Below are 56935 nucleotides of genomic sequence, written 5' to 3' on the forward strand. Positions count from 1 at the left end.
TTGATATCAACGTTAGCGGGGACAGCACGATCCAGATTAATACCACCTGGATTTACAGCCTCTCAACCGAACTTTCCGCGATGTCTGTTCCATTGCCACTGGCAATCATGCCGCCGCTGTCAGTCAATATCGACGGAAAAGGCACTAGCACGCTGACGCTGCATGACATGGTGGCGACCCTGAGTGCGACGATTACTCACTGGGTGCAGACGTACAATCCTTCAACGCTACAGGCCAGGTTGGAATTTGAGGTCACTATTATGTCGGACCTAACGGTGAACCCGATGCCGTTGCTTAATCTCTCTGATTTGTACCTGCCGGTGCAGTACATCGCCCCAGCGCTATGAATGGTTTAACCTTCATTCACAGAACTTAGGAGAATGCGTCATGACTTATTATGTGAACAAAAAATATAAGGTTCAGGGGCTGGGGGGCAAACCCTATGATGTGACGATCCAGATCCTTCAGGACACCTGGGATAAATGTGATTCAGATGTTCAGACTGGTGTGAATAACATTTTAGCGTCGGAGCCTATTCCGTTACTGAGCGGTTCCGGTAAAGGAAATGGTATTAAACAAGAGCCAAAAGGGCTTGAGTTCCATACCCAGACTAACAAGCGGCTACAGTACCCTGGCGGGAATATTACCAAGGATAAAACCTTCACCTTTAATTCCTATGGCAAAGGATGGGGGCATTAAAAAGGAATAGGTAGGTGCTGAAAGGTTAATTCCGAGGATAGGGGCACTGGACTTGAAGATGTTCGGTCCTCATTAAGCCGCAGCATCACGTTATCGCGTTTAATTTGTAGGGAGGCGTGCTTCTGTCCCTGCACGCAGACGGCGGATTCAGCTTTGAAACAATGCGGGAACCGCCATTTTAACGTTGTAATCATCACTGACAATTATCGAAAAGAGGCTCCAATGAAAACATTCAAATCCTGTCTGCTACCTCTGGTATCAATATTGGGTCTGAGCGTAGTTTCCAGCCACTCGCTAGCGGCGGTGTTCGTGTGCAGTAACGACGATTGCAGCAAATGGACGGCTATCACCCAGCAACAGCTTGATACCAAGTCTACCGATGGAGAAGGCACCACCATTCGCCAGACCCTCAGTCAGTCTTCCGAAGCGAGTGTCGTCAATGGGTATAACAGCACCGCTAAGACTGACCTCTATCTGAAAAACAGCTTATGGCACATTGGGGGTGTTGAGCCCATCAAGGGCAAGCAGCATGTGACGGCTTACGTCTATAAATCCACAGACCCTAATACCCGTCTCAAGACCTGTCATGCTTTCTCATATAAGAAAGAGCTCAAAGGTCCCTACTACGCGACCTGCCTGTGAGCAGAAATCTGAATCTCGTAAAAAAGCACGACCTGTAAAGGCAGTTTCTTTGAGATAGTTTCTTCTGGTTATGATATCTATCTGTTTAAAAACATATTGCATAACTGGAGCGATGAATTCTGTCTGAAGATATTAAAATCAATCGCGAAGTTAATTAAGAATTCGATGTTATTAATCATCGTTGGCACAAAGAAAATAACCGCTGGCCATGCGGTCGTTGAGATTAAATTAAACGCGGTGCTGAAGGGGTGAATATGGAAAGCGCTCTATTTTCTATGTTTTATTCATGCTTTTCTAATGACTGCTGTTATTAAAGTCATGTTATTAAAAACAGTATTGACACTGTTTTTAAAATCCGTAGATTGGTTAGTAACAGCAGTTAAATTTTCAGCCTGCTGTGATGTTAAAGACAGTGAATATGTTCTTTAACACGTATTTTGCGATACAGGTCACGAAATAGTTTTGTATGGGGAATCGATGTTGAGAAAACTTCATATTCTCACTCGATGATGCTTTAAGGCCACGTAGTCAGTACCGACAATCGCAAAAATGGGGCGAAAGCGCGATGATGTAAGGCCATGATTTTGTTTTTATTGGTTGCGATTAGGTGTTGGTTTAGTGATGTGAAAGATATCGCAACGGGAGTAAGGCCACGCATCAAAGAGTCTATATCGCGATGGGGGATGTACTTGTTAACCTGCCATATCTTTGAATGGTGATAAGGTTGGCAGACTGTTTAAATCAGTAAATATAGGGAGGTTTAGCTCATTTTATTACCCAATATTATCTGTTATAAACATGTACATTTGAAACAGTACCAATAGTAGTAAAATTTTATTAAGTCAATGAATGTTAAATCTTAAATTTTTAGTATCTTAAAAGCCCTGGCTAATATAGTCAGGGCTTTTATCATTTGGGACCGTTGCTATATCAAGCCGTTATTTCAGGTGTTTTTGCAACTCTGCACCTGCCTGATCCAGCGCGGTGATGACCGTTGGCTCCTCGCTCAGTGGATTCAGCAGGCCGTAATCATGGATCATGCCGTTGTAGCGAGTCACGGTCACGGGGACGCCTGCTGCATCCAGCTTACGCCCGAACGCTTCGCCTTCATCACGCAGTACGTCCAGCTCTGCCGTCTGAATCAGCGTCTGCGGGAAACCTTTTAACTGTTCAGTACTGGCACGAAGCGGGGAGGCAAGAATGTTGTTACGGTCAGCCGCGCGGGTCGTGTAGTTATCCCAGAACCACTTCATCATGTTTTTCGTCAGGAAATAGCCCTTTTCATACTGGTTGTAGGACGCGTTGTCGAAGTTCGCATCCGTTACGGGCCACAGCATGACGTTATAACGAATTTTCGGCCCGCCGAATTGTTTGGCTTGCAGTGCAACGGAGGCGACCATGTTACCACCGACGCTGTTGCCGACCAGCGCCAGACGACTACCGTCCACACCAATTTCCTGACCGTGCTCGGCTACCCACCTCGTCGCTTCATAAGCCTGATTGATGGCCACAGGGAAGCGTGCTTCAGGGGAGGGGGTGTAATCCACATACACCGCTGCGGCACCGGACGCTCTGACCAAATCGCGGATTAAACGCTCATGGGTCGGGAAATCACCCAACACCCAACCGCCGCCATGGAAAAACATGAACACGGGCAACGTACCGGATGCATTTTCCGGCTTCACGATTTTCAGCTTAATAGCCTGACCGTTCACCTGGATGGTTTTTTCAGACACCTGTGCGGCTGGCAGCTTCACGCCCTGTTGCGCGCCGATCAGAACCTGACGCGCTTCCTGTGGGGTCATCTGCTCTATCGGTTTGCCCTTACCGGAATTCAGGACATCAAGAAATGCCTTTACGCCAGCGGTCGGTGCAGGCGCATTGATCGGCTGAGCAGAAGCGACGGATGTCATAGATGCGAACACGGCAGAAGTCAGGATGGTGGAGACGGTTTTCATGATGTTGGCCTTTTTTAAAATCGTGTGGTTGATAGGTTCAATTGGGTTGCTTTTTATAACTACGCTATTAAATCGCATAAACAATACTTGTGCACAAGTTACTTTTGGTCAAACGTTATTTATAATTTTTTTAAGCTTGTGAGTAACGGAGTATTTAAAATGAAAGAAAACAGTACCCTGGGTGAACTGCTGTGCTTCTCTCTGTATTCGGTCGCCAATGCACTGATCCGTCAGTATCGACCGCTGCTGAAAGAATTCGATCTGACTTACCCGCAGTTTGTCGTCCTTCTGTCCCTGTACGATCAGGACAATATCCTGCTCAAAGAACTGAGTGAGAAAACGCTGTTTGATTCAGGGACGCTGACGCCGCTTGTCCAGAAGCTGGAAGCCAAGGAATTTTTAAACCGTGTGGCGGTTGCGGGTGATGAGCGCATGAAGAAAGTGGTGCTGACTGACAAGGCGCTTGCGCTGAAAGAACGGATTGTCGACCTGCCAAATCAGATGCGTTGCTCTATGCGCATGAAGGATGAGGATCTGAATATGCTGCGACAGCTTTCCAAAAATCTGCTGGAAGATTTATAGCTGGGTGGGGCAGGTGTTAGATTCTTGAATGCCACACCCGCGCTGGGTGTGGCGTACCGCTTTATTGTGCGCGAACTCGCACGCCCGCAAACACAATCACCATTGCCGATACCAGCAGTAATCCGCTGCCCGCAAATACACCGCTGGCTCCGTTGAGGTCAAATATCACCCCGCCACCTGCGGCACCCGCTCCGATGGCAAATTGGATCGATGCTACCAGTAAACCGCCCGCGCTTTCGGCTTCGTCCGGTACGGTGGTCGCAAGCCAGGTTGACCAGCCCACGGGAACCAGACCAAACGCAAATCCCCACATCGCTACCAGCAGGCCGTCCAGCATCGCCAGATGTCCAAAGGCCACCATGGTCAGCGCCAGAACGCCCATTACAAAGGGCACCAGCGCCAGCGTCAGGCGTAAGTTTCGCGCCAGTAGGTAACCAGCAATTGAAGTACCGACAAAATTAGCGAGGCCAAAGCCGAGTAAAATCAGGGAAATGCTTTCGACGCTTGCCTGCCCGACGGTTTCCAGAAACGGACGCAGGTAGGTAAAGAAGGCGAAATGTCCGCTGAAGATCAGCACCGTTGCCAGCAATCCGCCGATCATGCCCGGACGACGCAGCACGCGAAGCAGTGTTCCCAGACTACCGCTGCTTTCCGGCTTCATTGATGGCAACACCGAGAGCTGCCACAATAGTGCCAGAGCGCTCGGCAGGATGCAGAGGATAAAGACGTTGCGCCAGCCAATCAAACTCCCCAGATAGCTGCCAAGCGGTGCCGCAACGACGGTGGCAATCGACACGCTGGAGAAGATCACCGCCAGCGCTTTCGGTACTTTATCCTCAGGCACAAGGCGCATCGCCGTGGCGGTGGACATGGCCCAGAATCCACCAATGGCAACGCCTAGCAGTAAACGCCCGAATAGCAGCACATGCAGATTGGGAGCAAACGCGACCAACAGGCTGGAGATGATTTGCAGCACTGAGAAAAACATCAACACCCAACGGCGGTCGATACTTTTGGTCGCCGGCGTGATGAGCAATCCGGTCACCAGCGCGACCAGCGCCGTCGCCGTCACCGCCTGGCCTGCCATTCCCTCCGTGACGCCTAAACTGGTCGCCATCGGCGTTAATAAACTGGCTGGTAGAAACTCAGCCGTAATCAGGCCAAATACCCCCAATCCCAGTGAATAAACGGCTCGCCAGGCGGGTTTTACGGGCGCGATGGCCTCACTTGCCGCTATACATGAATTCATCTGTTGCTCTCTCGTTAGAAAAATGTGACAACCGTCACGAAGCATAGAGCGTTCCACATGGACGATCTATGACATATACTCTTCACTTATTGATTATTCGTCCGGAGTTGTTGCCATGACCGTTCAGTCACCTGATTTGATCAGCGAGCTTCTGCGTGGGATGCGCCTTTCCGGGGTGACATATCGCCGAATTGAAACCCATGCCCCCTTTGGTGTGTCGTTCCACTACGAGCCTGGCAAAGCGCAGTTTCATTTTGTCAGCCAGGGGACGGCGCTGCTGCGCATGGAGAGTGGCGCGACGTTTGTGCTAAAAAGCGGAGATGCGCTGTTTATCCCCAACGGGAATTCGCATGCGCTGCTCTCTGATGAAAAGGCTGACGTCAGGCCGGTGTCGGCATTTCCCAGCGAAGCGATTTGCAATTCTGTCTGTGCGATTGACTGTGAACCGTGCCCCGATATCGAAAACACGGTGATCTTCAGCGGGTGCATGGATTTTGAACTGGGCGGAATGCAGCCGCTGATTAAAGCGATGCCGGAAGTCATGATGGTGAGCCGCCTGATGTCGACCTGGCCGGAAATCCATCCGCTTCTTGCGGCGATGGAACGTGAATCGATGACGCGTCAGGTGGGCTTCGCAGGCATTCTGGCAAGGCTGGCCGATGTGGTCGCGGCACTCATCGTGCGCGGATGGGTTGAAGCAGGCTGCGGTAAGGCGACAGGCTGGGTGCAGGTACTGCGTGACCCGCGACTGAGCCGGGCGATTTACGCGATGCATCAGAATCCGGGCGTCAACTGGAGCGTCGCGGAACTGGCAAAAGAAGCGGGCACTTCCCGTTCCGTTTTCGCCGAGCGGTTTCTCTCCGCAACCGGCACCACGCCCGTGAAATATCTCAGCGAACTGCGCATGCGCTTAGCTGTCCAGTACATCCGTCATGAACATCAGCCGATTGAAACGGTGGCGCTACGTCTGGGTTACGGATCGCTGGCGGCGTTCAGCCGGGCATTTAAACGCATCGTAGGCCATGCACCGGGAACGCTGCGGGAAACCCGTCAGATTTCTGAGGAGGTTTGATGGGGAATGATATTTGCAGCTAACGTGACCATCGTATCGATTGTTGTTGTTGGCGGTGGTATGTAAGCATCCCGGTAAACTGGCCTATTTATTTTTAGAGCTCTGCCGACATAATACAGAATGAAGAGCATAACGGCTGATGGCGTCGTTATGCTTTTGCCGTTTAAATCATCACGGAGTATTCAGATACTTCACCCGCCAACAATAACCCATCACGATAAATAACCTACGCCAAAAGACGAATTTCTTTTTTTATCTCTGCTGTTATTTTTAAAAATGTTTATAGCAACACTGTATGTCTGATGAATATCATTTTAATGAGGAGATAAAGATATGCCATCTATTTATTATCGTGGGGATAATCGGCCCATTGGGGACATTCAGAAAACCGGGTTCCAGCCACAAATAGAGTCGTGCCGAGGGAGAACACCACTCCAGGCAATAGCGTATATTCAGAAAATTATTAAAGATAACAATTTCAAAAGCCTTGCTGATATTGGCGCTTATATTATCAGTAGCTCAAAAGGTGACTCTGTTTCCACCTCTTGTATCCTGGATGGTGCATCCTACGGGAAGTATAAGTATCAAATCACTGCACCGCAGAATGCCCTGTATTTTGAATTCAAACTCGATGGTAGCGTGGGTACAAAGCAGCCAGATCAAGGGAATATGTCCGGGCGCAAGCCGTACTACATTTTAACCAACGTTAACCCGGCGCTTAGTCAGTACGTTATTGTTGGCACACGGACTGCCACACAGGAAGCCACGTTTTTTACTGATATCCCCAGTGGCTGGATAACGTTACTGAGTTAATTACATCTCATCATTGTCATTACTGTAACGTAACGATGCGTCATTTTTATCGGGGTTCAAAACCTGAATGTTTTTTGTGACGTCATCAATCTTATGGCTATATATCTGCAATGCCGTTGGTTTAATCAACAACGGCATATTTTTTCCACATAACCAAACTTCAACAGCGAACCGTCCAGACTATTGTTGTAATATGTCCAGGCTTTCTTGCAGCGAGAGAATATCGTCCGGAGATCCTTTACCTTCTACGGTATTGGTAAAGTAGCTGTAATCGAGATCAATCCATTTCTGCAATTTCGCTTCATCGTTCTCTGAATTAGTGGTGCCGGACTCGGGATCATTCAGCTTTCTATTAAGTTGAAATGTAGCATAAATTTTAATCGTACTAGTTGTCAAGACCCATAGATTGACCCGTATTTTCATAGATAGATCAGAATGATGGGTCACATGCGATAAAGAAATGTCCGGTTCGTTCCTTCGGTTTGATTCCCTATGATGTCTATAAATCGTAATGACATTAGCGTTACGCTTGCTGTATGATTAATATCCAGAGAGTATAATCGAGGATAACATCATGCCAGCGACGAACAGCGTTTCTGTTAAACGTGAAACACTAAATTTACGCATCAAGCCTGCCGAACGCGATCTAATCGATCGTGCTGCAAAGGCCAGAGGAAAAAATCGTACTGATTTTGTCCTTGAGGCTGCGCGTGCCGCCGCAGAGGAAGCGTTGATCGATCAGCGCATCATCATGGCAGATCCCGATGCTTATCAGGAATTCCTCGCCCGTTTGGATCAGGTTCCTTCACCGAATGCTGCGCTGCGCAAAACCATGCAAACACCTGCACCGTGGGAACAGAAAAAATGATCTCTGCTCCTGAGCCACTCCACGCCGAACATGCACTTTCCTCGTTCTGTTGCGGTGTGGAGTCTATGGATAACTGGCTAAAACTACGGGCGATGAAAAATCAGGTCACTGGAGCATCACGAACTTTCGTCAGTTGCGATGATTCAAAAGTGCTGGCGTATTACTCATTGGCTTCCAGCGCTGTGGCAACGAATGCCGCTCCCGGACGTTTTCGCCGCAATATGCCCGATCCGATCCCGGTCGTGGTGCTGGGTCGTCTGGCGGTAGATAAATCATTACATGGTCAGGGTGTTGGCCGTGCTCTGGTACGTGATGCAGGGCTAAGAGTGATTCAGGTGGCGGATACTATCGGCATTCGCGGGATGCTGGTTCATGCTCTATCTGACGACGCGCGGGATTTTTACCTACGAGTTGGGTTTGAGCCTTCACCGATAGATCCGATGATGTTGATGGTGACGTTAGGGGATTTGGTGGGGAGTTTAGACTGTATCCCTCAAACCAAGTAAGATATATTTTCAGGGTAGACATTTAGTTTAGCGAAAAACTGATGTTATAATACATGATCGAATTTACGTAACGCATGGTTGTCAAGATATGAATGTTGTGGATTTATTCTCAGGCGTAGGTGGGCTTAGCTTGGGAGCGACGCGAGCGGGGTTTCACTTGGCTGGAGCAGTTGAATTAGATAATCATGCAATATATTCCCATGCGTTAAATTTCCCTAATTCTGTACATATGCATAAAGATATAAGTCAGCTTTCTGCAGATGAAATACTAGCTTCATGCAATTTAGATGAAATCGAATGTTTAATTGGCGGTCCTCCTTGTCAAGGATTTAGTTCTATAGGGAAAGGATTGGCTGATGACTCGAGGAATAAATTATACATACATTTTTTTAGGTTGATCAAAGAACTATCACCTATGTGTTTTTTGGCGGAAAATGTACCGGGGATTATGAATGAAAAATATAATTCTGTTAGAGAAGAAGCTTTTTCTTTAATTCAAGATGAATACCATATACTTCATCCATTAAAAGTTACAGCCTCAAACTATGGTGCTCCAACAACTCGCACTAGGATCTTTTTTATTGGTTTTAAAAAAGGGACTGATTTTAAATTAAAAGAGTCCGATTTTTTCCCTAAAACTGGGATTGAAAACTGCTTAGTGAAAGATGCTCTTTACGGTTTGCCGGAAATAATCGAAAAAGAGTGGCAGTTAGAGTCTCAGGGGTGGCGCAGCATAAAAATGGACAAGGATGGTTATTTTTACTCAAGACTCTGGGGACTAGTTCCTCATGGTGTCGGTGATAAAGAGTCTTTGGATAATTTGAAGCAAGGCCTAGTTTCTGGATTCCTTGGTACAGTGCATAAAGAAGAGATCATTAAGCGGTATGAGGATTTGACTTTTGGTCAGACTGATAAAATATCAAGGTCTCAACGATTAAATCCTGAAGGTTATTGTCCGACATTAAGAGCTGGTACTGCGCGAGATAAAGGTAGCTATCAAGCGGTGCGGCCTATACACCCGACACAGCCGCGAGTAATAAGTCCTAGAGAGGCTGCTAGGCTGCAAGGTTTTCCTGACTGGTTTAGATTCCATCCAACCAAATGGCATAGTTTTAGACAAATAGGTAATAGCGTTAGTCCTCTGGTTGCTGAAGCTATGCTATTACCCTTGTATAACTATTGTCTATTGGCTAAAACAGAACTTTTGAATACCATGGTACGACCTTGTAGTATTCGATAAAGTTATTGAGGTCTATATTGGCTCCTGCTGAATTGGGGCCGATAAAGAATCCAAGCTCTTCGTGGATATTATCAACTGATGCCTCAGGTAATAAAGACTCTATATGGATGCGTTCCTTTAGAGACATTACTGGTACGTTAATATCCTTGGGTTTTATCCATTCGCCTGCATAGAAAGGCCAATTTCTAATTCTAGAGTAATTTAGAAATTTTGCTTCTTCTTCATCTGAGTTATCTAAAACAATGGCTGTGAGAGTAACCATTTGTTGACCATCCTTATATACGAATCCTGTTAGGGGATGTATTCTAATATCACTACGACCTCTCAACCCATTTTCAACAGCACGTTTTACGGCATTAATAAGTAATGCCGGGTATTTTTTGAAACTGACATCTGACTCCGTTGATTCAACAGGGAGAAAGCTATCAGTCAAAATATCATTTAGTTTTTGGTATCTAAATGGTCTGGGGTCGCGTGTCCCTGGCTCTTTACCTAAGCTTTCTGGGTTTGCATTGAGTGTGATTTTGAATATATCTTTAGGCTTGAGTTTGGTTATGAGATTAACTAGCTCATTTAATTGGGAATTAAGATCAGATGGAGATGCGTAGTCTAGCCAGATTATTGTTTTATCATCAAAATTATAACGATTTATAAAATCGCCACTCATTTCTGGTCTATCACCTAGATTTATGCAAGACAATGGCTTATTGAATTGTTGTCGTTTGTGTACGTTAGCTTCTCCTTCAATTGATATCATCTTGTTCACCTTTAACATGTTGTGAACTTGCTTAAAATCCTCGAGAAATGGTCCACCAAACCCAATATATACATATTCGGAAATGTTGGTGTAATTATTGAGGCGCCTTAATGATTCGATAAAGAGATTCCGCTCAATAGCTTTATTTTGCCTTAAGTGATAAGGAATACTTCCGCCTGTGCTCATTGTTTAGCCTTCTTTAGAAATTCATCAAAGCAAAATTGACCGACTTCAGTTGGCGGTTGAGTTGCATCGTCGAAAATTAGCTCGGAAACTAATTTTATTTCGCTATGTCTACGGCTAAATTTTATTTGGCGTAGAGGATCAGTATCTCGAGGAAGCGGAAGTCTGGGTTTGAATACTTGGCCACCAATTGAGCGCCGAACAGTAGACCATTTTTCTTGCGGTATTGATTTAGTAAAATCAGTCTCTGTCGTTGAAATCATATTGGTGGCTGTGCTAACTATTTGTTTTCTCTCATCAGTATTACTTTTCCACTTATTTGTAAAATCAGTGAAAAATTTCAGACCTTCTCTCATAAAGTCCTTAGTAGAAAGGTATAGTTCAGAATTTCCATCAACACCTCTTTTGGTTGTAGTAATTGGCAAAAGCTCTGCATTTGACGAAGTGAAAATTACTACCCCAGCAATGCCAATGAATTGCGTATGATACTGAGGGACTCCAGCTTCGCCCCATCCAGTTAATTTTGATTTGTCCGCATGTAGCACTACACGATCATTACATATAATTGTCCAACCAGCTTTCTCTGTGGTAGAACGACCAGATAGTAAATTTTCTTCCTCTTCTTCACTTGGCAGGCTGCGATAAAATCCTACTGCTACTTTTATTGACACTCCATTGGATTCATTTTTATAAACATAAGGTGCAATACCATCGATGTTATCTTTAATCGAGCTTTCGTCAAAAATTAAATTTGTGCTGTTAGGTTTTACAATAAACCCATTTATTCTTACCTCAAATCCTTTTTTTATTATTAGGCTGTAGTGATTCGCAATAATATTTATAAGTTCAGGCTCAAAACCACGATCTTTTGATAAAGATGCTTTAATATCTTTCCTTAAATTATCGATATTAATACTAACACCAGTTTCCTTTAAATCGACGTTACTTCTCTCTAGCTCTAATGACCAGTCGTCATCATTTTCCATCCATTCAGGTGATATATTGACAGTGAACTGTTCGCTATCAGTTTTGCTTAAGATTCGTGCAGATGTCCCCATCTTGAAAATTGCACGTTTCATACCTATTCCATATACCCCGATAGTTGGTAAATCTTCAGCATCTCTTTCTGAAGGTCTTCCAAGCCTAAATGCATAATTTTCTGCAAGTTTTCCAGGTATGCCGCCACAGTTATCTGTTATTTTAAAACCGTTTTCGTCAAATTCGATTTCGGCATAGTATCCTTTGTAAACATCTGATTTTCCAAATGTTTGCTCTGGTGTGAAATTGTTTTTTCTTAATACCCCATCTAAACAGTTATCAAGAAGATCCAAAATCGAATCAGCCAACTCAATATCTCGGGTTAGCATTTCAACAAAAAAACGTTTTGCTGGAAAAGCGTGGATTTTAACGTTTGGCGATGCCATAAATTTTCCTTTTTTTAGCAATTGATCTTACCCGCGCAGAGTGGGAATATTCCTAATCGAGGTTATGTTTTTCAAATTGTTCCAGACTGAGAGGGCCACACGCACTGTGGCGTTACCCGCGATTGTAGTCGCATTCAATATAATTAAGCATAGTTGTTCTCATGAATTCCCGATTGGCGAACGACTCTCTGGGGATGATGTATTCCATTTTCAGAGAATATAAAGAAGCTTGCCATATCGGTATTATTGTAACAACACTCTTTTGGACTCATGCTAGCACATAGCTGATGATGGTTCAGGTGAGTCCGATTGCCATGTATAAAGTTGTGACTTGTAAAGCTTCAGTTCACGGTAGTGGTTGTCATTTGTATTGATTGTATTAAATTACTGGAAAAAGTATCCACATATTTTAGCATATACACTCTTCACTATAAGTGCAGTGAACTTGTGGAACTGATATTGCTGGACAACTTTAGATGCACAATCCTCCCAACTCCAAACCCTTCAACTCATCAACCGTATAAACCCGAAAAACATGGCGGTGCTTCGCTTCCAGAGGGATACGCTGATGATTCACGATGGCGTGTTTGACACTATTTAATAGCAGTTCGAGAGCCCGTTTTTTCTGTGGATCGGGCACGATATAGAAGACGTACATCCAACGTTTTTGAGTACGAGTTATCAAATGTTGGGTGATAATTGCCTGATAACGGGCCTTGGTTTTCAGATGGCGTTCAGTCTCAACGGCGATGACGGTTCCGTCTGGTAACGTTATCACCCCGGCCGGGCGATGATATACCTCATAGCGGCTGCGGAATGTTGAATCAGCGCCGCTGATCCACCCATAAGCGCCTTTCTTCTCAAGAAGGAGCCGTGCTAGCTGACGATCAAGGCGCTGCATCAGTGTCCAGCCAGTGACTTTCGAGGGCTCAAACCGTGCAGGAAAACCATCCTCATGGGGTGTGGCAACAACGGATAATCCGCCATTGGTGATCCCCCACAGAGAGGTTTTCACCATTCTGGTGTTTATTTCATGCTTTTGGACCAATCCCATGTCGATGGCTTTTGCCAGCAGCAGATAAAGCGGCTTGTGATTTTTATAATCAAAAAGCAGCATCAGCGTTTTAAAGTCGCTGTAGGTTTCTTCTTTCAGGAAGTTGAGCAGTATCTGGATCTTTTCGCAATGACGTTCGCGGCGTTCACGGTAATCAGAAATTAGCATTGATCCTCCTTTGTCTCTGGCCGCTTTTCTTTTCCGCCTTTCTTGCCTCATGGCCTCGGCTCATATTTCCGTGAATGAGATGCGCCCATGCGATGTGTCGACAGCATGAGGCGAATGTGGTGACCGCGATGCAGCCATGCGCCGGAAAATACATTTCCCGGCACAGAACGGCGTGCGCCAGTTCATGCGGGCTGGACGCCCTTATTGCTTGTCGCATGGGGGTAATGTCGCGGCTGGACGCCACGCCAAAACCCCCAGTGTCAACAGCGGCACACCGTCGCGCGCTACGCGCGACTACCCCCTTTGAGACGCCGTTTTTAGCCCACTTTTTCTTTTGCCCGTTCCGGTCAGCGAAAAAATGGGAAAACGCCTTCAAAGCGGGTAGTCGCGCCTCGCTACCGGCTGGTGGCCGGAGACTTAGCCACGACGGTGTGCGGGGCTGAAGCCCCCCAAATAAACCGACGCGTGGGCGCGTCTTTTTGCTCGCTGGGGCGGCAAAATTTATTCGGCTCCCCCCGGCCTGCTCGGTTTCCCTTGGGGGAAACGCTCGCCGGTGGGTTCGGGCGACGCAAATGTGCCCTTTCTGCGAAAGGGCATTTACTCGCCTCACGCCACGGTTGAATGCCCGCGAGGCGCAGGCATCCACCCGCCTAAATCCGTCGCGTCCTGCGTCGTGCCTGAATGGCCTGTTGAGTGCGGTCAGCGTTGCGAAAATAAAACGTGCTGGCATATCTCTCCCCACTGAAATCAGCCAGTAGGGAAGGCTATCGGGAAAGGAGGAGGCTGCCTGCAAACAACTCAATATCGGATGGGGAGAGTTATTGTTATTCAGCCACGAAAGCAAAAAAGCTCTGACCGTGAGTCATCCACGGCAGAGCTTTAATCAGGCAGAACATATTCAGATGGTTATCTGGCGGTGAGTGAATGTGCGCGTTTGTGCATCGTGGTAAGGGCAGGGATAAGTAGACTGATTGCGGTTAGCCCATGCCCCAACTGACACAAGCTTTCTGGCGTCGATTCGCACACGTCATTATCGGCAAAGGTAATCAGTGCATCGCCAATGAAATTCAGACAATGGCAAAGCCCGGCCTGCGTTTCGGCGCAATATTCTGTGACCAGCGAGAGTTCGTCATTGTCCATGTTTGAAAAGTCCAGACGAGCCAGCGCGGCACTCATGGCGGAGTAACGGTTCTCATAATCCGGCAGTGATTGATAAGACGCGCCCGTGTTACTATCGGTGTCAGCCATAGCATTAGTCCTCATAATGTTGTGGTCAGAAGCCCGGTTAGTGTTCCTAGCACTGCCGGGCTTCGCTCTTTACTGTTGCAAAACACCATGTAATTGCGGTGTAATTACAACTATACCATGCTATGGAATTTGTAATTACAATGTCAAGTGAAAAAACAAAAACAGACCAGTATCAAATTCGACTGTCCCACGAGTTTCGTGCGCAGTTAGAAGAACAAGCCCATAAGGATGGCGACAAGACATTGGCTACGTGGATAAAACGTGTTCTGCGTAAGGAACTCCAGACGCGCGGTATTGAACCAAAAGGCTGAACGGTGGTTAAAGTCAGTCGATGTAGCAAATTCTAGCGTAGCAAAAGACGTTTGGCAGAATGCTCGAATGATTTTATGACAACGCTCCTGACGGGTTTTCTATCATATAGAAAGCCCGTCAGGAGCCAACAAGCGCAGCGCGTTAGCCAGCCGAATGACTCCGCGCATAAATATACGGTGCGACGTAGCCCTCACGGTTGACGTCCAGATAATCCGACCACCATTGCATCATTTCGATTCTGGCTTCCAGATGCTCGGCTTTATGCACGTAAGCTGCTCGCACGCCGTTGCGTTCTTTGTGGCTCATCTGTCGCTCAATGGCATCCTTTGACCAGCGTCCCGACTCGTTCAGGGCGCTACAGGCCATGGTTCTGAAGCCGTGGCCGCATACCTCGCTTTTGGTGTCGTAGCCAATCACGCGCAGCGCCTTGTTGATGGTGTTCTCACTCATTGGCTTGTTCAGGGTATGTGCGCCCGGAAAAACGAAGACCGATTCGCCGGAAATTGCCTGAATCTGTTTCAGCAGGGCGACCGCCTGCCGTGACAGCGGCACCAGATGTTCATCCTTCATTTTTGCGCCACGCTCAGAGAACCGCACGCCGTCTACCGCTTCACGCTGGGCGGGTACGCTCCAGATATGCGCTTTCAGATTGAATTCATCCCAGCGAGCAAAACGGAGTTCGCTGGAGCGCAGGAAAACATGCAGATTCAGCTCCAGCGCCAGACGGGTAAGCATCCGGCCTTTGTAGTTGTCAATCTTCGCCAGCAGTTCAGGCAGGCGTTTTAGCGGCAGGGCGGGGTGATGTTGGGTCACGACCAGGGTCACGACGCCATCCAAATCGTAAGCCGGATTGTATTTGATGACGCCCTGCTGTACGGCATGACGCATGATTTTGGTCAGATGCTGGCGCACCCGTCCGGCGACGTCATGCACGCCTTTATCGTCAATCGCCTTAACCAACTGCGCCAGATGGCGGGTTTCAACCTGCGCGATATCCATTGCGCCAATGGCGGGAAAAACGTAGCGTTTCAGGCAGGTAAGAATTTTATCGGCGTGTGCGTCCGACCAGAGCTTGAGGCTGCTGGTGTGCCACGCCTGAGCGACATACTGAAAGGTGCGGGATTCATCAACGGCGGGATTGTTCGTTTTGCGAAGCTGAGAAGGGCTGATGCCGGATGCCAGCAATTTACGCGCCGCATCACGCTTTTCACGGGCTTCTGCCAGTGTGGTTTGGGGGTAGGGACCAAAGGCCAGACGGCTTTCCTTACCGCCGAAGCGATAGCGGAAATACCATAGCTTAGCGCCGCTGGTGGATACCGTCAGGTACAGGCCTTGCGAGTCAGTGAGCTTATAAGATTTTGCGAGAGGTTTCGCGGATCGGACTTTGCTGTCAGTTAACATGTGAGGGTCACTCCCGTTCATCGAACTGAATGACCCGCAATCTGACCCACAAATTCCCCGATACGAAGGGATAAATCAAAACGCATCGGAAAAGATTTTCACGCCAACTTATTGAATTACATGCACATAGGAATTTATAAGGAGGCATAAAAAAGGAAAGGTGGTGCCCGGACTCGGAATCGAACCAAGGACACGAGGATTTTCAATCCTCTGCTCTACCGACTGAGCTATCCGGGCAACGGGGCGCATTAAACCGTATTGGCCGCACGGCGTCAACGGGTTTCTGTCACAAAGCGGAGCGCCTGCGCTATTTTCAGGCAATTGTATTATTTGCTAGCCGATTTCTGGCGATCCTTTCAGCACGCTTATATCCGTCATACTTCAAGTTACATGTGCGTTGGCTGCGTTTAGTCACCCGAATCACTTACCTGAGTAAGCTCATCGGAACTCCTTTCCTTGCCGCCTGCCTGAAACTCGAATTATTTAGGGTATAGTGCGATAACGTTTCTTCCTGATTCGCACGGCATGTTTCGTTGCACTTTTTACCGCCTTGAGTGCGGGCTGGATTGTTGAATTTGATGAAGAATAATGCCACTATTGCGCGGTTTTTAACGTCTCGTTCACCTGAACGCCCCTTTAAGCGTAGTTAGCGTTAGCTAAAGAGGATCGCCGATATGTCAGATTCATTGCTCATGGTGCAGAATGCTCGCGCCAGCTCGTTGATGACGTCACTGCGTGTATCTTCTTATCACCCCTGCGCGATTGACTTTTCTCCCCGTCGATTATCCTCCTTCACCATGCGGTGAGGCGTTCGTTCGCTCACTGTTAGGCATGAGTAAAAATAGAGTACGCCTCTGCTTTTACTGATGTCTATCGGATGGTGCTGGCTCCAGTTTTTCCATTCTTGGCCTACAGTTTACCTGTAGGGATCATACGCTTGTCGTTATTGATTGGCATTGTGATTGGTCGGGATTGTTATCCCTGAACGGTGTCTTCCAGGCACGTACACTTACCCTTAACCGTTTGGGTTTGGTTACATGAAACAGTTAAAAATTGCGGCGAATGCAGCGGTTGCCACCCGTTTAATCACAACGCGCGAGATTGTCGCGTTGAGTCAGACCGACTTCACCGATGTGGCGGCGGTCGTGGTTTCGATTGAGGAAGCCCGTAGCGGCATTCTGTCGATATTGCAGCACACTGGCTTTAGTATCCCGGCGTTTGTCGAAGAGCCTGATGAAGATAAAGAGCTGGATGTTCTGCCTGCGGGCAGCGAATGGCTGATTCTCGATGACGAAGGCGAGCACGCGAACGTGCTGGAACGTGCAGCGAAAGCCTATCAGGATGCGCTACTGCCGCCGTTTTTCGATACGCTGACCAAGTACGTCAACATGAAAAACACGACGTTTGCCTGCCCGGGGCATCAGGGCGGTCAGTTCTTCCGCAAGCATCCAGCGGGGCGTCAGTTTTTTGAGTTTTACGGTGAGAACGTTTTTCGTTCGGACATCTGTAATGCGGACGTCAAACTGGGCGATTTGCTGATCCATGAAGGGGCAGCGAAGAAGGCGCAGAAGCACGCCGCGCGCGTGTTTAACGCCGATAAAACCTATTTCGTGTTGAACGGCACGTCCTCCGCGAACAAAGTGGTGACGAACGCGCTGCTGGCGCGTGGTGATCTGGTGCTGTTTGACCGTAACAACCATAAATCCAACCACCACGGTGCGCTGATTCAGGCGGGTGCGACGCCGGTTTATCTGGAAACCGTGCGCAACCCGTTCGGCTTTATCGGCGGCGTGGATGCGCACTGTTTTGATGAAGCTTATCTGCGCAAGCTGATTGCGGAAGTTGCGCCGGAACGCGCCAACGAGCCGCGTCCGTTCCGTCTGGCCGTCATCCAACTCGGCACCTATGACGGCACCATTTATAATGCGCGTCAGGTTGTCGATAGCATCGGGCACCTGTGCGACTACATTCTGTTTGACTCCGCCTGGGTCGGCTATGAGCAGTTTATCCCGATGATGGAGCAGTGCTCGCCGCTGTTGCTGGATCTGAATGAGAACGATCCGGGCATCTTTGTCACTCAGTCGGTGCATAAGCAGCAGGCGGGCTTCTCCCAGACCTCGCAGATCCACAAAAAAGATACGCACATCAAAGGTCAGCGTCGTTTCTGCAACCATAAACAGCTGAATAACGCCTTTATGCTGCATGCTTCGACCAGCCCGTTTTACCCGCTGTTCGCCGCGCTGGACGTCAATGCCAAAATGCATGAAGGGGCAAGCGGGCGTCGGATGTGGATGGACTGCGTGAAGTTGGGCATTGAGGCACGGAAGCAACTGCTGACGCGTTGTTCGCTCATCAAACCGTTTGTACCTGTGACGGTAGGCGGCGCGCTGTGGCAGGATCACGATACGGAGACGATCGCGCAGGACGTGCGCTTCTTCAACTTTGAGCCGGGCGAGAAATGGCATGCGTTTGAAGGCTATGCGGAGGATCAGTACTTTATCGATCCTTGCAAGTTACTGCTGACCACGCCGGGTATTGATGCGATTAGCGGCGATTATACCGAATTTGGCATTCCGGCGACGATTCTGGCTAACTACCTGCGCGAGCATGGCATCATCCCTGAAAAATGCGACATGAACTCGATCCTGTTCCTGCTAACGCCAGCGGAAGATGCAGCAAAAATGCAGGAACTGGTGAATGCGCTGGTACATTTTGAAACGCTGATCGCCCGCGATGCGCCGTTGAGTGAAGTGCTGCCTAGCCTGTACCAGAAATACAAAGAGCGTTATCGCGGTTATCGTCTGCGTCGGCTGTGTCAGGAAATGCATGACTTTTACGCTCAGCACAACGTGAAAGATCTGCAAAAAGCGATGTTCCGCAAAACCGAGTTTCCATCCGTGGTGATGCTACCGCAGGATGCCAACAGAGAGTTTGTGCGCGGCAATATCGAACTGGTTCCTGTCGCTGAAGCAGAAGGCCGTATAGCGGCAGAAGGGGCATTGCCGTATCCGCCGGGCGTGCTGTGCGTCGTGCCGGGGGAAACCTGGGGCGGGGCGGTACAACGCTATTTTCTGGCGCTGGAAGCGGGCATTAACCTGCTGCCGGGCTTCTCACCGGAATTGCAGGGTGTCTATAGCGTCGCAGAAGAAGATGGCAGCAAGCGTCTGTACGGTTACGTGATCGAAGCGTAATGACGAATAGCAGTAAGCAAAGGCTCTCAGGCTCGGAAACGAGCCTGAGTTTCTTCTGTCTTAACGCAGGCTGGATTCCTGCTGGTCGGCGAGCGCCACGGCTTCGCGCTGCTTTTTCAGCCCGCGCCAGCCGATAATCAGCATGATCGTCAGTACCGGAATCGTCGCAACCGTCCAGGTGCCGTTTGGATAATCAAACGCCATTAGTCCCAACACGCTCACCAGAAAAGCCAGCGTCAACCACGATGTCACGGGCGCACCGGGCATTTTGAACGCCACGGGTTTGGCTTTCCCCTGACGAATCGCTTTGCGCAGCTGCATCTGGCACAGAATGATGAACGCCCAGGAGCAGATAATGCCGAGTGAGGCGATATTCAGGACGATCTCGAACACCTGCGACGGCACCACGTAGTTCAGCACCACGCCGATAATGTGGATGGCGACCGTGACCAAAATACCGGTATAGGGCACGGACTGGTTGCTCATTTTCGACAGAAAAGCGGGAGCCGAACCGCCCAGCGACAGCGAGCGCAGAATGCGCCCCGTCGAGTACAGGCCGGAGTTCAGGCTGGACAGCGCGGCGGACAGCACCACGATATTCATGATCGTGCCGATATAGGGAACGCCCAGCTTGCTGAAGAAGGTCACGAACGGGCTTTGCCCCGCCTGATAAGCGTTCCACGGCAGCAGGCAGACCAATAGCGCGACAGAGCCGACGTAGAACAGGCCGATACGCCAGATGACGCTGTTGACCGCTTTCGGCAGCACTTTCTCCGGGTCTTTACATTCGCCTGCGGTTGTCCCGATGATCTCGATGCCGGCAAAGGCAAATATTACCCCCTGAACCAGCACCAGCGCGGGCAGAATACCGTGTGGGAACAGGCCGCCGTTATCGGTAATCAGATGCAGGCCGGGTGTGTTGCCGTCCAGCGGGCTGCCCGTGCCGAGATAGACCGTACCGACCACCAGAAAAATGGCGATGGCCGCAACCTTAATCAGCGCGAACCAGAACTCCATTTCGGCAAACCACTTCACGCCAATCAGGTTCATCAGCGTGACGATGGACAGCGCACCCAGCGCGAACAGCCACTGCGGGACATCGGCAAAGGTGCCCCAATAGTGCATGTAGAGCGCGACGGCGGTGATGTCGACAATCCCGGTCATCGCCCAGTTGAGGAAGTACATCCAGCCTGCCACGTAGGAGGCCTTTTCACCCAGAAACTCACGCGAGTACGACACGAAGCTGCCACTCGTGGGGCGATGCACGATCAGTTCGCCTAATGCACGCAGAATGAAAAAAGAGAAGATACCGCAAACCAGATAGACCAGAGCCAGCGCGGGCCCAGCCATTTGCAGACGCGCACCTGCACCAAGAAATAAACCGGTGCCGATGGAGCCGCCAATCGCGATCATCTGTACGTGGCGGTTACCGATACTTTGGTGATAACCCTTTTCGTGGAGACGTTGCTCGGCGACATGATGCTCGCCATGAGGGGAGGAATGTTGTGTCATTGATGTCGGTGTTTTCCTGTCTATCACGCATCTCTTGGCGACGCGCTTGCTATTATTATTTCGAATTCAACTGGTTATGTTTTTGCCTGGGGCATTTTCTTATAGTGCGCTGAACGCGGTCAGCCGCATGGCAGAAAACAACGGCAGCGATGCTACCTTTTCCTGTGTGCTGTGGCAAAAAATGGAGAGAAGGAAAGTGTGTCAGAGCATGATGGCGTGGGGATTGCGGTGCGTCATGCAGGGGAAAAATTTCACCGCTCCGGTTATGTGAGAAATACCGGAGCGGGATGAAGCGCAAAAGGTGATGGGTTACGCGCCGACATCCGCGCGCGTTGGCCCTTGAAAATGGATGGCGTTGATATGGCAACTGCGTGGCTGGATGAGCACGAAACGCATGGCTTCCCATATCGAGCGGGCATTCAGCAGGTGCTCGCCCATTTTTTCCTCGCTAGCCGGATAGTCATCCAGGCCAGTGACCTCGAAATCTGGCGGATAAAACCCCGTCACGCGAATATTGTCCTGTGCGACATGGTGCGTCAGATTCTGGCTAAAACCGCTCATACCGTGCTTGGCGGCGAAGAAAGCCGGGTGGGCGATAGAATCGTGAAACTGCGGTATGCCGCAGACCGAAACCATCGCCAGAATATCAGCGCCCGGTGAACGGCGCAGGCTCGGCAATAGCGCTTTGGTGAGCAGGATAGACCCGGTCAGGCCGGAGTTGATGGTGCTGACGATATCCGCATCGGTGTCTTCTTCGCCCAATGCGCCTTCCAGCCATTGGGCGGCGCTGAGCACCAGAATATCGACGGGCGCACTGTCTTCCAGTAACTGTGCGGAAAAATCCCTGACCGAATCAGGATTGGCGATATCGCACTGATAGGCGCGAGCTGTGCCGCCCTCCTGATGAATAATGTCGACGCTGGCCTGTGCATCGGCCAGTTTACGGGCGCAAAGATCGACTTTCACGCCTTCGCGAGCCAGCCAGACGGATACCGCTTGTCCAAAATCGCGACCTCCGCCGGTGACAATCGCGCGTTTACCTTTCAGCATCATGTGTTCCCTTAACAACGTCTGTTCTTCCGTTCCTGCGCATCCGGCAACGTGGCGGGATGCGGCATGAATGTGCTCGTCAGGTTTTCGGGGAGTTGGCCTGCGCAGCGTCTTCTTCAGCCTGCCGTAAAATGGCTTTGGCGACCCACTGTGTGACATCCTGAATGCTGTCTTCTTCCAAATGCCAGATATCTTTCAGCACCAGAAAAACCTCGGAGCCGTAAATGAGTGATAAGGCATAAATCACCCGCTGTTGTGCTTCTGGCGTGATTTTCCCTTCCAGCGGTTCGGTGGCAATTTTGAGCAGGCGTTTACGATTGCCGCGCGTCAGCGTATCCGTATGGAGACGATTAGAACGGCGATCTGCCCATTGTTGCAGTGACAGATGCAGGGCGGCACGCAGCGCACCTTCATGTTCCAGCATTCTGGGGTAAGCAAAATGCAGCAGTTCGGCAACGCGTTCGCTGGCGTCCGGCTGTGTCGGGTGCCACGCCAGAATCGGGCCAAGGCTTTCGCCGACCACGGCGGAGACTAACGCACTCTGTGTCGGAAAATAGCGGTAGGCCGTGGCGCGTGAAAGCTGAGCCGCAGCGGCAACATCGGTAATGGAGGGAAATATGCCCTGGTCGAACATATTCATCGCGGTATCAATTAATAAACGACGGGTTTTCGCCCGTGTTGATGTCAGTTTTTCATCCCGTTCAATCACATAGACCTCATTGAATTTTCGGGCCGGAAGCTATCGTGCAGCACGGCGTTATCGCCAGAACTATAGCAAATTGAGTGATTCTTGTGCCACGTCAAGCTTTCTTACTGTTAATGTAATGTCGTACATAACATTTTGAGACTTTTGTCTCATTTGAGTGTTTAATGATTTGTCTTTCTGATACTCAAGTCTCAATATGGCGACAAATTAATCTTATCTGTTTTTGGTTTCTTGTAATTGTTATTTATATCAATCTGTTAATTGTTTCACTAATGGTGGGAGGGAGACCAAGTGGGAAGTAAAGTTGGCAGCGTTTATATTGCAAGTACAGCTGATACTAAAGGGAAAGAACAGATTTACGTCCGCGATCTGATTGCCGCTACAGGCTTGAAAACCGTCACGGTCGATCTGTCAACGACACTGCCGTCAACGGATGCAGGGGTGTCAGAGGTGACAGATATCCGTGCAGAAACGGTGGCATCGTACCACCCGCAGGGCGCGTCGGCGGTGTTTTGCCATGACAGAGGGCAGGCGATTGGCGCCATGGCTGTCGCGTTTGAGCACTTCATGCTGTCTCGTGATGATATTGCCGGGGTACTTGGGCTTGGCGGTTCCGGCGGCACGGCGTTGATCACGCCTGCGATGCAGGCGTTACCGATTGGGATGCCGAAGCTGATGGTGTCGACGATGGCCTCCGGCGATATTTCCGGTTACATCGGTGCCAGCGATATAAGCATGATGTATTCCGTTACCGATGTGGCGGGCCTGAACCGCATTTCTCGTCAGGTTCTTGGCAACGCCGCGCACCAGATCGCCGGTGCCGTGAAATTTAAGACTCAGGAACATCATGACGATAAGCCCGCGATTGGCCTGACCATGTTTGGCGTAACGACGCCGTGCATTCAGGAAGCCAGTAAATTGCTGGAAGCGGAGTTTGACTGTCTGGTCTTTCACGCGACGGGCAGCGGCGGGAAAGCGATGGAAAAGCTGGTGGACAGCCATTTGCTCACTGGCGTGCTCGATCTCACGACGACTGAGGTGTGCGATTTACTGTTTGATGGCGTGCTCGCCTGTGGGCCGGAACGGTTTGACGCAATAGCCAAGACGCAGGTGCCTTACGTGGCCTCCTGCGGGGCGCTGGACATGGTGAATTTTGGCGCGCCCGCCAGCATACCGGAGAAATACGCGCATCGTCTGTTCTACAACCACAACGCACAGGTCACTCTGATGCGTACGACGATAGACGAAAATATCGCGATGGCGCGCTGGATTGGGGAAAAGCTGAACCGCTGTGAAGGTGAGGTACGCTTCCTGATTCCGGAAGGCGGCTTCTCCGCGCTGGATGCGCCGGATCAGGCATTCTGGCACCCGGAAGCGCGTGATGCGTTTATCAGCACGCTAGAGAGCGTCGTTCAGCAAACGGCAAGACGACAGATTATTCGTCTGCCTTTCCATATTAACGATCCTTTATTTGCCCACGCGGCTGTCGATGCGTTTCGGGCTTTAGTGAAATAAGAAGGGAAAAAGTATGAAGTCAGGCATGAATCGTCAGGAACTGCTGGCAAAATTCCGCGAAATGATCGCCCGCCGCGAGCCGATTATCGGTGGTGGCGCAGGCACCGGCCTTTCCGCGAAATGTGAAGAAGCGGGCGGCATCGATCTGATCGTGATCTACAACTCCGGACGCTATCGCATGGCGGGGAGAGGTTCTCTGGCTGGCCTGCTGGCTTACGGCAACGCGAATGAGATCGTTGTGGATATGGCGAAAGAGGTTCTGCCAGTCGTGAAGCATACGCCAGTGCTGGCGGGCGTGAACGGAACCGATCCTTTCTGTCAGTTTGATAAGTTTCTGGATGATCTGAAAGCGCTGGGTTTCTCTGGCGTGCAGAACTTCCCAACCGTTGGTCTGATTGACGGTAATTTCCGCGCCAATCTGGAAGAAACTGGCATGGGATATGCGCTGGAAGTGGACATGATTCGTCTGGCGCATGAAAAAGACATGCTGACCACGCCTTATGTGTTCAGTGCGGCAGATGCCGTCGCGATGACGAAAGCAGGGGCGGATATTATTGTGCCGCACATGGGGTTAACCACCGGCGGCAACATTGGGGCGGAAACCGCACTGAATCTTGCAGATTGCGTGCCGTTGATTAATCACTGGGCGAATGAGGCGAAGTCCATACGCAAGGATGTGATTGTACTGTGCCACGGCGGGCCGATTTCAACACCGCAGGATGCGCAGTTCATTATGGATCACTGCCCGCAGTGCGATGGTTTTTACGGTGCCAGCTCGATGGAGCGGCTGCCGACAGAAACAGCGTTAACGGCTACAACACAGCAATTCAAAAAAATTAAGCGTTAACACACTTTTTTGGCTCTCTACCTGCTGATGTCCCAATGCTGGAACAAAGGCGGGTAAATTTTGCGCCAATATCAGGGAATACGGCCAGCATATGCTGGCCGCAGTTTTTTGTGAGCGACAGATTTATGTATCACAGGGAGGTACTCAATAGCGTTTTAGGTCGCACAGGGAAGAAAGTCATTGTTATAAATGCTATTTTTCACAAAGCAGAAACTTCGGAGAAATAGGTATGACATGGCGTATCACGATAGGATTAGTCACGAACTTACTCCTCAGCTTTGCCGTTATGGCGGATGCTGGCATTGGCTTTCAACAGATAGCATTAGCGGATGAGGCCAATAATAGGCCGTTAGACGTTGCCGTATTTTATCCGGTTTCGTCATCCTCACAGAGCACGATCATGGGTGACAATGCCGCCTTTCCCGGCATCGCGGTGAGTAAAAACGCCGTGCCTGAATCCGGTGAGCACCCCTTGATCGTGGTTTCGCACGGCTACGGCGGGAGTTGGTTTAATCAACTTTGGCTGGCACAGGTGTTGGTTAAACAAGGCTATATTGTCGCTGCGCCCAACCACCCCGGAACTACCTTTAAAGATATGCGAGTTGAGAACGCTCAGGCTTTGTGGCAACGGCCTCATGATATTAGCCGCGTCATTACGGCATTACTCGCCACGCCAGAAAAAACGGGGCAGGTTGATGCGAAGCGCATTGCTGCCGTGGGGCACTCACTGGGGGGATGGACGGTGTTGGTGCTGGCGGGAGGACGCTTTAGTACGGATCAATTTGAGAAAGGTTGCCTGACGCACGCCGGGCTGGCGTCCTGCAAAGTATATGAAAAGATGCAGGTTGCAAAAAATGCCGCATCGCGCGCACAGCTTGATAAATCACTGGCAGATCCACGCATCAGCGCGGTGGTCTCGCTGGATATGGGGCTGGCGCGAGGGTTTACCGCAGAGAGTCTGGCGGCAATAAATATTCCTGTCTTGATTATGGCTGCGGGGTATCCCAATGAGGAACTACCCGCCGAGCTGGAATCCCACGATCTGGCGAAGAAGCTGTCACCAGCGCATTCAACCTACAAGGAAATTGCCGATGCGACGCATTTTAGTTTTATGCAGCTTTGTAAGCCGGGCGCCGTTGAGATTATCAACGCCGAGAACCCAGGGGACGGCATGATTTGTCTCGATGGCGGTGAGCGTTCGCGTGAGCTGATTCATCAGGACGTTGCGAAGGATGTCAGCGAGTTTCTTCAGGCGGCGTGGCGGAAGCCGTAGCCTGTTCCCGAAGTGGGTACTGACTACGCCAGACGCTGGGGCTCATCCCCGTTAGCCGCAGAAATTCACGGTTGAAGTTTGATTTAGTCTGAAACCCGCTGGCCAACATGATATCCGTAATTCGGGCATCTGTTTCGCTGAGGAGGCGCTTCGCCTCCTCTATGCGATATTCGTTCATCACCTGCGAGAAATTACGACCGTGAACGCGGTTGATGGTTTCGGACAAGCGCCGGAGCGGTATGCTCATACGCCTGCTCAGGCGTTGAAGCGTCATGTTAGGATCAGTGTACAGCGCGTGAGTGCGGATGAAATCGTCTAACGCTTTTGCGAGCTGGTGCTCGTCTTCAGTGGCGGGCGGTGCTTCGGTTTTTTGGGCAGCAGGCGGTACAAGCCCTGCTTGTGGGCTTGTACGGTGTGTGACGATCAGCAGGGTCAATATCGCCAGCATGACAAAGTGGAATGCGGTGATGATGACCGTCGCGCGACTGCCGCTGTAGAAAGCGATATCCAGTGCAATCACCGTATCGATAGCGCCGGAGAGCAGCACATACAGCCCGGCGATAAGCGGCGCACTTTTCCACCACTCAAGGGGCGTTTGCAGCCGGCGCGCGGTGTAAATCAGCGCTGACCCATAGCCGAAGTAAATACTCACCAGCATCATATCGATGAGCGGAATGGTCGTTTTGCTTTGGACTGCGTTTGCGCCAAGAATGAGTAAAGGTGGTAACAGATGCCCGAGAGAACTGCCGCGTCTGCGGGTTAGATCCTCTGATTTCTTTTCGCCGCGGGGGAAAAGGCAAAGCCATAGAAGAGGCGGAATTGATGCGGCAATCGCAGGTTGGATAAACAGGGGTAAAGCCACGTGGCTACCCCAGCGTAACGCGACCAGCGTCAGGGCAAGACAGCTCACGCCGATGAATAGCGCTTCTGTCTTGGCATTGCGTTTTTTGGCGTTCTTGTTAGGAACGTTCTTGTTAGAAAGATGGTGCTGAATATCCAGAAATCGGACGCGGAAAAACAAAATAACCAACAGAAGTGCGGTAATAAACGGTAAGGGAATTGCGGTCATCGTGTTCTTCAGAAACGTTATGGTAGATATCTGGTCTGATGAAACCGCGCTACCGGCTTTATTATTCCGGGAGCGCGGCGTTCTGTGGCGCGCGTGAATTAACGGCGATAATTTTTCTGCGCCGTGTTCACTTTGTACAGATAGCGGCGGGATTCGCCAGACGGATGCTTCGTCGTCAGCGTTTGGTAGACATCGCTCGGCGACATGTTGTTGATAATGCCTACGGCGCGATCCCGATCGCTGGAGAAGACGCGCAACACGCTGCCTGCGCCACCGTTATACGCGGTGATGACGGCGTAGCGTTTCGACGTCGGGTTTTCAATACCGGCCAGATAGCTGTTCTTCAGAATCGACAGATAGGCGGTACCTGCGTCGATGTTTTGTTCTGGATCGAACAGATAACTACGGCTCGGCTGTCCCCATTTCCCTTTCATCTTGAAGACGTCGCGTCCTGCGCTGTGCTGTACCACCTGCATCAGACCCAGCGCATCGGAACGGCTGACGGCGTAGGGGTTGAAGCTGGATTCTGTCTGCATAATCGCCAGAATCAGCGACTCTTCAATGCCGTAACGCTCGGATGCTTTCCGCACCAGTGGCAGGTATTTATGCGCACGCTTATCCAGATGGTTAGGCACAAGCTGCATCGTGACCGACCAGATAACGTGCAGGCCGGAGGTACGTTTTTGCAGACGGTTCTGGAGCAGATAATCCGCGAAGCTGGCGGCACGGCCTTCCCAGCGGATCGGTTGTCCGGTGTTATCCAGCACCTGACCATACAGCAGCGGCTCGCGGCTAATCTGAATATCGTTAGCGTCGGAATACAGATCGGTGTTACTGGCGTCGTCGCCCATCAGCAGGGTGGTGATAATCGCCTGGCGTAGGCTGGCAACGGAATTGGTCGCCGAAATGGTTTCAATCGTGATTGAACCGGCATCAAAGTTGATGTGGCTACGCGTCTGATATTGATCGGTGTATTTGACGTAGTCTTTCGGACCGGCGATCAGAACTTCATTCATGCCCCAGATATTTTCGATGTTGTGGGCAAACTGGCCCATCAAAATATCGAAGGCGTTGGTATCCTTGATAAACTCTTCGTTGTCGGCATTCCCTTTGTTTCCCGAACAGGAAACCAGCAGTGGTGCAATGACCAGCAGCGCTAACATTTTCTTCATATAACAAGCCGTGTCGGAATGGGGACGTAAGCGGGCCCGAAAGCCCGCCATCTCAGTGGCTCGGAGGCGTATAGCCTTCGATGTGTACGTCCTTCCCTTCAAACAGGAATTTGATCATTTCCTGTTCCAGCAGCTTACGGTCGTCAACGTTCATCATGCTGAGTTTTTTCTCGTTGATCAGCATGGTTTGCTTGGTTTGCCACTGCGCCCAGGCGTCTTTAGAAATTTCGTTATAGATGCGCTTGCCCAGATCGCCGGGATAGAGCTGGAAATCTTGCCCTTCGGCGTCGCGTTGTAAAAAAGTACAAAAAATCGTTCTGCTCATGCTTCTTCCTCATCAATTGCGCAGGCATTCAAATGTGTAGGCTGCGGGTGAGCCAGTTCCCTCAGCAGGCGTTCTACCGGGGCGGCCAGTCCGACAGACGGCGGCTGCGCTAAGTTATACCAGAGACCCGCATCGTCATCCATGCAGGACCTGTTTTGTGAGCGATCGCTCTGCGATACGTCCAGCCAGAGCGGAACGATATCCAGATGAAAATGGCTAAATGTATGGCGGAACGCGACAAGCTGTTGCAATCCATCAGGATTCAGACCGCGTTGTTGCATCCAGAGTTCCAATTCCCGACGCTCGCTGAACTGCGGGAAGCAAAATAACCCGCCCCACAGGCCCACGGCAGGGCGCTGTTGCAGCCAGACCTGAGAACCCTGCTGCATCAACAGGAACCAGCCGGTTTTCTCCGGCAGCGTCTGTTTTGGTTTCTTACCGGGATATTGTGCCCAGCTGTGGTTGGCGTAGGCCATGCAGCCCGTGCTCAGCGGGCACAGCTCGCACTTGGGGCGGCTGCGGGTACAGACCATCGCCCCGAGATCCATCATCGCCTGATTAAACTGGCTGACGCCTTCGGCTGGCGTGACGTCTTCACTTCGCGCCCACAGCTTCTTTTCGACCTCTTTCTTGCCCGGCCAGCCGTCAACGGCGTAGCAGCGTGCCAGCACGCGCTTCACGTTGCCGTCGAGAATCGGATAATGCTGGCCAAGAGAGAGCGACAGCACGGCGCCGGCAGTGGAACGCCCGACGCCCGGCAGCGCCGCGACTTCATCAAACGTGGTGGGGAATTCGCCGCTGTGACGTGACACGATGGTCTGGGCCGCTTTGTGCAGGTTGCGCGCGCGGGCGTAGTAGCCCAGCCCGGTCCATAAGTGGAGCACTTCGTCCAGCGGCGCTGCCGCCAGCGCGCTCACATTGGGAAAACGCTCCATAAAGCGTTGGAAATAGGGAATAACCGTGGTGACCTGCGTTTGTTGCAACATCACTTCGGATAGCCATACTTTATAGGGAGTTTTCTCAAGCTGCCACGGCAGAGTTTTGCGGCCATAGCGTTGGTACCAGTCCAGCACCTGATGGGCGAACTGTTGCGCTTGCATCATAAAATGGGGTCACTATCCGACAGGTAAAAAGTTTGACAGCGATTCCAGCACAGAGTGAATGTGCTGTAAACCGGAACTTTCCGAGGCAGTGGGCTTGATAAACCACGGTATCCTTGCATAATGCGCGTTTCCTTAATGAAATCGGACAGCAAGTAAGCACTCTTTATGATTAACAACGTCATTTCACCGGAATTTGATGAAAATGGGCGCCCGATGCGTCGTATCCGCAGTTTTGTCCGCCGTCAGGGGCGTTTGACCAACGGGCAACAGCTGGCGCTGGATAACTACTGGCCGGTGATGGGCGTGGAATATCAGACCGAACAGGTAGATTTTAACGCGCTATTTGGTCGTGGCGCGCCAGTGGTGCTGGAAATTGGTTTTGGGATGGGCGCCTCGCTGGTGACGATGGCGGCACAGCATCCTGAGCAGAATTTCCTCGGTATTGAAGTTCATCTTCCAGGCGTGGGGGCGTGCCTCGCTTCCGCACAGGAGGCGGGAATCAGCAATCTGCGCGTAATGTGTCACGATGCGATCGAAGTGCTGATGAAGATGATCCCGGATGGCTCACTGTCCATGGTTCAACTCTTCTTCCCTGACCCGTGGCACAAAGCCCGCCATAATAAACGCCGTATCGTTCAGGTGCCTTTCGTCGAACTGGTACAGAGTAAGCTGAAAGTTGGCGGTGTGTTCCATATGGCAACAGATTGGGAACCTTATGCGCAACATATGCTCGAAGTGATGACGTCTGTCGCCGGGTACCGCAACCTTTCCGATAAGAATGACTACGTTGAGCGGCCGGATTCCCGTCCGCTGACGAAATTTGAAGCGCGCGGCCAGCGTTTGGGGCATGGCGTATGGGATCTGATGTTTGAGAGGATAAAATAAAATGGCACAAGCTCGTAGCCGTCGTTTACGTAAAAAACTGCACATTGATGAATTTCAGGAATTAGGCTTTTCGGTCAGCTTCCGTTTTCCTGAAGGCACTAACGTGGAAGACATCGATCGACTGATGGATAAGTTCGTCGATGAGGTGATTGAACCACAGGGCCTGGCATTTGAAGGCAGCGGTTATCTGCACTGGGAAGGTCTCATCTGCCTGCAAAAACTGGGTCACTGTACCGAAGAGCACCGCCAACTGGTTAGCCGCTGGTTGGAAGAGCAGAAACTGACAGATGTGAAAGTCAGCGATCTGTTCGATATCTGGTGGGATCTGCCAGAAAACCTGCTGTAATTTTTGCTTCAGTAAAAACAGAAAGGCCTTGGTTTACGCCAACGCGCTGATCTAAGAAAAAATGCCTGAGCTGATTGTGGCTCAGGTGTTATCCGCCTCATCAAAGGGCACATTGCCACTTTCCCGCCACTGCCGTTGTTTTCTTCAGGAGAAAATATGTCGCGTAAAATGACCTTGGGTTTATTGATGTTGCTGTCCTGGCAAGCGCAGGCGGCCTACCAGTGCAACGTGAACCCGCAGGATGACATTATTATCAGTCCGCAGCACGTACAGGTCGTGGGTGCCAGCGGCAATTTACAGCTTTCCCCGCAGGGCGATATCGTCCGCAACGGTACGCCGCTGACCCTGAACGCCGAACAGCGCCAGAAGGCCAAAGCCTATCAGGCGGATGTGCGCCAGCAACTGCCGTGGATCGATCAGGGCGCGCAGCAGCATCTTGAAAAGGCGCGCGTCGCGCTGGATAAAGTGATCGTGCAAGAGCTCGGCAGCGACAGCAATGTGCGTAATCGTCTGACTACGCTGGATAAACAGCTCAAACAGCAGATGAACCGTATTATCGAACACCGCAGTGATGGTCTGACGTTCCACCATCAGGCGATTAAGCAGGTTGAGCAGGATGGCAAGCAGATCGTGCAGCAAAGCATGGGCGGCGTCTTGCAGGATAGTCTGAACGAAATGGGCGTAAAACAGATGTCCAGTGGCGGCAACCCGCTACAGGCGATGATGGGCAACCTCGGCGGTTTGCAGAAGGCGATTCAGGCCGAGTGGAACAATCAGGAATTGGAGTTCCAGCGCTTTGGCAACGATGTATGTAGCCGCGTCACGTCGTTAGAAAACCAGCGCAAGAGCCTGTTGCAGACGCTGAAGTAAGTTGAAGCAGCTTAAAGCTGCTTAAGGAAACGGGCTGAGGCCCGTTTTTTCCGCTGCCGATAGCTATACATAGTTAGCAGCCTATCAAAAAAAGTTCATTTTTGTGCCACGTCTGATTAACGATACCGACATATTTTTCCGCCAATATTGTTCAATATTTATACACCCTCAGCATTCGCCTTCCGAATCGTATTAATGCCCCCTGTTTATGGGAGATTTTTTATGATGCAGTTGTCTAGACCTCCGACCACGCTCTATCAGGCGATTGCTGCCCGGCTAGAAGAAGCGCTACGCGAACGCTACAAATGTGGCGACTACCTTCCCTCTGAAAAGCAACTGGCTACGCACTACGCCGTTAATCGCCATACGTTACGCCGCGCCGTGGATGATCTGGTGAAAAAAGGGTTGGTTCAACGTCGTCACGGCGTGGGAATTTTGGTGCTTATGCGACCTTATGATTATCCGCTGCATGCGCAGGCCCACTTCAGCCAGAATCTGTTGGATCAAGGCAGCAGTCCTTCCAGCGAACGACTCCTGGCGATGTTAAGTCCGGCCAGTCAGGAGATTGCCACCACGCTGGGCTGTGACGAAGGCGATAACATCATCCATTTGCGCACGCTGCGTCGGGTTAACGGCATACCCGTCTGCGTCATTAACCATTTCCTGCCTAACCTTTCTTGGTGGCCGCACCTACAGCAGTTCAATAGCGGCTCACTGCACGACTTTATTACCGAGCGGCTGAATCAGGTGCTGGTTCGCACGCAAACGCGCATCAGTACGCGGCTGGCTCAGGCTAAGGAAAGCCGACTGTTGGAAATCGACGTGCAGGCACCGCTGCTGTGCTTGCGCACGCTGAATAAAACCGCAAACGGTGAGAGCGCCGAGTACTCCATCAGCCTGACCCGTGGCGATATGATCGAACTGACGCTGGAGCACTAGATGGATACGCTAACACGCCGTCAACAGTGGCTTTCGGTGCTGGCATTTAGCCCGGTTGCCGAGCTGGAAAAGCGCTGGTACGCGCTCGATTTACACCCGCAGTATGCCCTGCTGCGCGCGGCTGAAATTGGCCTGACTCGTCTACAGGCGAGAATGGGAGGAACGGGCAAGCGTTTTGTGCTGGGGGATATGACGATGACGCGTGCCGTGGTGCGTCTGGCTGACGGTACGTGTGGTTACAGCTATGTTGCCGGGCGCGATAAAACTCACGCCGAGCGCTGTGCCGTCATTGATGCCCTGTTGCAGCAGCCGGAAAACCACGATCGGTTACAGGAGCACCTTATCCAGCCTCTGGCAGCGCAGCGTGCCGAGTTGTGTGAACAGCGCGCGCGTGAAATTGCCAGTAGCAAGGTCGATTTCTTCACGTTGGTTCGCGGAGATAACTGATGTCTATACAGGCGAGCTTTGCGCAGCCGGTGGCTGACGCGCAGTGTGCTTTTCGGCGCATCCTCAAAGCCGTAAGCGAGCCGGGCGTAACGGTGACTTTGCCGTTACAGCACGGGTGGGGGAAGCTGTCTCCTGCCGCGACGGCGGTGATGTTGACGCTGGTAGATCGCGATACGCTACTCTGGCTGGATGACGCATTGAATGATGAAACCCTCCGCAGCAACCTGCGTTTTCATACCGGTGCGATACTGACCCACGATGAATCGGCGGCCTTCGCCTTGCTTCACGTCTCATCAGCCATCGTGCTGTCGCGGTTTTCGGCGGGTGACGTTATGTCGCCGGAAAAGAGTACCACGGTCATCATCGAGGTCAGTTGCCTGACCGGCGGCACGCCGCTGCGTCTGAGCGGGCCGGGGCTGGAAACCCCACGTATCGTTGACCCGTCGTTGACGCCGGACATATTGCGTTATCTCTGCCACCGCCCCGATCCTTTTCCGCAAGGTATCGATCTGATGTTCACCTGTGCCGATGCCATGATGGCGTTACCGCGCACCACTTACGTGGAGGTCTGCTGATGTATGTCGCCGTGAAAGGGGGGGAGAAAGCGATCGAGAATGCCCATCGCTTACAGGACGATCTGCGCCGTGGGGATCGTGACATCCCGGAAATTGACTGCCAGCAGGTTGAACAACAGCTCGGGCTGGCAGTCGATCGCGTGATGACCGAAGGCGGTATCTACGATCGTGAACTGGCTGCGCTGGCGATCAAGCAGGCCAGTGGCGATGTAGTGGAAGCCATTTTTCTGCTGCGTGCGTATCGCACGACGCTGCCGCGACTGGCCGACAGCCAGCCGTTAACGACGGCGAACATGCGAATTGAGCGGCGTATTTCGGCAGTCTACAAAGATGTGCCGGGCGGTCAGGTACTCGGCCCAACCTACGATTACACTCACCGCTTGCTGGATTTCACGCTGCTTGCCAACGGTGACACACCCGCGCCGTCCGTGGCGGATACACCGCTGGAAGCCGCGTGCCCGCTGATATTTGATCTGATGACTCGCGAAGGATTTGCTGTCAGGGAAGAGGATGACGGCAGCGAACCGTGTGATATCACTCGCGATCCCCCGAGCTATCCCGCCCCGCGTTCGGCGCGTCTGCAACAGCTGGTACGAGGGGATGAAGGATTCCTGCTGGCATTGAGCTACTCGACACAGCGCGGCTATGGCCGCACCCATCCCTTTGCCGGCGAGATCCGCACCGGCTTTGTCACGGTAGAGATTGTGCCGGAGGAGCTGGGGTTTGCGCTGGAAATCGGCGAAATCCTGCTGACCGAGTGTGAAATGGTCAACGGGTTTACCGACAGAGATGAGGAAGCACCGCACTTTACCCGAGGCTACGGATTGGTGTTTGGGCGGGCGGAGCGTAAAGCCATGTCGATGGCTCTGGTGGATCGCGCGCTGCAAACCGCAGAGCATCACGAACGGGTGACCAGTCCGGCACAGGATGAGGAGTTTGTGCTGTCGCATGCGGATAACGTCGAGGCGGCGGGGTTTGTCTCTCATCTCAAATTACCTCATTACGTCGATTTTCAGGCCGAGCTGGAGCTATTGAAACGTCTGCGTCAGGAATATCAGGAGGGTAAAAATGCATGAGTTAAGCGGCTATAACCCTGGCTATCTTGATGAGCAAACCAAACGGACTATCCGGCGCGCTATTCTGAAGGCGGTGGCGATTCCCGGCTATCAGGTGCCGTTTGGCGGACGAGAAATGCCGATGCCCTATGGTTGGGGAACCGGCGGCATTCAGCTCACCGCCAGCCTGATTGGTGAAAACGATGTGCTGAAAGTGATCGATCAGGGCGCGGACGATACGACCAATGCCGTATCCATCCGGCGTTTCTTTCAGCGCGTAAGCGGGGCGGTGACCACCGAACGTACCGTCGAGGCCACGCTGATTCAGACGCGCCACCGCATTCCTGAAACACCGCTGAAAGAAGATCAGATCCTGATCTATCAGGTGCCTATCCCTGAACCTCTGCGTTTTATTGAGCCGCGCGAGGTCGAGACGCGCAAAATGCATGCGCTGGAAGAGTACGGCATCATGCAGGTGAAACTGTACGAAGATATCGCCCGCTATGGCCATATTGCGACAACCTATGCGTATCCGATGAAGGTGAACGATCGCTATGTGATGGATCCGTCGCCTATTCCCAAATTTGATAACCCCAAAATGCACAGGATGCCGGCGCTGCAACTGTTTGGCGCAGGCAGAGAAAAGCGCATTTACGCTTTGCCTCCCTACTGTGACGTGAAAAGTCTGGATTTTGACGATCACCCGTTCTGCGTTCAGCGCTGGGATCAGCCCTGTGCACTGTGCGGTTCGCACGACAGCTACCTTGATGAAATCGTGATAGATGATGAAGGATCGCGTCTGTTTGTCTGCTCCGATACCGACTACTGCCGTCAGCAGCAGGAGAAAAACAGCCATGAACCGCAGTGAACAGCCGCTGCTGGCGGTCAATAACCTGACGCACCTTTATGCGCCGGAAAAGGGCTTTGAAGACGTCTCGTTTGAACTTTTTCCGGGGGAAGTGCTGGGGATTGTCGGGGAGTCGGGATCGGGGAAAACGACCTTATTACAGGCTATCTCGGCACGTTTAACGCCACAGCAGGGAACGATTACTTATCAGGGACGCGATTTATATCGCCTGAGCGAAAGTGAGCGGCGACGTCTATTGCGCACCGAATGGGGCGTGGTGCATCAGTATCCGCTTGATGGCCTGCGCCCGCAGGTTTCGGCCGGCGGCAATATTGGTGAACGGCTGATGGCCGCCGGGCAGCGCCACTACGGCGAGATTCGCCAGCAGGCGAGCCAGTGGTTACAGGACGTTGAAATCCCGGTGGCGCGTATTGACGATCTGCCCACTACCTTTTCTGGCGGTATGCAGCAGCGCCTGCAAATTGCTCGTAGTCTGGTGACGCGCCCCAAATTGGTCTTCATGGATGAACCGACCGGCGGCCTTGATGTTTCCGTGCAGGCTCGTCTGCTGGATCTCTTACGCACTCTGGTGCGTGAACTGAATCTGGCGGTGGTGATCGTGACGCATGATTTGGGCGTCGCGCGGATGTTGGCCCACCATCTGATCGTGATGAAACAAGGGCGGGTTGTCGAAAGCGGCCTGATTGACCGCGTGCTGGACGATCCCAGACACCCTTATACGCAACTGCTGGTTTCGTCAGTCCTGAACTGACGGAAGCCTCGCGAATCCCGCGCCAGCGCGGGTGAATCAGGTTGTAATCAATCGGAACACGCCATGAACACACAACTGCGCGTTGAGCATGTTTATAAAATCTTCGTGTTACACAATCAGCACGGTGCATCGCTGCCCGTGTTGCATGATGCCAATCTTGAAGTCAAATCAGGGGAGTGTGTGGTGCTGGATGGTCATTCCGGCAGTGGTAAATCCACGTTGTTACGCTCGCTGTATGCCAACTACCAGCCTAACAGCGGTCACATCTGGGTAAAGCACCACGATCGCTGGGTTGATCTGGTGAACGCCTCGTCACGGCAAATTCTTGCCATTCGCCGCGACACCATTGGCTGGGTCAGCCAGTTTTTACGGGTGATTCCCCGCGTCTCTACATTGGATGTCGTCATTCAGCCCCTGCTGGAGCGCGGTATTGCGCGTGCCGAGTGTGAAGCGCGTGCCAGACAACTGCTCGCCCGGCTCAACGTCCCGGAACGGCTATGGTCGCTGCCGCCGTCGACTTTCTCCGGTGGTGAACAGCAGCGGGTGAACATCGCTCGGGGGTTTATCGCCGACTATCCGATTCTCCTGCTGGATGAACCTACCGCGTCGCTGGATAGCGGCAATAGCCATGTGGTGGTTCAACTGATTGAAGAAGCCCGTGAGCGCGGAGCGGCAATTGTCGGCATTTTCCATGACGGTGCGATGCGTAACCGGCTCGCCACGCATTTACACGCTATGCAACCTTATCTTGGGATGCCGCAACATGATTATCAATAATGTGCATTTGGTGTTGGAAAATGAGGTGGTTTACGGGTCGTTGGAAGTGCAGAACGGCGTCATTCTTCACGTCAGCAGCGCATGCTGTCAGCAGCCCGAAGCTATTGATGGCGAAGGCGGGTTTCTGCTGCCGGGGCTGGTAGAGCTGCATACCGATAATCTCGATAAATTTTTTACCCCACGGCCAAAAGTGGACTGGCCAGCCTACTCGGCGATGAGCAGCCACGATGCGCTGATGGTGGCGAATGGCATCACCACCGTACTGGACGCGATTGCCGTGGGTGATGTGCGGGACGGCGGCCATCGCTTCGATAATCTTAATAACATGATCGAGGCGATCCGTCAGGGGCAGGAAAAGGGGCTAAACCGTGCCGAGCACCGATTACATCTGCGCTGTGAGCTGCCCTATGACGCTACGGTTCCGCTGTTTGAACAACTGATGAATACGCCCGACCTACTGCTGGTGTCATTGATGGATCACTCGCCCGGCCAGCGCCAGTACACATCGTTGCAGAAATACCGTGAGTATTTTCAGGGAAAATATCATCTCAGCAATCAGCAGATGGCAGCGTTCGAGGAAGAACAGATGGCGCTGGCCGCGCGCTGGTCTCAGCCCAATCGGCTGGCAATTGCGGCACTCTGCCGTAAAAAGGGGATCACCTTGGCTAGCCATGACGACGCCACGCTAGAGCACGTTAACGAATCCCTTCAGGTGGGCAGCGCGATTGCTGAATTTCCCACTACCGAAGCGGCGGCGAGATGCTCACACGAACGTGGGTTGCTGGTGTTGATGGGGGCTCCCAACGTGGTACGCGGTGGCTCGCATTCGGGCAACGTGTCGGCCAGCCAACTGGCGCAGCAGGGGCTATTGGACATTCTCTCTTCCGATTACTACCCCGCCAGCCTACTTGATGCCGCATTTCGTCTGGCACAGGATGAGAGCAACCCTTATGACCTGCCGCGCGCCATTACCTTGCTGACACGCAATCCCGCTCGCGCCATCGGGCTATACGATCGCGGTGTGATTGCTGAAGGAGGACGTGCCGATTTGGTGCTGGCACATACGCTTCACGGCCATGTGCATATTCGTCATGTGTGGGCAAAAGGGGAGAAGGTGTACTAATCGGTTGATTTGCTTCGTTGTGGGAGTCTGGGGGATAACGAGAGGTTTGCAAATCGTTGCAATTGGTCATTTTTTAATCACTAATTATTCATGAAATCATCACGCCGTCTGTTCTTAATGAGTGGGTTACCTCACCGCATGAGGATACCAAGATGGCACAGGTACTATTGAAATCCGGCCTTGAATTCAAAACACAGTTGCAGCCCGTTCAGTCGCAAAAGGTGCTGTCCGTTCGAGGCGTGGGGAAAGCGTGGTCTCCACAACATCGGGTGCTAGACGACATTAACTTCGATCTGCACACGGGAGAATTGCTTGCCGTCATTGGCCGCTCCGGGGCGGGAAAATCGACGCTGCTGCACCTGTTAAACGGCACGATTGCAGCCTCCGACGGTGAAATTATCAGCCACAGCGGTGAGCAGCCGCAGGATATTATCAAGCTCAGCCAGCGGCAGATACGCCAGTGGCGCGCCCACTGTGGCATGATCTTTCAGGATTTCTGTCTGGTTCCGCGGCTGGATGTACTCACCAACGTCTTGTTAGGCCGCCTTAGCCAAACCTCCACGCTCAAATCACTCTTTCGCGTGTTTTCCGACGAAGACCGCGCTCGCGCCATCGAACTGCTGCAATGGGTAAATATGCTGCCGCAGGCGTTACAGCGTGCGGAAAACCTCTCTGGCGGCCAGATGCAGCGCGTCGCCATCTGTCGTGCCCTCATGCAGCAGCCCAGAATTTTGCTGGCCGATGAACCGGTCGCATCGCTCGATCCCAAAAATACCCGCCGCATTATGGATGTCTTGCGGGAAGTGAGTCAGCAGGGGATTAGCGTCATGGTTAATCTGCACTCGGTGGATCTGGTGAAGCGTTACTGTACGCGCGTCATCGGGATCGCTCAGGGGCGCATTGTTTTTGACGGCCACCCAACGCGATTGGATGAGCCGCTGCTTCATACGCTGTATGGCGATGAACTTAACGTACATTAGCGTTATATGTGTTTAACACGATGGCCTTTGACACGAGAACAGGTGATAACAATGAGAAAGATCTTTGGTTTGGCGATGATGTTAACCAGCTCACTGACCGTCTTCAGCGCCACGGCAGCGGGGATGCCGAAAGAGCTGAATCTCGGTATTTTGGGCGGGCAAAATGCGACACAGCAGATCGGTGATAATCAGTGCGTCAAACAGTTCCTTGATAAAGAACTGGGGGTTGAGACCCAGTTGCGTAATGCTTCTGATTACTCCGGCGTCATTCAGGGGTTGCTGGGAGGAAAAGTCGATCTGGTTCTGAGCATGTCGCCATCGTCTTTTGCTTCCGTCTATCTGAAAGATCCTAACGCGGTGGACATCGTCGGTATCGCCGTTGACGATAAAGACCAGTCACGCGGCTATTACTCTGTGGTCGTGGTCAAAGCCGACAGCCCGTACAAAAAGCTGGAAGACCTGAAAGGGAAATCTTTTGGCTTTGCCGATCCCGATTCCACCTCGGGCTTTCTGGTGCCCAACCAGATATTCAAACAGAAATTTGGCGGAAACAACGATAACAAATACAACAACTTCTTTTCCAACGTGACGTTTTCTGGCGGCCATGAGCAGGACATTCTGGGCGTACTTAACGGTCAATTTGACGGTGCCGTCGCCTGGACATCGATGGTGGGCGATTACAACACGGGCTACACCGCCGGCGCTTTTACTCGCCTGAGCCGCATGGATCATCCGAATCTGATGCAGCAGATCCGTATTATCTGGCAATCCCCGATCATCCCGAACGGCCCGATTCTGATCAGCAACAAGCTACCCGCGGATTTCAAGCAGAAGGTCATTTCCGCGGTAATGAAACTGGATAAAGAACAGCATGAATGCTTTGCTAAAGCGATGGGCGGTACTCAGCATATCGGTCCGGCAAGCCTGAATGACTACAAACACATCATAGAAATGAAACGCGAACTGACGAAAGGCAACCGCTGATCGAAAACTGGCGCGTCGCCATTCCCTCAACGCCCGTTCGGACGCGACATTGAACGGGCGGCAACATTTTCAGTGCGCTAATCAAAGTCAGGGTAGGACTGATCGCCCGCTAAACAGGACACCGCTTTGAATAATGACTTTGAGCACTATTATCAACAGATTAAAGGGCGGCAAAAGCGCGAGGCGCTGCTGTGGTCTCTACTGCTGGCCTGCCTGTTTCTTGGAGCGGGCAAGGTTGCCGAATTCAGCCCCGCCACCATCTGGCATTCTCTGCCGAGTTTTTTCAGCTATCTGCGCGATACGCTGCCTGTATTGCACTGGCAGCAGCTTCTGGCGAACGTTCACACCGAAGGCTCTCTGGCTTATTGGGGATATCGGCTGCCCATACAGCTGCCGCTAATCTGGGAAACGCTGCAAATGGCGCTGGCTTCTACGGTCATCGCGGTGGCGGTTGCCGCGATGCTGGCATTTTGTGCCGCTGCGAATACGCAAAGCTCGATGCTGCTGCGTGTGGCTATTCGCGCGCTGGTGGCCTTTTTACGCACCATGCCGGAGCTGGGCTGGGCGGTCATGTTTGTCATGGCTTTTGGTATCGGCGCCATGCCCGGCTTTATTGCGCTGGCGCTGCACACCGTAGGCAGCTTAACCAAACTGTTTTATGAGTCTCTGGAAAGTGCTTCCGATCGGCCAGTACGCGGTCTGGCAAGCTGTGGTGCCAGCAAGCTCCAGATTATGCGCTTCGCCTTCTGGCCACAGGTAAAACCGATCTTTCTCTCCTACAGCTTTATGCGTATGGAGATTAATTTCCGCTCTTCCACCATTCTTGGTCTGGTTGGTGCGGGCGGCATTGGTCAGGAACTGATGACCAACATTAAGCTCGATCGCTACGATCAGGTGAGCATGACCTTGCTGCTGATTCTTGCGGTGGTCTCGCTGCTGGATGGCGTCTCCGGCTATTTACGCCGCCGCGTGGTAGAAGGAAAGTGATATGAGAATGGTGACGGCACCTGATGTCGAACAGCTGAAAAAGCAGCATCCCGAACTGTTTCGCATACAGTCGCGCTATCTACGCCGCATCACACTGCTGGCGCTGGCAGTCATGCTGTATTACCTGTTCTTTTTCCAGACCTTTGGCATTAGCGCGTCGCAGTGGATCAATGGCTCTGTGCAACTGGGGCGCTATTTTTTACGCATGTTTGTCTGGCATGATTTTGCCAATTGGCCCTTTGGTTATTACCTGTCGCAAGTTGCTATCACGCTGTCGATTGTGTTTGCGGGGACGGTAACGGCGACCTGTATTGCGCTGTTACTCTCTTTCTTTGCGGCGCGTAACATCATGCAGCGCCGCGGATTACGGTCGATTGCGCTGCTGGTGCGGTGCCTGTTGGACACGATGCGCGGTATTGATATGGCGATTTGGGGGCTGATATTCGTGCGAGCTGTCGGGCTGGGGCCGCTGGCGGGGCTGTTGGCTATCGTGATGCAGGATATTGGCCTGCTTGGCAAGCTCTACGCCGAAGGGCACGAAGCTGTTGAACGTTCACCCGGACGAGGCCTGAGCGCGTTAGGCGCTAATGCGCTACAAAAGCACCGCTTTGGCATTTTCACGCAGTCGTTCCCCGTTATTCTGGCACTCAGCCTCTACCAGATTGAATCGAATACCCGTTCTGCCGCCGTACTAGGTTTTGTCGGCGCGGGGGGCATCGGGCTGGTTTATGCGGAGAACATGCGCTTATGGAACTGGGATGTGGTGATGTTCATCACGCTGATTTTAGTCGCGATAGTGATGGTGATGGATGGGATATCGTCCTGGTTGCGTAAGCGCTATATCACCGGCAAAGACGTTCCGCTGTTTCAGCCCAAAAACAGCGAAGCACTCGATTAAGTGTCTGCTCTTCTCCGGTGAAGCAGCCTCGTATACACAATTCATGTAGGGTGCAAATGGGGTTTGCTGTTATCCGGCGTAAGAAATTATGCAGCGGTGGGCATGACCGCCGAGTGAGCGGCATGGATGCCGCGAAAGCTAGTGCCGCGTCGGGAACGCGTCACTAGCGGCTCGTCTAGCGGTCATGAACACCGATGGCATCGCGCAGCGACATAATTTAGCCGGAAAGCCTGGGTTCTCAGGGCGGCGGCGACTGAGCGCCCTGAGTCGGGCGCGTGCTGCGACGTGGCATGAAAATGGCGGTATTGTGGCGCACGAAACAGCCTCCGCATCTGCATAAAAATGTGACTAAGAGGTTGTTTGTGAAGGAGGAGGTTCGGGGCCCATGTAAGCCCCGAATTTGGCGCTTACGGTGCCGGGAACGTGAAACGGCGATGGATGGCTTCCAGCTCGTCAAGGATCTCGCCATCCAGCGTCAGGTTCTGGCTGTCGAGGTTGATTTGCAACTGCTCCAACGTGGTCGCGCCCAGCAGCGTGCTGGCGACGAACGGCTGCTGACGCACAAACGCCAATGCCATTTGCGCCGGATTCAGGCCGTGCTTTTGCGCCAGCGCCACGTACTCGGCAACCGCTGCCTGAGCCTGCGGGCCGGTATAGCGAGTGAAGCGACTAAACAACGTGTTGCGTGCGTTAGCGGGTTTTGCGCCATTCAGGTATTTACCCGTCAGCGTACCGAACGCCAGTGACGAATAAGCGAGAAGTTCTACGCCTTCATGCTGGCTGATTTCCGCTAGGCCGACTTCAAAACTGCGGTTTAGCAGGCTGTAGGGGTTCTGGATCGACACGATGCGCGGCAGATCGTGTTTGTCCGCCAGATGCAGATAGCGCATCACGCCCCACGGAGTTTCGTTGGAGACACCGATGTAGCGAATCTTACCGGCACGCACCTGTTCATTCAGCGCTTCCAGCGTTTCCAGCAGCGTAACGACCGGTTTGTCGTCAGTATATTGCGATTTGTTATCAGTATATTGATAGTTCAGCTTGCCAAAACAGTTGGTCTGGCGCTGTGGCCAATGCAGCTGATAGAGGTCGATATAGTCGGTGTTGAGGCGTTGCAGACTGGCATCCAGCGCAGCACGGATATTTTTTCTGTCCAGCGCCTGCTGTGGGCGGATGCTGTGATCATTTCCGCGCACAGGGCCGGAGACTTTGCTCGCCACAATCAGTTTTTCACGGCCGCCACGGGATTTCAGCCAGGAACCGATATAGCTCTCGGTTAACCCCTGTGTTTCCGGGCGTGGAGGAACGGCGTACATTTCTGCTGTGTCAATCAGGTTAACACCTGCGGCAATGGCGTGATCTAACTGGGCATGAGCGTCTGCTTCGCTGTTCTGTTCGCCAAAGGTCATCGTACCAAGACCCAGCACGCTCACTTCTAAAGAACTATGGGGAATACGGTGATATTGCATTGCCAGCTTCCTTATGTCTGAAAATAGCAGGCGTATTTCTCCTCATTTCCGCATGATTTTTTGCGATTCCAATGAGTTTGGGAGAACACACCTGAATTCGACTATAACGAAGCCGTGGCGAGTGGGGAAGTCTCTTGTGCTGCCCTTTAGCAGGATTCTGCCAGAGCGCATCGCCCGATGGGGGAAATATCGGGCTAACGTTGCCGTTAGCGCTGCACGATTTGGGAAACTTGGTCGCTGTTAATCTGTCTCTGATTACCTTGCTCATCGATATAGCTGAGCAGCCCGGTATCTTTATCCAGCACAGGTTTTCCCTGCGTCAGGAGCATTTGCCCCTCTTTTGTCGCCATCACGTAGTCACTGGAACAGCCCGCAAGGGTAAATAATAACGTCAGTGTGACTGCCATTTTCATCCGTACTTTCATCGTATTAACCCATTAATAAATGCAAAAACTTCAGTGAGTCTAGCAAATGGTCGTGAGGGATAACGTAGGAATAATGGAAAAAATGCGTGTTGAGGACGTTAATTTTGTGTAATCAGGCGGCTGGTTGCCGCCTGATTAGGTCATCTGGCGTTTTGATTGCTCGCTATGCGGCGATCAGTGTGCCGTTTTCTCTTTTTTACTGCGCAGCAGGTTCAGTGCCTCGACGGACATCGAGAAGAACATGGCGAAGTAGATGTAGCCTTTCGGTACGTGAACGTCGAAGCTTTCCAGAATCAGGGTGAACCCGACTAGGATCAGGAACGACAAGGCCAGCATTTTGACGGACGGATGGCGTTCGACAAACTCGCCGATAGGGCGCGCGGAGAACATCATCACACCAACGGCGATAACGACGGCAGCCATCATAATAAACAGATGGTCAGACAGACCAACGGCGGTGATCACCGAGTCCAGGCTGAAGATAATATCCAGCAGCATGATCTGCACAATCGCGCCAAAGAAAGAGTACACCTTGGAAGTATGGTCTTCTGAACCGCCTTCGACGGTTTCGTGAATTTCCTTGCTCGACTTCCAGATCAGGAAGAGCCCCCCGAAGAACAGAATCAGGTCACGCGTGGAAATTTCGTTGTCGAATGCGGTAAACAGCGGGTCAGTCAGACGCATGACCCAGGCAATAGACGCGAGCAGCCCCAAACGCATCAACATCGCCCCCATCAGCCCGATGCGGCGTGCTTTGTTTTGTTGGGCTTTAGGCAGTTTGGCGACAACCAGAGACAGGAAAATAATGTTATCGATCCCAAGAACGATTTCCAGAATAGTCAGCGTTCCCAATGCCAACCATGCGTTCGGATCAACAATCCAATCAAACATTATATCAATACACCTTAAACGAAACGTAAACGATATTATACTCTGCCAGCTCGGTGCGTAGGCAAGCGAAAGTGTGATGTCGTAAAGATATACCCGTCATACTTCGCATGTGCTCCATGTGCTGGCGTCCCTTTTACTCTGGGTCGGCGTCAGGTTTTTCCCAGGTCATATTCCCTTGTCGCAATAAAACCAGTGTACGACGAAGTATCGTACTGATGAAGCATAGCCTAATGACGCTCAGTTGCTGAGCTGCATAAAGTGGCGGGCCAGCAGCGGCGCGGTAAAGGTTTTTTTCAGGTAGAACCCGCGTGGTAAGGTCAGAATCGGCTGGCCAAATTCGCCAATAGCTTCTGTTAGAGCCCGGCTATTTGCCGCTTTGGGGCGTAGCTGTAACACTTCGCCATGTCGGGCGGTGATGCTTTCTACCTGACCAAGCACGATCAGATCCATCAACTCTTCCCAATCGCAGCGCAGCTGTTCCTCTTCTTCTTCGCTGGGACTCCAGATCAGCGGCGTGCCAATACGGCGTTCCCCCAGCGGAATGTGTCGCGATCCTTCTACCGGAATCCACAGTACCCGCGCGAGTTTGTGTCGTACGTGGCTGCTTTCCCACGTGACGCCACTGTTGCCTGTTAACGGCGCGACGCAGACGAAGGTGGTTTCCAGCGGTTTACCCTGTTCATCAATCGGAATGGTTTTTAGCTCAACGCCGATGTCGGGGAAATCCTGCTCGGGCTTACTGCCTGCGCTTGCCCCCAGAAAACGCTCCAGCAAGACGCCAATCCAGCCTTTGTCGCGTTTCAGGTTAGCGGGAAGGGGGAGGCGAGCGATGTCCGCTAATTCCGCGAGATTATAACCCGCGAGGGATTGCGCGCGTTCCAGCAAGGCTTGCTCATGTGGCGGCGCAGTCGTGTGAACTGTGGGTGAATTCATAGCGTATAGTTCGATATTTTTCCGCTCAAAAAAAATACAATAGGTAGAGAATACCCATGCACAGCCTGCAAGACTGTGGAGAAAAACAATAATAGCATGATTCATAGCGCTTTTTTTTAGTGTGATGGCGATCGCTGTACATCGCTTTGCAAACTGTGCACGTATAGCCACCGACAATAAACAGGATCTTACACTAGGTTATCCACAGATTTCTTGGATAACCCACATAAACATGAATTACTGGTTCGATTTACAGCCTTGACTCGCGGCCTTTTTGCTGTTTTTGCCTATTTATTGCCTGACTTCGGGGCATTCCCTGTGGATAAAATCGGCATAGTGCGATCTTTCGCCAATCTTGCATTGTATGCCATTTGAACAGGAATCAGGGGTTCGCCATTGCCAGTAAAACGGTTTGTAATTTAATGAATAGAAAGCACTATTTTTTAATTTACTGTAATATTTTTTCCGCATGAAAAATGAGTTTTACTCACTTTTTCATGGGTTCTGCACAAAGATGTCCACAGAAAAAGTGAATAAACTGCGAATTCCGGTCTTCACATGTTTATAACTTTGATCTTATCTGTGGGTTATCTTAATTTTATTAGTATCACATGCTTTCTAAGCAGTGGTTTACCGCCTGACGGGAGTGTGAAACAATCAGGTCATCTTTGCATTGATGTTTATCGAGGTAGTCCGGTGATCGATGATGATGGCTACCGCCCAAACGTTGGTATTGTAATTTGTAATCGGCAGGGGCAGGTGATGTGGGCCCGGCGCTATGGTCAGCACTCCTGGCAGTTTCCGCAGGGGGGGATTAACCCCGGTGAAAGTGCTGAGCAGGCGATGTACCGCGAACTGTTTGAAGAAGTCGGGTTAAGAAAAAAGGATGTGCGCGTGTTGGCATCTACCCGTAACTGGTTACGCTATAAATTACCAAAGCGTTTGGTGCGTTGGGATACAAAACCGGTCTGTATCGGCCAAAAGCAGAAATGGTTTTTGCTACAGTTGATGTGTAATGAGTCGGATATCAATATGCAGAGCAGCGGCACGCCGGAATTTGATGGCTGGCGCTGGGTGAGTTACTGGTATCCGGTACGTCAGGTCGTCTCTTTTAAGCGAGATGTGTATCGTCGCGTGATGAAGGAATTTATCAACCCGGTGATACTGCTTCAGGAGAGTGTTGCGGCTCGGATGACAACCCCATCCGGTCCTCGGCGAAAAAGAGGGTAATTCAGGCACATTATGCTCACGCGCTTGCGAGAAATTGTCGAAAACGTTGCGGCAACGGCCCGCCTTAGTGATGCGCTGGACATTCTGGTCAATGAGACCTGTCAGGCTATGGACACGGAAGTCTGTTCCATTTATCTGGCCGATCACGATCGCCAATGCTATTACCTGATGGCGACGCGTGGGTTGAAAAAACCGCGCGGTCGCACGGTTACGCTGGCGTTTGGGCAAGGTATTGTTGGGCTGGTCGGGCAACGTGCCGAGCCTATCAATCTGGCCGATGCGCGCGCCCATCCTAGTTTCAAATATATTCCCGCCGTGAAAGAGCAGCATTTCCGCTCTTTTCTTGGCGTTCCCATTATCCACCGTCGCCACCTGCTGGGTGTACTGGTGGTGCAGCAGCGTGAACATCGTCAGTTTGATAAAAACGAAGAATCGTTCATGGTGACGCTCGCCACGCAGATGGCCGCCATTCTTTCCCTTTCGCAGATCAAAACGCTCTTCGGTCAATACCGTCAGACGCGCGTTAAAGCGCTGGTGGCCGCCCCCGGTGTGGCGATCGCCCCCGGCTGGCAGGATTGTACCCAACCTTCTCTGGAGCAGGTGTTCCCCGCGTCGAGTCTGGACAGCGAGCGTGAGCGATCCCGTTTAACGCAGGCGTTGGAAGAGGCAACGGCGGAATTCCGCCGCTTCAGCAAGCGGTTTAGCGCCAGTGCGCAGAAAGAGAGCGCGGCGATTTTCGATTTGTACTCGCACTTGCTGAATGATGCGCGACTCAAGCGTGAACTCTTTCAGGAGGTGGATGCGGGCAATGCCGCCGAGTGGGCAGTGAAGCTGGTGATCGAACGTTTTGCTGCGCAGTTCACCAATTTGCAGGATACCTACTTGCGTGAACGTGCGGGCGATCTGCGCGCGTTGGGGCAACGACTGCTGTTTCACCTTGATGATAACGCGCAAATCATGGGGCAATGGCCTGAGCGCTTTATCCTCGTGGCGGACGAATTAACGGCGACGCTGTTGGCGGAGCTGCCGCCAGAGCGGCTGGCAGGCGTTGTCGTGTATGACGGTGCGGCCAATTCGCATGCGGCGATTCTCGTACGTGCGATGGGGATTCCGACGCTGGTGGGGGCGGATATTCAGCCTGATTTGCTGCATCAGCGCCTACTGATTATCGATGGCTATCGCGGTGAGCTGTTGGTCGATCCTGAACCCGTGCTGGTACAGGAATATCAGCGTCTGCTGACGGAAGAAAACGAGCTGACCCGTCTGGCTGAAGGCGAAATGGAACAGCCTGCCGTACTGAAAAGCGGCGAGCGCATTCAGGTCATGTTGAATGCAGGGTTAAGCGCCGAACACGAAAAACGTTTTATCAATCAGGTTGATGGTGTTGGTCTGTACCGTACGGAAATTCCTTTTATGCTGCAAAGTGGTTTTCCGTCCGAAGATGAGCAGATGGCGCAATATCAAAGCATGTTGCAGCTTTACCCTACGCGCACGGTGATGCTGCGCACGCTGGATATCGGCGCAGATAAGCCGCTACCTTATCTGCCGATTAGCGAAGAGAATCCGTGTCTTGGCTGGCGCGGTATTCGGATTACGCTCGATCAGCCTGAAATCTTTCTGATTCAGGTGCGCGCCATGCTGCGGGCTAACGCGCACAGTGGCAATCTCAGTATTTTGTTGCCGATGATCAGCAGTCTGGATGAAATCAGTGAAGCGCGTCGCCTGATCGATCAGGCGGCGGGCGAGGTCGAAGAATTACTGGGCTTCCCACAGCCCAAACCGCGGATCGGCATCATGATCGAAGTGCCGTCGATGCTGTTCCTGCTCCCTCATCTGGCTTCCCGCATTGATTTTGTTTCGGTTGGCACCAACGATCTGACGCAGTACCTGCTGGCGGTAGACCGTAATAACGCTCACGTCGCATCGCTCTATGACAGTCTGCATCCTTCCATGTTGCAGGCGTTGAATATGATCGCCGTTGAGTGCGAGCGGCATAACATTCCGCTTTCCGTGTGCGGTGAAATGGCGGGAGAAGCGCTTGGCGCACTGTTGCTGACCGGTCTGGGCTATCGCTCGCTCAGTATGAACGGGCGAAGCGTGGCGCGAATTAAATATCTGCTGCGTCAAATTACGCTGGCTGAGTCGCAGGCGTTAGTACAGCAATTGCTGGGCGCGCAAAGCGCGGCGGAAGTCAGGCAGTGGGCGGCAATCTTCATGGAAGAGCGCGGGCTGGGCGGCTTGATTCGCGGCGGGCGCTAGTCTGTAGCGATGTGATATTGACGGAAACATTGAGATTTAATTGCGAGTAAATGTTTAACAACGACTCAATGTTTTACAGAACTTTTCCCCGATGCAAGCAACGAGCGCGGGTGCGTATGCTATGATTCGCCACCGCGGTTCGCAGGAACGGATTCATTCTCCTGCCTTTTGCCTATCAATGACGATCCCGAAAGCAGGGATAACACAATAAAATATGTGGTGAATGATGACGACAAGCTATCTGGCGTTTCCTCAGTTTGATCCAGTGATTTTCTCAATTGGCCCGTTGGCGCTGCACTGGTATGGGCTGATGTATCTGGTGGGTTTTGTATTTGCCATGTGGTTAGCGGTGCGTCGGGCAAATAAACCGGGTAGCGGTTGGACCAAAGATGAAGTTGAAAACCTGCTGTATATGGGGTTCCTTGGGGTCTTCGTCGGCGGGCGTTTGGGCTACGTTCTGTTTTATGCCTTCCCGTCATTTCTTGAAAATCCGCTCTATCTTTTCAAAGTCTGGGATGGCGGTATGTCGTTCCACGGCGGCTTAATGGGCGTGATCTGCGTTATGCTGTGGTTCGCTCATCGAACCAAACGCCATTTCTTCCAGGTCGCTGATTTTATTGCCCCTCTGATTCCTTTTGGGCTGGGAGCTGGCCGTCTGGGCAACTTCATCAACGGCGAACTGTGGGGACGCGTGACGACGGATACCCCGTGGGCCATGCTGTTTCCAGGCTCGCGCAGCGAAGATATGATGCTGGCCGTCAGCAACCCGCAGTGGCAGGCGATTTTCAACCAGTACGGTATGCTGCCGCGTCATCCTTCCCAGCTGTATCAAATGATGCTGGAAGGTGTGGCACTGTTTATTATTCTGAATCTCTTTATTCGTAAATCTCGGCCGATGGGCAGCGTCTCGGGGCTGTTCCTGATCGGTTACGGCACGTTCCGTATTATCACCGAATTCTTCCGCCAGCCGGATGCGCAGTTGGGTCTGTTTGGCGACCTGTTCAGCATGGGGCAAATCCTGTCGCTGCCGATGGTGATCGCCGGTATTCTGATGATGGTCTGGGCCTATCGCCGTCAGCCTGCACAGCAATAATCCGCCGTCCTTTTTTAATTTTGTGGTGAGGTAGTATGAAACAGTATCTGGATCTGATGAAAAAAGTGCTTGAAGAGGGCACGCCGAAAGCCGACCGTACCGGCACGGGCACGCGTTCCATTTTCGGCCATCAGATGCGTTTCAACTTGCAGGACGGGTTTCCGCTGGTTACCACCAAAAAATGCCACCTGCGTTCGATTATCCATGAACTGCTCTGGTTCCTGAACGGCGATACCAATGTTGCTTATCTGCATGAAAACAAAGTCAGTATTTGGGACGAATGGGCAGATGAGAACGGCGATTTGGGGCCGGTTTACGGCAAGCAGTGGCGTTCGTGGGGAGCCGCAGATGGCCGCCAGATCGACCAGTTGAGGAATGTTTTGACCCAACTGAGACAGGATCCAGATTCCCGCCGCATTATCGTGTCTGCCTGGAACGTGGGTGAATTGGACAAAATGGCGCTGGCACCGTGCCACGCGTTTTTCCAGTTCTACGTGGCGGATGGCAAACTCTCTTGCCAGCTTTATCAGCGCTCATGTGATATCTTCCTCGGCCTGCCGTTCAACATCGCCAGCTATGCGCTGCTGGTGCACATGGTGGCACAGCAGTGCGATCTGGATGTGGGGGATTTCGTCTGGACCGGCGGCGACACGCATCTGTACAACAACCATCTGGAACAGACTCACTTACAGCTGAGCCGTGAACCGCGCGCGCTGCCTAAGCTGGTGATTAAGCGCCGCCCGGATACGCTGTTCGACTACCGCTTCGAGGACTTTGAAATCGAGGGATACGATCCGCATCCCGCCATCAAAGCGCCTGTTGCGATCTAAAACTTCCCCACATTTTTCAGGGCCGCATAATGCGGCCCTTTTTGTTTCCCTTGTTTTCCCCACCTCCCCGCACGTTTTTTCTGTTGTTACATCGTTGCAGTAAAACATTGCGAACCGCTGCGTATAACACCGTTAACACGCTGTTTTTGCTGATAAGACTCACTATCCTGACGCCATGAAAACAGGGAATCGACAACCGCGGGGGTTTACCTTGCTTGAATTATTAGTGGTACTGACGATCGTGGCGCTGATGGCGGGCAGCGGCCTGCATGGCTGGATTCAGTATCAGCAGGCAATTCGTCTGGAGCAGAGTGCGCAGCAACTGCTGGACTTTTTGAGCCGGGTTCAGGCGAATGCCTATTGGCATAACGAAACCCGCACCGCGAAGCTCATATCGCAGGGGGAGCTATGGTGCATGATAGCGGGCCAGAATGAAAAACAGGCAGAGGAGACGTGCCGTGAGAACCATCCGGGACAGTTCGTACGCCGCACGCAGGATGTTATGCTGGCAAAGTTCACAAGCAACGTTTTTACGTTCTTTGGTTTGCGTAACGCGGCACAGGCCGGACACATCTCGCTGTCGAATTCTGCGGGTCAGCTACGCCTCATCATCTCGGTGAGGGGACGTATGCGTCTGTGCAGCGAATCGCAAGCTGTTCTGTCGATTCCCCTATGCTGACACAGAACGTGTTGAAACGAACAGAATTGAGGCAACCAAGGCCGAGGTGTAAACAGCGCGGTTTCACTCTGCCGGAAATCCTGTTAGCGCTGAGCTTAGGCAGTCTGATTATGCTGTCGGCGGCGCAGCTATACCCTCTGTTGCGTGGTCAAAGTCAGGACAGCGCGCAGCTTTTCCGGCTGGAACAGTTGTTCAGTCAGGTCGCGATGGGGATTGAGAAAGATATCCGTCGGGCTGGTTTTTGTGCGGGTGCCTGTCAGGGAAAGGCGATCAGCATGGGGAATTATCCGGGAGAGGCAGAAAACAGCTGTCTGAATGTTTCTTACGATCTGAATCGGAATGGGGTTTGGGATGGTGGGGAACAACAGGATGCTGAATCTTTTGGCTATCGCCTGCGTGGTCGATCGTTGGAAATTCAGAGCGGGGCGCACAACTGTCAGGGAGACCGATGGGAAAAGCTGTTTGATCCGCAGGAAGTCGTACTTACGCTGTTCCGGTTACAGCGTTTGACTGCGCAAAATAATGTGGCGCTGTATGAATTGCAACTGGCGGGATACTGGGCGAAGCGCCCCGCCGTTAAGCAACATATTACCCGTCTGATATTGGGGCGTAACCAATGAAGAAAGGATTGCAAACGGGAAGCGGGACGCTGCCTATGGTGCTGCTGATCGCGGTTATCGGCCTGTTGTTGATGTCTGGTTTGCAACGTCAGCTTGATACTGCCATTCAGGTGGGAAACGATGAACGACATTATCTGCGCGCGTTCAATCAGGCACTGTCCTCGCTGAACTGGGGAAGGGGGCTACGTTGGCGCGTACTAACAGAAAGCTGGCAATGTCAGCAGCTGTCGGCAGAACAGCTTGTGGTGTGCCTGCGTGCGGCCTCGGATGGTGAGCAAGGAGTACTGCGCGGTGAAGGGATACTCCCTGCTTCGGCACGACCGCTGAGGCTGTACCAGCGAGTGTCATTTTTGGCGCTGTCGTCGGGCCAGATTGCGATTCAACCCTTGGGTAACGGCTGGCTGGATTTTTGCCCTGATAAGGATATGACACGCTGTGATGCAACGGAATAGCGCAGTGAACAAGGGAGTCGTGAGTCACCAATCCGGTTTTAGCCTGCCGGAGACGCTGGTGGCGGCGCTGCTGTTTGCCGTGTCGCTGATGGGGTTGCTGCAATATCACCAGATCTTACAGCAGTCATTTCAGCACCAGTGGCAGCAGCGTCAGGCCTGGCGGTTTGCGATACAGCAGTTGGAGGCCTATGAAGCGGGTGTGCCATATCATCCGTTCGCTCTTGATAATGCGGCATCTCTTTCGAGTAAATATTGGCAGTTTAGCGTGTCAGAGCAGTTACAGAGCCCAGAATGCCGTCAGGTAACGGCAAGAGTCATGACGCCACGCCGCTATCAGGCTACACTAAACCGTTGGTTTTGCCGATCGCCGGCTGTTTAGTAGGCGTGCTTTGGTAAACTATGAATTGTAAATCGTAAGCAGCGGCAGCAGGAGCCAGAATGTTTAGAATCTATCACTCCAATCAGTTGGATATCTTGAAAAGACTGATGGTTGAGTTGATAAAACGTCAGCCGCTTGCCGATCCCTTCCAGCAGGAAGTGATTTTGGTGCAAAGTCCGGGGATGGCGCAGTGGTTGCAAATTGAACTGGCTGGGCACTTCGGTATTGCTGCCAATATTCAATTCCCGCTGCCCGGTGTTTTCTTGTGGAATATGTGTCGCCACGTGCTGCCGGATATTCCAAAAGAAAGCGCCTTCAGCAAGGATGCGATGACGTGGAAACTCATGCATTTGTTGCCTGATTTATTGGCACAGCCTGATTTTTCGGCACTTAACCACTATCTGCAGGATGATGATAACCAACGAAAACTGCATCAGCTTGCCGGGCGCGTCGCGGATCTTTTCGATCAATACCTGATTTATCGCCCTGAGTGGATCAAAGCCTGGCAAGAGGGAAAACAGGTTGACGATCTTGGTGGCAACCAGCTGTGGCAGTCCGCGCTGTGGCGTGCGCTGGTGGACTACACTCGCGAACTGGCGCAGCCCGAATGGCACCATGCGATGTTGTATCAACGCTTTATTAATGCGTTAGGGCAGGCAAAAGCGTGCCCGAACGGTCTGCCGCCGCGCGTTTTTATCTGCGGCATTTCGGCGTTACCTCCTATCTATTTACAGGCGTTGAACGCGCTGGCGCGGCACATTGACGTGCACCTGCTATTTACCAACCCTTGTCGCCATTACTGGAGTGATATTCAGGACTATAAGTTTCTGGCGAAGCTAAAAGCTCGCAGCCGCCGCTTACATCGTTTTGAAGGCGACTCGGCTGAGGAAACTCGTCCGCTCTTTCGCGATCCCTCACAGGCAGAAACGCTGTTCAACGATGACGGTAAACAGTCGATTAATAATCCGCTGCTGGCATCGTGGGGAAAGCTGGGGCGCGATAATCTTTATCTGCTGGCTGAACTGGATAACGTGCAGGAGATCGACGCCTTTGTTGAGTCTGATGGCGAAAATCTGCTGCAAACCTTACAGCGCGATATTCTTGAGCTGGAAGACCACGCGGTGGTGGCTGTCAGCCACGAAACACAGAACACGAGTACGCAAAAACGCCTGCTGGCACTCGACGATCGTTCGGTTGATTTTCACGCCTGCCATAGTCCACAGCGTGAGGTTGAAGTGCTTCACGATCGATTGCTAGCTATGATGGCAGACGATCCTGAGCTGATGCCGCGTGACGTCATTGTGATGATGGCGGATATCGACAGCTATACGCCGTTTATTCAGGCGGTTTTTGGCAATGCGCCAGATAACCGCTATCTGCCTTTTGCCATCTCCGATCAGCGTGCGCGGCATGCACATCCCGCCTTGCAGGCGGTAATCAGCCTGCTGGATTTACCGACAAGCCGTTTTACGGCGGAACAGGTTCTGGCATTGCTTGAAGTCCCCGCGCTAGCTGCCCGTTTCGGTATTCAGGAAGAAGGGTTACGGCGTCTGCGTTTGTGGGTGGTGGAATCCGGCGTGCGCTGGGGGTTGGATGACGACAACGTGCGCGATCTCATGCTGCCGCCGACGGGCCAGCATACGTGGCGTTTCGGCCTGACGAGAATGCTGCTGGGCTATGCGATGGACAGCCAGATCGGCGACTGGCAGGGCGTGCTGCCTTACGATGAATCCAGCGGATTGATTGCGGAATTGGCTGGTCAACTGGCCGAACTGCTGATGCAGATCCATCAATGGCGTCAGCGTCTGTCTCAACCGCGCGTGCTGGTCGACTGGTTACCACTATGTCGAGAGCTGATCGAAACCTTCTTTGATGCTGACAGCGAGACCGAAGCGGCGCTGGCGTTAGTTGAAAAACAGTGGCAGTACGTGATTGGCATGGGCACGATGGCGCGTTATCCGCAGCAGGTACCGATTTCCCGGTTACGTGATGAACTGTCGCGGCGCCTCGATCAGGAACGGCTCAGCCAGCGTTTTCTGGCCGGTGCGATCAACTTTTGCACGCTGATGCCAATGCGTTCTATCCCGTTCAAGGTTGTGTGTTTGCTGGGGATGAATGATGGTGTCTATCCCCGAACGCTGCCGCCGCTCGGGTTCGATCTGATGGGGCGGAAGATCAAACGCGGCGACCGTAGCCGACGTGACGATGACCGTTATCTGTTCCTTGAGGCACTTCTGTCGGCACAGCATAAACTTTATATCAGCCATATTGGGCGCTCGATTCAGGATAATACGCGTCGCTATCCTTCCGTACTGGTGAGCGAACTGACGGAGTATATCGCGCAGAGTTATGTTCTGCCGGGCGATGAAACGCTGGATATCGATAGTAGCGCGGAGCGGGTGGTGAAGCACCTCTGCTGCGAACATAGCCGCATGCCTTTCGATGCGGATAACTTCCTGTCGGCACCGCAGCCATTGAGCTTTGCGGCAGAGTGGCTGGCGGCGGCGAGCCGAAAAGGGGAAGCCCAGCCTGATTTCGATCGTGAAGCGCTGTCCGAAAGAACAACGGATAGAGATGTCAGCCTGGACGATCTGAAGCGGTTTTATCGTCACCCGGTGCGAGCCTTTTTTCAACTGCGGCTTGGTGTGAGTTTCATGCTGCACAGCGATGAACTCCTGGATGAAGAACCCTTTGTCGTTGATAGCCTTAACCGCTATCAATTGAATAGCGAGTTGCTTAATACCTTGATTAATGAAGGTGATACGGAAAAACTGTATCGCCGTGCCAGAGCTGCGGGCGAACTTCCCTATGGCGCGTTCGGTGAAATTTACTGGCAGGAACAACAGCAGGATATGGCGCAGCTGGCAGCGCGCGTACGTGATGAGTTAACGCCCTCGCTGTCGGTGAGCCGGGAAGTGGATATCCTTCTTGACGGTGTGCGCATCAGCGGCTGGCTGAATCAGGTGCAGCCCGATGGTTTGTTACGTTGGCGTCCCGGCACGCTTTCCATGAAGGATGGCATGACGCTGTGGTTAGAACACCTGGCCTACTGTGTGACGGGGGGGCAAGGCGAAAGCCGACTGTATGGACGGGAGGATACCGCGTGGCGCTTTGCTGCCTTGTCGGAAGCGCAGGCCAGAGAACATCTGTCTGTCATGCTGGATGGATATCGTCAGGGAATGAGCAAGCCGCTGTTATTGCTCAATAAAGCAGGGAGTGCCTGGCTGGCTGAATGCTATGATCGTGAAAGC

The 56935-nt window shown here is 52.1% G+C and carries 56 protein-coding genes, 1 tRNA gene and 2 pseudogenes (2 of these 59 cut by a window edge); 39 read left to right on the top strand and 20 right to left on the bottom strand.

Features of this window, described 5'->3' with window-relative positions; all coding sequences use genetic code 11:
- The 4 genes and pseudogenes from R9X49_RS00440 to R9X49_RS00455 all read left to right on the top strand — a co-directional run.
- Positions 1-347: the end of a LysM peptidoglycan-binding domain-containing protein gene (locus R9X49_RS00440; RefSeq protein ID WP_319846781.1), read on the top strand. The gene continues 11377 nt to the left of window position 1, outside the view; only the last 347 of its 11724 coding nucleotides appear in the window; its start codon lies beyond the left edge, outside the window; the stop codon is at positions 345-347.
- 40 nt (positions 348-387) lie between these two features.
- Complete coding sequence (locus R9X49_RS00445) at positions 388-699, top strand: hypothetical protein (RefSeq protein ID WP_039461835.1); 312 nt, start codon at positions 388-390, stop codon at positions 697-699.
- Between the two features lie 264 nt (positions 700-963).
- The gene (locus R9X49_RS00450; protein WP_319846782.1) at positions 964-1341 is read left to right on the top strand and encodes a hypothetical protein; all 378 of its coding nucleotides are present in this window, start codon (positions 964-966) and stop codon (positions 1339-1341) included.
- Positions 1342-1386: 45 nt separating this feature from the next.
- Positions 1387-1593: pseudogene (locus R9X49_RS00455) on the top strand (methyltransferase); the annotation flags it as partial.
- Between the two features lie 686 nt (positions 1594-2279).
- Here R9X49_RS00455 and R9X49_RS00460 read toward each other — a convergent pair.
- Positions 2280-3299: an alpha/beta hydrolase gene (locus R9X49_RS00460; RefSeq protein ID WP_319846783.1), complete on the bottom strand. Its 1020-nt coding sequence runs from the start codon at positions 3297-3299 to the stop codon at positions 2280-2282.
- A 159-nt stretch (positions 3300-3458) separates the two neighbouring features.
- Here R9X49_RS00460 and R9X49_RS00465 point away from each other — a divergent pair, with 159 nt between their 5' ends.
- Complete coding sequence (locus R9X49_RS00465; RefSeq protein WP_010303416.1) at positions 3459-3881, top strand: MarR family winged helix-turn-helix transcriptional regulator; 423 nt, start codon at positions 3459-3461, stop codon at positions 3879-3881.
- Between the two features lie 61 nt (positions 3882-3942).
- On the opposite strand, the gene R9X49_RS00470 is transcribed toward R9X49_RS00465, so the two are convergent.
- Positions 3943-5130 carry an MFS transporter gene (locus R9X49_RS00470; RefSeq protein ID WP_319846784.1) on the bottom strand — a complete coding sequence of 396 codons (1188 nt, stop codon included), beginning with the start codon at positions 5128-5130 and terminating at the stop codon, positions 3943-3945.
- Between the two features lie 115 nt (positions 5131-5245).
- Between R9X49_RS00470 and R9X49_RS00475 the strand changes: the two genes are divergently transcribed.
- From R9X49_RS00475 to R9X49_RS00495, 5 genes are all read left to right on the top strand, one after another.
- A complete protein-coding gene (locus tag R9X49_RS00475; protein ID WP_319846785.1) occupies positions 5246-6202 on the top strand; it encodes an AraC family transcriptional regulator in 957 nt (318 codons plus the stop codon).
- Positions 6203-6535: 333 nt separating this feature from the next.
- A complete protein-coding gene (locus R9X49_RS00480; protein WP_319846786.1) occupies positions 6536-7015 on the top strand; it encodes a hypothetical protein in 480 nt (159 codons plus the stop codon).
- Between the two features lie 574 nt (positions 7016-7589).
- On the top strand, positions 7590-7883 hold the full coding sequence (locus R9X49_RS00485; RefSeq protein ID WP_107758657.1) for a DUF1778 domain-containing protein: 294 nt from the start codon (positions 7590-7592) through the stop codon (positions 7881-7883).
- A complete protein-coding gene (locus R9X49_RS00490) occupies positions 7880-8389 on the top strand; it encodes a GNAT family N-acetyltransferase (RefSeq protein WP_319846787.1) in 510 nt (169 codons plus the stop codon). The genes R9X49_RS00485 and R9X49_RS00490 overlap by 4 nt, the downstream gene beginning before the upstream one ends.
- Before the next feature lie 88 nt (positions 8390-8477).
- The gene (locus R9X49_RS00495) at positions 8478-9629 is read left to right on the top strand and encodes a DNA cytosine methyltransferase (RefSeq protein ID WP_319846788.1); all 1152 of its coding nucleotides are present in this window, start codon (positions 8478-8480) and stop codon (positions 9627-9629) included.
- Here the strand turns inward: R9X49_RS00495 and R9X49_RS00500 are convergent.
- From R9X49_RS00500 to R9X49_RS00520, 5 genes and pseudogenes are all read right to left on the bottom strand, one after another.
- A complete protein-coding gene (locus R9X49_RS00500; protein WP_319846789.1) occupies positions 9580-10572 on the bottom strand; it encodes an O-methyltransferase in 993 nt (330 codons plus the stop codon). The genes R9X49_RS00495 and R9X49_RS00500 overlap by 50 nt on opposite strands.
- The gene (locus R9X49_RS00505; RefSeq protein ID WP_319846790.1) at positions 10569-11993 is read right to left on the bottom strand and encodes an ATP-binding protein; all 1425 of its coding nucleotides are present in this window, start codon (positions 11991-11993) and stop codon (positions 10569-10571) included. The genes R9X49_RS00500 and R9X49_RS00505 overlap by 4 nt, the downstream gene beginning before the upstream one ends.
- A gap of 112 nt (positions 11994-12105) precedes the next feature.
- Positions 12106-12292, bottom strand: a pseudogene (locus tag R9X49_RS00510) (IS3 family transposase); the annotation flags it as partial.
- A 173-nt stretch (positions 12293-12465) separates the two neighbouring features.
- Positions 12466-13215, bottom strand: coding sequence for a MobC family replication-relaxation protein (gene mobC, locus R9X49_RS00515; RefSeq protein ID WP_319846791.1), 750 nt, complete (start codon positions 13213-13215; stop codon positions 12466-12468).
- A gap of 906 nt (positions 13216-14121) precedes the next feature.
- Complete coding sequence (locus tag R9X49_RS00520; protein WP_103198837.1) at positions 14122-14463, bottom strand: hypothetical protein; 342 nt, start codon at positions 14461-14463, stop codon at positions 14122-14124.
- A gap of 140 nt (positions 14464-14603) precedes the next feature.
- On the opposite strand from R9X49_RS00520, the gene R9X49_RS00525 reads away from it, so the two are divergent.
- Positions 14604-14774: a hypothetical protein gene (locus tag R9X49_RS00525; protein ID WP_162847981.1), complete on the top strand. Its 171-nt coding sequence runs from the start codon at positions 14604-14606 to the stop codon at positions 14772-14774.
- A 142-nt stretch (positions 14775-14916) separates the two neighbouring features.
- Here the strand turns inward: R9X49_RS00525 and R9X49_RS00530 are convergent, their stop codons facing one another.
- Together R9X49_RS00530 and R9X49_RS00535 are read right to left on the bottom strand one after the other, a co-directional pair.
- Positions 14917-16176, bottom strand: coding sequence for a tyrosine-type recombinase/integrase (locus R9X49_RS00530; protein ID WP_319846792.1), 1260 nt, complete (start codon positions 16174-16176; stop codon positions 14917-14919).
- A 161-nt stretch (positions 16177-16337) separates the two neighbouring features.
- Positions 16338-16413: transfer RNA gene (locus R9X49_RS00535), tRNA-Phe, on the bottom strand.
- Between the two features lie 800 nt (positions 16414-17213).
- On the opposite strand from R9X49_RS00535, the gene R9X49_RS00540 reads away from it, so the two are divergent.
- On the top strand, positions 17214-19367 hold the full coding sequence (locus R9X49_RS00540) for an ornithine decarboxylase (protein ID WP_319846794.1): 2154 nt from the start codon (positions 17214-17216) through the stop codon (positions 19365-19367).
- A 60-nt stretch (positions 19368-19427) separates the two neighbouring features.
- Here R9X49_RS00540 and ansP read toward each other — a convergent pair whose 3' ends face one another.
- From ansP to R9X49_RS00555, 3 genes are all read right to left on the bottom strand, one after another.
- On the bottom strand, positions 19428-20879 hold the full coding sequence (ansP, locus tag R9X49_RS00545; RefSeq protein WP_319846795.1) for an L-asparagine permease: 1452 nt from the start codon (positions 20877-20879) through the stop codon (positions 19428-19430).
- Positions 20880-21188: 309 nt separating this feature from the next.
- The gene (locus R9X49_RS00550) at positions 21189-21929 is read right to left on the bottom strand and encodes an SDR family oxidoreductase (RefSeq protein WP_319848554.1); all 741 of its coding nucleotides are present in this window, start codon (positions 21927-21929) and stop codon (positions 21189-21191) included.
- A gap of 79 nt (positions 21930-22008) precedes the next feature.
- Entirely contained in the window at positions 22009-22638 is a 630-nt protein-coding gene (locus R9X49_RS00555) for a TetR/AcrR family transcriptional regulator (protein ID WP_319846796.1), read from the bottom strand.
- Between the two features lie 288 nt (positions 22639-22926).
- Here R9X49_RS00555 and R9X49_RS00560 point away from each other — a divergent pair, with 288 nt between their 5' ends.
- The 3 genes from R9X49_RS00560 (at position 22927) to R9X49_RS00570 (ending at position 26270) form a co-directional block, all read left to right on the top strand.
- Positions 22927-24150 (top strand): Tm-1-like ATP-binding domain-containing protein, encoded by a 1224-nt coding sequence (locus R9X49_RS00560; RefSeq protein ID WP_319846797.1) that lies wholly within the window; start codon positions 22927-22929, stop codon positions 24148-24150.
- Between the two features lie 13 nt (positions 24151-24163).
- Positions 24164-24997: a phosphoenolpyruvate hydrolase family protein gene (locus tag R9X49_RS00565; protein WP_319846798.1), complete on the top strand. Its 834-nt coding sequence runs from the start codon at positions 24164-24166 to the stop codon at positions 24995-24997.
- Positions 24998-25226: 229 nt separating this feature from the next.
- Positions 25227-26270 carry an alpha/beta hydrolase family protein gene (locus tag R9X49_RS00570; RefSeq protein ID WP_319846799.1) on the top strand — a complete coding sequence of 348 codons (1044 nt, stop codon included), beginning with the start codon at positions 25227-25229 and terminating at the stop codon, positions 26268-26270.
- Here R9X49_RS00570 and R9X49_RS00575 read toward each other — a convergent pair.
- The 4 genes from R9X49_RS00575 to mutY form a co-directional block, all read right to left on the bottom strand.
- Complete coding sequence (locus R9X49_RS00575; RefSeq protein ID WP_319846800.1) at positions 26233-27339, bottom strand: helix-turn-helix domain-containing protein; 1107 nt, start codon at positions 27337-27339, stop codon at positions 26233-26235. The two genes, R9X49_RS00570 and R9X49_RS00575, sit on opposite strands and share 38 nt — an antisense overlap.
- A 98-nt stretch (positions 27340-27437) precedes the next feature.
- Complete coding sequence (mltC, locus tag R9X49_RS00580) at positions 27438-28511, bottom strand: membrane-bound lytic murein transglycosylase MltC (protein WP_319846801.1); 1074 nt, start codon at positions 28509-28511, stop codon at positions 27438-27440.
- 52 nt (positions 28512-28563) lie between these two features.
- Positions 28564-28836 (bottom strand): oxidative damage protection protein, encoded by a 273-nt coding sequence (locus R9X49_RS00585; protein WP_225087105.1) that lies wholly within the window; start codon positions 28834-28836, stop codon positions 28564-28566.
- Complete coding sequence (gene mutY / locus R9X49_RS00590) at positions 28833-29939, bottom strand: A/G-specific adenine glycosylase (RefSeq protein ID WP_319846802.1); 1107 nt, start codon at positions 29937-29939, stop codon at positions 28833-28835. Before mutY ends, R9X49_RS00585 begins: the two co-directional genes overlap by 4 nt.
- 165 nt (positions 29940-30104) lie before the next feature.
- Here mutY and trmB point away from each other — a divergent pair, with 165 nt between their 5' ends.
- The 15 genes from trmB (at position 30105) to phnE (R9X49_RS00665) (ending at position 42424) form a co-directional block, all read left to right on the top strand.
- A complete protein-coding gene (trmB, locus tag R9X49_RS00595) occupies positions 30105-30824 on the top strand; it encodes a tRNA (guanosine(46)-N7)-methyltransferase TrmB (RefSeq protein WP_319846803.1) in 720 nt (239 codons plus the stop codon).
- Between the two features lies 1 nt (position 30825).
- Positions 30826-31170: a YggL family protein gene (locus tag R9X49_RS00600; RefSeq protein ID WP_271876392.1), complete on the top strand. Its 345-nt coding sequence runs from the start codon at positions 30826-30828 to the stop codon at positions 31168-31170.
- A gap of 156 nt (positions 31171-31326) precedes the next feature.
- Complete coding sequence (locus R9X49_RS00605) at positions 31327-32040, top strand: DUF2884 domain-containing protein (RefSeq protein WP_319846804.1); 714 nt, start codon at positions 31327-31329, stop codon at positions 32038-32040.
- Positions 32041-32265: 225 nt separating this feature from the next.
- Positions 32266-32979 (top strand): phosphonate metabolism transcriptional regulator PhnF, encoded by a 714-nt coding sequence (gene phnF / locus R9X49_RS00610; RefSeq protein WP_319848555.1) that lies wholly within the window; start codon positions 32266-32268, stop codon positions 32977-32979.
- Complete coding sequence (phnG, locus tag R9X49_RS00615) at positions 32980-33426, top strand: phosphonate C-P lyase system protein PhnG (protein ID WP_319846805.1); 447 nt, start codon at positions 32980-32982, stop codon at positions 33424-33426. It abuts the gene before it with no gap.
- Complete coding sequence (phnH, locus tag R9X49_RS00620) at positions 33426-34001, top strand: phosphonate C-P lyase system protein PhnH (protein WP_319846806.1); 576 nt, start codon at positions 33426-33428, stop codon at positions 33999-34001. The genes phnG and phnH overlap by 1 nt, the downstream gene beginning before the upstream one ends.
- Positions 34001-35077, top strand: a complete 1077-nt coding sequence (locus R9X49_RS00625; protein WP_319846807.1) for a carbon-phosphorus lyase complex subunit PhnI — start codon at positions 34001-34003, stop codon at positions 35075-35077. Before phnH ends, R9X49_RS00625 begins: the two co-directional genes overlap by 1 nt.
- Positions 35070-35924, top strand: coding sequence for an alpha-D-ribose 1-methylphosphonate 5-phosphate C-P-lyase PhnJ (locus R9X49_RS00630; protein WP_319846808.1), 855 nt, complete (start codon positions 35070-35072; stop codon positions 35922-35924). Before R9X49_RS00625 ends, R9X49_RS00630 begins: the two co-directional genes overlap by 8 nt.
- Positions 35911-36675 carry a phosphonate C-P lyase system protein PhnK gene (gene phnK / locus R9X49_RS00635; RefSeq protein ID WP_039506316.1) on the top strand — a complete coding sequence of 255 codons (765 nt, stop codon included), beginning with the start codon at positions 35911-35913 and terminating at the stop codon, positions 36673-36675. Before R9X49_RS00630 ends, phnK begins: the two co-directional genes overlap by 14 nt.
- Positions 36676-36738: 63 nt before the next feature.
- Positions 36739-37452: a phosphonate C-P lyase system protein PhnL gene (phnL, locus tag R9X49_RS00640; RefSeq protein ID WP_319846809.1), complete on the top strand. Its 714-nt coding sequence runs from the start codon at positions 36739-36741 to the stop codon at positions 37450-37452.
- Positions 37439-38575: an alpha-D-ribose 1-methylphosphonate 5-triphosphate diphosphatase gene (phnM, locus tag R9X49_RS00645; protein ID WP_319846810.1), complete on the top strand. Its 1137-nt coding sequence runs from the start codon at positions 37439-37441 to the stop codon at positions 38573-38575. The genes phnL and phnM overlap by 14 nt, the downstream gene beginning before the upstream one ends.
- 152 nt (positions 38576-38727) lie before the next feature.
- Positions 38728-39555 (top strand): phosphonate ABC transporter ATP-binding protein, encoded by an 828-nt coding sequence (gene phnC / locus R9X49_RS00650; RefSeq protein ID WP_319846811.1) that lies wholly within the window; start codon positions 38728-38730, stop codon positions 39553-39555.
- 51 nt (positions 39556-39606) lie between these two features.
- Positions 39607-40539: a phosphonate ABC transporter substrate-binding protein gene (gene phnD, locus R9X49_RS00655; protein ID WP_319846812.1), complete on the top strand. Its 933-nt coding sequence runs from the start codon at positions 39607-39609 to the stop codon at positions 40537-40539.
- 126 nt (positions 40540-40665) lie between these two features.
- Positions 40666-41526: a phosphonate ABC transporter, permease protein PhnE gene (gene phnE, locus R9X49_RS00660; protein WP_319846813.1), complete on the top strand. Its 861-nt coding sequence runs from the start codon at positions 40666-40668 to the stop codon at positions 41524-41526.
- Positions 41527-41533: 7 nt separating this feature from the next.
- Positions 41534-42424: a phosphonate ABC transporter, permease protein PhnE gene (gene phnE, locus R9X49_RS00665; protein ID WP_319848556.1), complete on the top strand. Its 891-nt coding sequence runs from the start codon at positions 41534-41536 to the stop codon at positions 42422-42424.
- Between the two features lie 407 nt (positions 42425-42831).
- On the opposite strand, the gene R9X49_RS00670 is transcribed toward phnE (R9X49_RS00665), so the two are convergent.
- From R9X49_RS00670 to mutH, 4 genes are all read right to left on the bottom strand, one after another.
- Positions 42832-43893, bottom strand: coding sequence for an NADP(H)-dependent aldo-keto reductase (locus tag R9X49_RS00670; RefSeq protein ID WP_319846814.1), 1062 nt, complete (start codon positions 43891-43893; stop codon positions 42832-42834).
- Positions 43894-44099: 206 nt separating this feature from the next.
- On the bottom strand, positions 44100-44306 hold the full coding sequence (locus R9X49_RS00675; RefSeq protein ID WP_319846815.1) for a YgdI/YgdR family lipoprotein: 207 nt from the start codon (positions 44304-44306) through the stop codon (positions 44100-44102).
- Between the two features lie 186 nt (positions 44307-44492).
- Positions 44493-45209, bottom strand: a complete 717-nt coding sequence (locus R9X49_RS00680; protein WP_225087111.1) for a TerC family protein — start codon at positions 45207-45209, stop codon at positions 44493-44495.
- A 237-nt stretch (positions 45210-45446) separates the two neighbouring features.
- Positions 45447-46142, bottom strand: a complete 696-nt coding sequence (mutH, locus tag R9X49_RS00685) for a DNA mismatch repair endonuclease MutH (protein WP_012773593.1) — start codon at positions 46140-46142, stop codon at positions 45447-45449.
- Positions 46143-46838: 696 nt separating this feature from the next.
- Between mutH and rppH the strand changes: the two genes are divergently transcribed.
- From rppH to recC, 9 genes are all read left to right on the top strand, one after another.
- The gene (gene rppH / locus R9X49_RS00690; RefSeq protein WP_319846817.1) at positions 46839-47372 is read left to right on the top strand and encodes an RNA pyrophosphohydrolase; all 534 of its coding nucleotides are present in this window, start codon (positions 46839-46841) and stop codon (positions 47370-47372) included.
- Positions 47373-47384: 12 nt separating this feature from the next.
- Positions 47385-49631, top strand: coding sequence for a phosphoenolpyruvate--protein phosphotransferase (gene ptsP / locus R9X49_RS00695; protein WP_319846818.1), 2247 nt, complete (start codon positions 47385-47387; stop codon positions 49629-49631).
- Between the two features lie 226 nt (positions 49632-49857).
- Complete coding sequence (gene lgt / locus R9X49_RS00700; RefSeq protein ID WP_103971920.1) at positions 49858-50724, top strand: prolipoprotein diacylglyceryl transferase; 867 nt, start codon at positions 49858-49860, stop codon at positions 50722-50724.
- A 35-nt stretch (positions 50725-50759) separates the two neighbouring features.
- Positions 50760-51554, top strand: coding sequence for a thymidylate synthase (gene thyA / locus R9X49_RS00705; protein WP_319846819.1), 795 nt, complete (start codon positions 50760-50762; stop codon positions 51552-51554).
- Between the two features lie 175 nt (positions 51555-51729).
- Complete coding sequence (locus tag R9X49_RS00710) at positions 51730-52233, top strand: prepilin peptidase-dependent protein (RefSeq protein WP_319846820.1); 504 nt, start codon at positions 51730-51732, stop codon at positions 52231-52233.
- The gene (locus R9X49_RS00715; RefSeq protein ID WP_319848557.1) at positions 52227-52853 is read left to right on the top strand and encodes a prepilin peptidase-dependent protein; all 627 of its coding nucleotides are present in this window, start codon (positions 52227-52229) and stop codon (positions 52851-52853) included. Before R9X49_RS00710 ends, R9X49_RS00715 begins: the two co-directional genes overlap by 7 nt.
- Positions 52850-53305: a YgdB family protein gene (locus R9X49_RS00720; protein ID WP_319846821.1), complete on the top strand. Its 456-nt coding sequence runs from the start codon at positions 52850-52852 to the stop codon at positions 53303-53305. Before R9X49_RS00715 ends, R9X49_RS00720 begins: the two co-directional genes overlap by 4 nt.
- Entirely contained in the window at positions 53292-53684 is a 393-nt protein-coding gene (locus R9X49_RS00725) for a prepilin-type N-terminal cleavage/methylation domain-containing protein (protein ID WP_319848558.1), read from the top strand. The genes R9X49_RS00720 and R9X49_RS00725 overlap by 14 nt, the downstream gene beginning before the upstream one ends.
- Before the next feature lie 59 nt (positions 53685-53743).
- Positions 53744-56935 carry the 5' portion of an exodeoxyribonuclease V subunit gamma gene (gene recC / locus R9X49_RS00730; protein ID WP_319846822.1) on the top strand. The gene runs 207 nt beyond the window's last position, so the window shows 3192 of its 3399 coding nt (coding positions 1-3192); it begins with the start codon at positions 53744-53746; the stop codon falls past the right edge of the window.

Source organism: Pectobacterium carotovorum (genome assembly GCF_033898505.1).
Classification (GTDB): domain Bacteria; phylum Pseudomonadota; class Gammaproteobacteria; order Enterobacterales; family Enterobacteriaceae; genus Pectobacterium; species Pectobacterium carotovorum_J.

What these genes read in the sequence shown, in the direction of transcription:
- R9X49_RS00445 (WP_039461835.1), top strand. Translation starts at nt 388, where the DNA reads ATGACTTATTATGTGAACAAAAAATATAAGGTTCAGGGGCTGGGGGGC.
- R9X49_RS00460 (WP_319846783.1), bottom strand. Translation starts at nt 3,299, where the DNA reads ATGAAAACCGTCTCCACCATCCTGACTTCTGCCGTGTTCGCATCTATG.
- R9X49_RS00465 (WP_010303416.1), top strand. Translation starts at nt 3,459, where the DNA reads ATGAAAGAAAACAGTACCCTGGGTGAACTGCTGTGCTTCTCTCTGTAT.
- R9X49_RS00470 (WP_319846784.1), bottom strand. Translation starts at nt 5,130, where the DNA reads ATGAATTCATGTATAGCGGCAAGTGAGGCCATCGCGCCCGTAAAACCC.
- R9X49_RS00475 (WP_319846785.1), top strand. Translation starts at nt 5,246, where the DNA reads ATGACCGTTCAGTCACCTGATTTGATCAGCGAGCTTCTGCGTGGGATG.
- R9X49_RS00480 (WP_319846786.1), top strand. Translation starts at nt 6,536, where the DNA reads ATGCCATCTATTTATTATCGTGGGGATAATCGGCCCATTGGGGACATT.
- R9X49_RS00485 (WP_107758657.1), top strand. Translation starts at nt 7,590, where the DNA reads ATGCCAGCGACGAACAGCGTTTCTGTTAAACGTGAAACACTAAATTTA.
- R9X49_RS00490 (WP_319846787.1), top strand. Translation starts at nt 7,880, where the DNA reads ATGATCTCTGCTCCTGAGCCACTCCACGCCGAACATGCACTTTCCTCG.
- R9X49_RS00495 (WP_319846788.1), top strand. Translation starts at nt 8,478, where the DNA reads ATGAATGTTGTGGATTTATTCTCAGGCGTAGGTGGGCTTAGCTTGGGA.
- R9X49_RS00500 (WP_319846789.1), bottom strand. Translation starts at nt 10,572, where the DNA reads ATGAGCACAGGCGGAAGTATTCCTTATCACTTAAGGCAAAATAAAGCT.
- R9X49_RS00505 (WP_319846790.1), bottom strand. Translation starts at nt 11,993, where the DNA reads ATGGCATCGCCAAACGTTAAAATCCACGCTTTTCCAGCAAAACGTTTT.
- mobC (WP_319846791.1), bottom strand. Translation starts at nt 13,215, where the DNA reads ATGCTAATTTCTGATTACCGTGAACGCCGCGAACGTCATTGCGAAAAG.
- R9X49_RS00520 (WP_103198837.1), bottom strand. Translation starts at nt 14,463, where the DNA reads ATGGCTGACACCGATAGTAACACGGGCGCGTCTTATCAATCACTGCCG.
- R9X49_RS00525 (WP_162847981.1), top strand. Translation starts at nt 14,604, where the DNA reads ATGTCAAGTGAAAAAACAAAAACAGACCAGTATCAAATTCGACTGTCC.
- R9X49_RS00530 (WP_319846792.1), bottom strand. Translation starts at nt 16,176, where the DNA reads ATGTTAACTGACAGCAAAGTCCGATCCGCGAAACCTCTCGCAAAATCT.
- R9X49_RS00540 (WP_319846794.1), top strand. Translation starts at nt 17,214, where the DNA reads ATGAAACAGTTAAAAATTGCGGCGAATGCAGCGGTTGCCACCCGTTTA.
- ansP (WP_319846795.1), bottom strand. Translation starts at nt 20,879, where the DNA reads ATGACACAACATTCCTCCCCTCATGGCGAGCATCATGTCGCCGAGCAA.
- R9X49_RS00550 (WP_319848554.1), bottom strand. Translation starts at nt 21,929, where the DNA reads ATGCTGAAAGGTAAACGCGCGATTGTCACCGGCGGAGGTCGCGATTTT.
- R9X49_RS00565 (WP_319846798.1), top strand. Translation starts at nt 24,164, where the DNA reads ATGAAGTCAGGCATGAATCGTCAGGAACTGCTGGCAAAATTCCGCGAA.
- R9X49_RS00570 (WP_319846799.1), top strand. Translation starts at nt 25,227, where the DNA reads ATGACATGGCGTATCACGATAGGATTAGTCACGAACTTACTCCTCAGC.
- R9X49_RS00575 (WP_319846800.1), bottom strand. Translation starts at nt 27,339, where the DNA reads ATGACCGCAATTCCCTTACCGTTTATTACCGCACTTCTGTTGGTTATT.
- mltC (WP_319846801.1), bottom strand. Translation starts at nt 28,511, where the DNA reads ATGAAGAAAATGTTAGCGCTGCTGGTCATTGCACCACTGCTGGTTTCC.
- R9X49_RS00585 (WP_225087105.1), bottom strand. Translation starts at nt 28,836, where the DNA reads ATGAGCAGAACGATTTTTTGTACTTTTTTACAACGCGACGCCGAAGGG.
- mutY (WP_319846802.1), bottom strand. Translation starts at nt 29,939, where the DNA reads ATGATGCAAGCGCAACAGTTCGCCCATCAGGTGCTGGACTGGTACCAA.
- trmB (WP_319846803.1), top strand. Translation starts at nt 30,105, where the DNA reads ATGATTAACAACGTCATTTCACCGGAATTTGATGAAAATGGGCGCCCG.
- R9X49_RS00600 (WP_271876392.1), top strand. Translation starts at nt 30,826, where the DNA reads ATGGCACAAGCTCGTAGCCGTCGTTTACGTAAAAAACTGCACATTGAT.
- R9X49_RS00605 (WP_319846804.1), top strand. Translation starts at nt 31,327, where the DNA reads ATGTCGCGTAAAATGACCTTGGGTTTATTGATGTTGCTGTCCTGGCAA.
- phnF (WP_319848555.1), top strand. Translation starts at nt 32,266, where the DNA reads ATGCAGTTGTCTAGACCTCCGACCACGCTCTATCAGGCGATTGCTGCC.
- phnG (WP_319846805.1), top strand. Translation starts at nt 32,980, where the DNA reads ATGGATACGCTAACACGCCGTCAACAGTGGCTTTCGGTGCTGGCATTT.
- phnH (WP_319846806.1), top strand. Translation starts at nt 33,426, where the DNA reads ATGTCTATACAGGCGAGCTTTGCGCAGCCGGTGGCTGACGCGCAGTGT.
- R9X49_RS00625 (WP_319846807.1), top strand. Translation starts at nt 34,001, where the DNA reads ATGTATGTCGCCGTGAAAGGGGGGGAGAAAGCGATCGAGAATGCCCAT.
- R9X49_RS00630 (WP_319846808.1), top strand. Translation starts at nt 35,070, where the DNA reads ATGCATGAGTTAAGCGGCTATAACCCTGGCTATCTTGATGAGCAAACC.
- phnK (WP_039506316.1), top strand. Translation starts at nt 35,911, where the DNA reads ATGAACCGCAGTGAACAGCCGCTGCTGGCGGTCAATAACCTGACGCAC.
- phnL (WP_319846809.1), top strand. Translation starts at nt 36,739, where the DNA reads ATGAACACACAACTGCGCGTTGAGCATGTTTATAAAATCTTCGTGTTA.
- phnM (WP_319846810.1), top strand. Translation starts at nt 37,439, where the DNA reads ATGATTATCAATAATGTGCATTTGGTGTTGGAAAATGAGGTGGTTTAC.
- phnC (WP_319846811.1), top strand. Translation starts at nt 38,728, where the DNA reads ATGGCACAGGTACTATTGAAATCCGGCCTTGAATTCAAAACACAGTTG.
- phnD (WP_319846812.1), top strand. Translation starts at nt 39,607, where the DNA reads ATGAGAAAGATCTTTGGTTTGGCGATGATGTTAACCAGCTCACTGACC.
- phnE (WP_319848556.1), top strand. Translation starts at nt 41,534, where the DNA reads ATGGTGACGGCACCTGATGTCGAACAGCTGAAAAAGCAGCATCCCGAA.
- R9X49_RS00670 (WP_319846814.1), bottom strand. Translation starts at nt 43,893, where the DNA reads ATGCAATATCACCGTATTCCCCATAGTTCTTTAGAAGTGAGCGTGCTG.
- R9X49_RS00675 (WP_319846815.1), bottom strand. Translation starts at nt 44,306, where the DNA reads ATGAAAATGGCAGTCACACTGACGTTATTATTTACCCTTGCGGGCTGT.
- R9X49_RS00680 (WP_225087111.1), bottom strand. Translation starts at nt 45,209, where the DNA reads ATGTTTGATTGGATTGTTGATCCGAACGCATGGTTGGCATTGGGAACG.
- mutH (WP_012773593.1), bottom strand. Translation starts at nt 46,142, where the DNA reads ATGAATTCACCCACAGTTCACACGACTGCGCCGCCACATGAGCAAGCC.
- ptsP (WP_319846818.1), top strand. Translation starts at nt 47,385, where the DNA reads ATGCTCACGCGCTTGCGAGAAATTGTCGAAAACGTTGCGGCAACGGCC.
- lgt (WP_103971920.1), top strand. Translation starts at nt 49,858, where the DNA reads ATGACGACAAGCTATCTGGCGTTTCCTCAGTTTGATCCAGTGATTTTC.
- thyA (WP_319846819.1), top strand. Translation starts at nt 50,760, where the DNA reads ATGAAACAGTATCTGGATCTGATGAAAAAAGTGCTTGAAGAGGGCACG.
- R9X49_RS00710 (WP_319846820.1), top strand. Translation starts at nt 51,730, where the DNA reads ATGAAAACAGGGAATCGACAACCGCGGGGGTTTACCTTGCTTGAATTA.
- R9X49_RS00715 (WP_319848557.1), top strand. Translation starts at nt 52,227, where the DNA reads ATGCTGACACAGAACGTGTTGAAACGAACAGAATTGAGGCAACCAAGG.
- R9X49_RS00720 (WP_319846821.1), top strand. Translation starts at nt 52,850, where the DNA reads ATGAAGAAAGGATTGCAAACGGGAAGCGGGACGCTGCCTATGGTGCTG.
- R9X49_RS00725 (WP_319848558.1), top strand. Translation starts at nt 53,292, where the DNA reads ATGCAACGGAATAGCGCAGTGAACAAGGGAGTCGTGAGTCACCAATCC.